Below are 56,128 nucleotides of genomic sequence, written 5' to 3'. Positions count from 1 at the left end.
CCACCTGACCCCATGCCGAACTCAGAAGTGAAACGCCGTAGCGCCGATGGTAGTGTGGGGTCTCCCCATGTGAGAGTAGGGAACTGCCAGGCATCAAATAAGTGAAAAGGCCATCCGAAAGGATGGCCTTTTTGCGTTTATACGTTGCACAAACTAATCCCCCAACGGCCTGCTTATACGGTAAACTACCTGCGTTTTTGCATCAGGATAGCGTCTATGAACCACTCCCTTAAGCCCTGGAATACCTTTGGCATTCAACGCAATGCTAAACAAATTGTTCGTGCCGATACTGCACAGCAACTGCTGGATGCATGGCAAAGCGCAACTGAAAATAACGAACCCGTACTGATTCTGGGCGAAGGAAGTAATGTCCTGTTTCTCGATGATTTTGCGGGAACGGTGATCGTTAACCGCATCATGGGAATTGATGTGGAAGAGCGTGCCGACAGCTGGCACCTGCACGTGGGGGCCGGAGAAAACTGGCATCATCTGGTGAAATTCACCCTCGAAAAAGGGATGCCGGGCCTGGAAAACCTTGCGCTTATTCCAGGCTGCGCCGGATCGTCACCAATTCAAAACATCGGTGCCTACGGCATCGAACTGAAACATGTCTGCGAATATGTCGACTGCATCGAACTGGCGACCGGAACGGCTAAACGTTTTACGGCGGAACAGTGCCAGTTTGGCTATCGTGACAGTATCTTCAAACATGAATATCAGGATCGCTACGTGATTGTCGCCGTGGGTCTGTGCCTGTCGAAGAACTGGCAGCCCGTGTTGACCTACGGGGATTTAACGCGTCTCGATCCGGCTACCGTAACCGCCCGCGACGTTTTTGATTCCGTTTGCCATATGCGGATGACCAAACTTCCCGATCCAAAAGTAAACGGAAACGCTGGAAGCTTCTTCAAAAACCCGGTTATCAGCAGCGAAAATGCAAAAATCTTTCTTGAAGGATGGCCAGCCGCGCCACATTACCCTCAGGCGGATGGCAGCGTCAAGCTTGCCGCGGGATGGCTTATCGATCAATGCCAGCTTAAAGGCACTTCAGTAGGCGGTGCTGCCGTTCACCAGCAGCAGGCTCTGGTGCTGATTAATCAACGCGATGCGACCAGCGATGATGTTGTACAGCTGGCTCATTATGTTCGTCAGCGTGTGGGCGAAAAATTTAACGTCTGGCTGGAGCCAGAAGTTCGCTTCATTGGCTGCACAGGTGAAGTTAATGCCGTGGAGGCTATCGCGTGAAGGACAATACCATTCCCTTAACCCTGATTGGTATCCTTGCTGACGGTGAGTTTCATTCTGGCGAGCAGCTGGGTGAACAGCTTGGTATGAGCCGTGCTGCTATCAATAAACATATCCATACGCTTCGCGACTGGGGTGTTGATGTGTTCACGGTTCCCGGAAAAGGCTACAGCCTGCCGGAGCCGATTCAATTGCTGAATGAAGAAACGATCCGCAGCCAGATCGGACACGGCAATGTTGCGGTGCTGCCGGTGATTGATTCGACGAACCAGTATCTTCTGGATCGTCTGCCTGAGCTGACATCCGGCGATGCCTGCGTTGCTGAATATCAACAGGCCGGTCGCGGCCGTCGCGGTCGCAAATGGTTTTCGCCATTTGGCGCTAACCTCTATTTGTCTATGTACTGGCGACTCGATCAGGGCCCGGCCGCTGCTATTGGCCTGAGTCTGGTCATCGGCATCGTCATGGCGGAAGTGCTGCACGATTTGGGGGCGGATAAAGTACGTGTTAAGTGGCCTAATGACCTCTACCTCAACGATCGTAAACTTGCCGGCATTCTGGTCGAACTGACGGGAAAAACGGGCGATGCGGCGCAAATCGTCATTGGCGCAGGCCTCAACATGGTGATGCGCAATGTACAAAATGATGTGGTGAATCAGGCCTGGACTAACCTCCAGGAGGCGGGGATCGTCATCGATCGTAACACCCTTGCCGTGCGTATGATTAAAGAGTTGCGCAGTTCACTCACGCTTTTTGAGCAGGAAGGGCTGGCACCGTTCCTGTCTCGTTGGGAAAAGCTGGATAACTTCATTAACCGCCCGGTGAAACTGCTGATTGGTGATAAAGAGATCTACGGGACTTCACGCGGTATTGACGCACAGGGCGCGCTGCTCCTGGAGCAGGATGGCGTGACTAAACCCTGGATGGGCGGTGAGATTTCACTGCGAAGTGCCGAATAACCGGATCGAGTTAATTATGCGAAAACCCGTGTGCGCAACGCTGGCCGTCATGATGAGTCTGCTGTTCTCGCCTCTCTCTCATGCGGATCGGGCCTGGGAGAGTTACAAGGCCCGCTTTTTCAAACCGGAAGGCCGCATTGTTGATACCGGTAATGGCGGCGTGTCGCATACGGAAGGTCAGGGTTTTGCCATGCTGATGGCGGTGGCCAACGACGATAAAGCCACGTTCGATAAGCTCTGGCAATGGACAGAAAGTCAGCTGAAGAACAAAGAAAATGGTCTGTTTTACTGGCGCTATAATCCCGCAGAGTCCAACCCGGTCGCCGACAAAAACAACGCTGCAGATGGCGACGTGCTGATTGCCTGGGCGTTGCTGAAAGCCGACGCCCGCTGGCATGACAAACGCTACAGCGCCGCATCGGATGCAATTACAAAAGCACTGATTGACCACAGCGTGATCCGCTATGCCGGTTACCGCGTGATGCTGCCCGGCGTCCAGGGGTTTAAGCTTGAGGGTGAAGTGGTCCTCAATCCTTCCTATTTCGTGTTTCCGGCCTGGCAGGCCTTCTCCAGACGCAGTCATTTGCCGGTCTGGCGCGATTTGATTAAGGACGGGAAACGCCTGCTGGGGAAAATGGGCTCGGGTAAAGCGAATCTGCCCACTGACTGGGTTTCACTGGCATCAGGTGGCAAGCTGGCTCCCGCAAAAGGCTGGCCACCGCGAATGAGCTATGACGCGATTCGTGTTCCGCTGTACGTTGCCTGGTCTGATAAGCAAAGCCCGCTGCTGACGCCGTGGAAGGCCTGGTTCGGACAGTTTCCCCGGGAACAAACGCCCGCCTGGGTTAACGTGACGACCAACGAATATGCGCCCTACATGATGGAAGGCGGCCTGCTGGCTGTACGTGATTTCACGATGGGGCAGTCTTCCGGTGAACCCGAAATCACCGCTAAAGACGACTACTATTCAGCAAGTCTGAAAATGCTGGTGTGGATCGCCCAGCAATAATGTCGACATTGCCCCTCTCCCCGATGGGAAGAGGGACGTCATACCGTGTTACTGCGGATACGGTACCCAATCCCCGCCGTTCAGGCGAACGTAAGGTTTGTTTTGATACTGAATGACGACCGCGTTAGCGTTCTCTGAGACTTCTGCCGTTTGCGGCAGTTTGCTGGTGAGCTGATCCCAGTTCACGCTATCTTCCACAAACAGCTTCCCGTCTACGGCGCGGGCAACCAGTTCTGAAATCGCCAGATAGCTGGTTGGCTGTGTAATCTCAATCGGTGCGCCCTGATGCGGTGCCTTCATCCCAAAGAATTTAATGCCTGCAGGCACGTTAGTGATGGACGGGCTTGGGATATCACGCAGACCCGACACCTGCATTCTGTCACCTTTCAGCGCACCACCGTGCTCAGGCACCACAACCACCATTACTTTACGGCCTGATTTTTCCAGCTCCGTGAAGAACGCGTCCAGCTCGTCAAAGAACTTCTGCGCACGCACTTTATAATCAGCCGTTTTGCTCACGCCTGGGAAATGGTTACCGTCGTGGAGCGGCAGGGTGTTAAAGAACGTCGCGCTGCGCGGATTACTGTCTTTTTCGATGGTCTGCAGCCAGCGCTGCAGGACGGCAGTATCGTCATAAACGGGCGAACCGTCGAAGCCCAGCAGAGAGACAGGAAGACCGGTTTGATCCATCAGCGGTGCCTGCATGCCGCCCTGTTCGCGCACCTCTTTCAGGAAGTTACCGAACTGGCCGTTATGCCCCAGCATCAGGTGCTGCGTAAAGCCCAGCTTTGCGAGGTTATCGAACAGATAACACTGGTTGCCGGCGGGTTGATACAGGTTTTTATGCGATGTCTGACCGCAGCTTGCACGCAGCAGGCGGATCGCCGCCGGGCCGCTGTACGAGGTGGCAGAGTTGAAATCTTTAAACTGAATATCGAAGTGTGACCACAGCGGATGAGACATCAAACCGGCGGCGTCCACGTCGGCCCAGGAGAGAGAGCAGATATTGATCACCAGCAGTTCAAACGGCTGAGCATCCGCCGGCAGCGCATCCGGGAATTTAGTCTGTCGCTTGTCTTCCGCGGTATAGAAACTGGAGAGCCAGGCGTTCAGGTTGGTTGAGGTCGGCGGTGCGGTCTGGGTTGGGATATCGCCCACTACAGGCGTATCGCCTGCCGTTGTGACGGTTGCCGCCGCGCTTCCCCCTGTAGTAGTCACCGTGGTGGTCGGTTGACCGGCAGGCCACAGCGAAAAGTTCGGCCCAGCCAGCGTCAGCACGTTAAGCCAGATCATAGTCGCGACGACAAACACCGTGACGCGGATCCACTGTGACAGGAACAGCCAGGCAACCAGCAGCACAAACACCGCGCCAATCATCTGCCAGTTAATAAAGCGCTCGGTCAGATCGAGGACATAGCTGGCGCTAAAGCCCGCCACCTGCGACCCCTGGCTCATAATGCTGTCCGGCCCCGGTAGCCAGGTATCATGCCAGAACAGCGCAAAGCCGACAGGTATAGCGACCCAGTGGCGCAAGCGATGTAGCCTGATATTCGGCAGCGGCATCAGCAGGAAGGCCATAAACACCAGGTTGAGAAGGGGATGGAAATTCAGATAGCCTGCCCACAGCAGGCCAAACTTCACCAGAAAGTAGAAGTTCCAGCCGGAAAGGCCGCGCCAGTATTGCCAGAGCGGCGAGGGTGACGAAGCGGTATAGGTAGAATTAGTCATGTTTTCGGTCTGCCTTGACGTGTGATGCCCGTGTCAGTGTTCCGGCTGGTTTTACATAGCGAGGTTTAATAAACAGCACTCTGGCCGTATCACGAATACGGCGTATGGAATGGCGCGCATAGTAGCCAAGCGGGAAAAAGATCAGCGCACAGAATATAACCAGTTGAATGATATCGCTGATGTTCATGATGATGCGTTCTCCGCGTTGTCTGTTAATAAGCGAAGGGGTTCCGGAACCCGACGCCAGACGTGTCCATCATGTCTGGCATTGAGGATCGGTTTGGCATCGCTCTTGATTGCGAGCGGTTTGGCCCATTGTTCAGGCTGGAGCGCACGCATCTGCACCAGCTCCGCGCTAATCGTATTATCTTCGAACCAAATCATACGGTTCGAGAAAATATCCCCTGTAGGCAGGGGGAAGATGTGGTTAAGCGCCGTATCGAGATCGTTTACCCGGCAGAAGGACAAAAACAGCACCAGGCGATTGTCGCCAATGGTCATGATGTCCCCTGTACGGTTCGGGCGACATAAGGTGAGAGCCTGTTCAACGCGAATACCCGGTACAGGACGCAGGGCAACCATAACCCCTTTTCCATCAGCAGGCAGAAGCGTGTTGTTCATCATGTTGCCCACGGCGTCGCAGAAGGTATCCCATTTTTGGTAACCACGCAGTTTCATCGGCTGCGTCATGGAGAGCAGCGTGGAAATATCTTCCGGTACGTGGCGGCTAAACTGCTGGCCCTGAACGCTTTCGATAAGCGTCAGGCAGCGTGACAACGGCGCATTCCATGGAATAACCATATTGGCGCCGCAGCCCAGAAGCAGGCGCTCATCGGTGGCGCGCAGGCTGGTATTATTTTCGCGCACGATGATTTTCAACGCACTTCCGCGCTGGCGGCGTAAGGTGTGGATTTGCCGTGCCAGCGTCTCAATCTGGTTATTCTGCATCAGCGAGAAAATAAGAGTTGCCGCCTGGGTTGTGCGGGCTTCATGGAAAAGGGCTTCGTTAGATTCAAACAGCGTCCAGTTTTCCGACAGGGCGGGTGCCCCCTCTAAAACCGCGATATGGCTCAGGATGCGTTTTTCATCACTGCGCGGCTGCACCACGGTTTCTTCCTGCTGCGCCAGGTGCCACACGCCCTCGATATGTTTCAGCGTAAGCTGTTGCCTGGCACTCACGCCTTTTTCATTACACCAGAAGGCAATATCGTAGAGATAGCTGCCTGCCTGGTCACGAACGCTTGCCAGACCGAACAGGGAGCGATATTCGCCCATTAAAAGTGAAAACAGCTTGTCATTATTACTGCCGGGATTGACTATCAATAGCGTGCAATTTTGAAATTTTGCCCATTTATTGATTTTTTCCAGCCACGGCAGCAGTTTTTCAGCGGGCATATTTTGCAGGACGTTATTTGCGCATTTCAGAATCACTAAATAGTGATCGGGATCAATAGAGCACTGAACGTCGCGGGACAAAAAGTATAGACTATCGGCTTCCGATGTCATGGAAAATAATCGCACCGTCTGGGGGCCGCGACCACTTTCGAGCGTAATAATTTTCTTCGGATCTTCGCCCATGCTAATGACGGCCACGCGGGAATCCTTATCCTGAGCAGCAATTGTCTGGTTTACCAGACTGATAGCATCTTCATTACGGTCCGTATTAATCCACCAGACTCCTCCGACTGGCATGTGGCTCAATTCGTCCCATAATGACTGGATGCCAATAGAAAATATGGAGTCCACGGTGTCCCTCTTTTCGTCTAATTTATCTGTATCTCAGTTTACTAGCGAAAGCATAGAAATAAACCTAACATTGAAATTAAAGAACATCAGATTTAGCATGTAAATGAAATTTGTCAGGGCAGGAGGCCCCGCAACTTCTTTAGCGTGCGATTTTCCTTAAAGGGATGGAAAAAGAATGGATAATAACGAACCTGGAACCCCAGTCGACTCGACTCTGGGTTACACATTCCAAAACGATTTTCTGGCGCTGACGCAGGCCTTTTCTTTACCTGAAATAGATTACACCGATATTTCCCAGCGGGAACAGTTGGCCGCGGCTATTAAACGCTGGCCGTTATTAGCTGAATTCGCCCATCAACAATAAGGGAGCCATTGATGGCCATACTCGGATTACAGGGTGTCCGTGGCGGTGTGGGTACCACATCAGTTACCGCGGCGCTGGCGTGGTCATTACAGCTTTTAGGTGAATCGGTGCTGGTTATTGACGCCTGCGCCGATAATTTGTTGCGTATGTCGTTTAACGTCGACTTTTCTCGTGAAGAGGGCTGGGCCCGGGCGCTGCTTGATGATAAAGACTGGCAGGATGCGGGGATGCGCTATACCTCCCAGCTCGATCTGCTGCCGTTTGGGCAACTGACCACCACGGAACGCGAGAATGAAGCCGCGTATCAGCGCCTGTTTTCGCAATTCACGCTGGCGCTGCAAACCCTGAAAGAAAAGGGACACTACAAGTGGATCCTGCTGGATCTTCCGCACGGCGCTGGCACGCTGACCCGACAGCTTATCGCCCAGTGCGATCATATACTTTCCATCGTCAACGTCGATGCGAACTGCCATATCCGCCTGCATCAGCAGGGGCTGCCTCAGAACGCTCACCTTCTGATTAACGATTTGCGCATTGGCAGCCAGATCCAGGACGATCTGTATCAGGTCTGGCTGCAAAGCCAGCGCCGTCTGCTTCCCATTGTCATCCATCGTGATGAGGGGATGGCGGAATGCCTTGCGTCTAAGCAACCGCTCGGCGAATACCGCAGCGATTCACTGGCGGCAGAAGAGATCCTGACGCTGGCTAACTGGTGTCTGCTGAACTTCGCCAACAGGGCGGAGCATGCAGGGAGTTCTGTATGAGTCGTCTCGCCAGCTGGTTACTCATCCCACCGGTCAGTTCGCGTTTGAGCGAACATTACCGGCATTTTCGCCGTTACGGTGCGTCGGCATTTAGCGCCGCGCTCGGCTGCTTCTGGATGATTCTGGCCTGGATGTTTATTCCACTCGAACACCCGCGCTGGCAGCGCATACGTGCCCGGCACGGTGAGCTATATCCGCACATTAATCCCAACCGGCCGCGTCCTTTGGATCCGGCGCGCTATCTCATTCAGGCCATCTGGCTGGTGGTCACGTCATCCCGCTCAGAGAAAATAACGCCGCACTGGCGCAGCTTCTCCCGCGTCCAGCAGTTACGTGAGCGCTACCACCAGTGGCTGGACAGACTGCCCAACAGCGTAAGTGATAAGACCAGCCATCTGGATAACCATAAAGAGCTCGGGCATCTTCATCCGGGCCTGCGGCGTTTTATCCTCGGCGTGATCGTCGTGTTCTCGCTTATTCTGGCGCTGGTCTGTATTACGCAGCCTTTCAACCCTCTGGCGCAGTTCACCTTCCTGATCCTGCTGTGGGGCGTGGCGCTGCTGGTCCGCCGTATTCCGGGCCGCTTCTCGGCGCTGATGCTGATTGTGTTGTCATTGACCGTCTCCTGTCGCTACATCTGGTGGCGTTATACCTCAACCCTGAACTGGGACGACCCGGTCAGCCTGGTATGCGGCCTGGTGCTGCTATTTGCCGAAACCTACGCCTGGATCGTGCTGGTGCTGGGCTATTTCCAGGTCATTTGGCCGCTCAACCGCCAGCCGGTTCCGCTGCCAAAAGACACCGCGCAGTGGCCGTCTGTTGATCTCTTTGTACCAACCTACAACGAAGATCTGAGCGTGGTGAAAAACACCATTTATGCCGCGCTGGGCATCGACTGGCCGAAAGACAAGCTCAAGGTCTGGATCCTGGATGACGGCAACCGTCCGGCGTTCCGCCAGTTCGCAGAGGAGGTTGGCGTCGAGTACATCGCCCGTCCGACTCACGAGCATGCGAAAGCCGGGAACATCAACAACGCGTTGAAGTATGCCACAGGAGAGTTTGTCTCGATCTTTGACTGTGACCACGTGCCGACGCGCTCGTTCCTGCAGATGACCATGGGCTGGTTCCTGAAGGAGAAAGAGCTGGCGATGATGCAGACGCCGCACCACTTCTTCTCGCCAGATCCGTTTGAACGTAACCTTGGCCGCTTCCGCAAAACCCCGAACGAAGGCACGCTGTTCTATGGCCTGGTGCAGGACGGGAACGACATGTGGGATGCCACCTTCTTCTGCGGTTCCTGTGCGGTTATCCGCCGTAAGCCGCTGGATGAAATTGGCGGTATCGCCGTCGAAACGGTCACTGAAGATGCGCACACCTCTCTGCGCCTGCACCGTCGTGGCTATACCTCGGCGTATATGCGTATTCCGCAGGCTGCCGGTCTGGCAACGGAGTCTCTGTCGGCGCACATTGGTCAGCGTATTCGCTGGGCGCGCGGCATGGTGCAGATTTTCCGTCTCGATAACCCACTGATTGGGAAAGGGCTCAAGCTGGCGCAACGTCTCTGCTACGTCAACGCCATGTTCCACTTCTTATCCGGTATCCCGCGGCTGATCTTCCTGACCGCGCCGCTGGCGTTCCTGCTCCTTCACGCTTATATCATCTACGCCCCGGCGCTGATGATTGCGCTGTTTGTTCTGCCGCACATGATCCACGCGAGCCTGACGAACTCGAAGATACAGGGTAAATACCGCCACTCCTTCTGGAGTGAAATCTACGAAACGGTGCTGGCCTGGTACATCGCGCCGCCGACGATGGTGGCGCTGATTAACCCGCACAAAGGGAAATTCAACGTCACCGCGAAGGGCGGCCTGGTGGAAGAAGAGTACGTCGACTGGGTGATCTCCCGGCCGTATATCTTCCTGGTGCTGCTGAATATCGTTGGCGTCATCGCCGGTATCTGGCGTTACTTCTACGGCCCCGAAAACGAAATCCTGACCGTCTTTGTGAGTATGGCCTGGGTCTTCTACAACCTGATTATCCTCGGCGGCGCGGTAGCGGTGTCGGTGGAGAGCAAACAGGTTCGTCGTGCGCATCGCGTTGAAATCTGCATGCCTGCGGCGATCGCCCGTGAAGATGGCCACCTCTTCTCCTGTACCGTGCACGACTTCTCTGACGGCGGTCTGGGGATCAAAATCAACGGCCAGGCGAAGGTGCTGGAAGGGCAGAAAGTTAACCTGCTGCTTAAGCGCGGCCAGCAGGAATATGTCTTCCCGACCCAGGTTGTTCGCGTGGCGGGCAATGAAGTCGGTTTGCAGCTGATGCCGTTGACCAAAAAGCAACATATCGATTTTGTGCAGTGTACGTTTGCCCGCGCGGACACGTGGGCTCTCTGGCAGGACAGCTTCCCGGAAGATAAACCTCTGGAAAGCCTGCTGGATATTCTGAAGCTGGGGTTCCGTGGCTATCGTCACCTTGCAGAATTCGCCCCGTCGTCGGTGAAATTAATTTTCCGGTCACTTACTTCGCTGGTTTCCTGGGTCGTGTCGTTCATTCCTCGTCGTCCTGAGCGGGATGAGGGGAAGCAGGCGGACCCGGTTATGGCTCAACAATGATGATAACGCGATGAAAACAAAACTTTCCTGGTTATGTGCAGTGGCAATGGGGATGAATGTCCTCCCCGCAACAATGGCTAACGCAGCTCCTGGTAACGCAGCGGCAACGCCTGCGCCAACGGTACCTGTCGTCGCGCAAGCAACCGATCCGGTTGTCACCGCGGCACCTGGTCAAACAGAAAATATCACGCCGAACCAGCCAACGGAGGGGAACACCCTGCCGGCAGACGGCCAGGTCATCGGGCAGGTGATGCCTGGCGTCCGGGGGGCGAATGCGCCCGTCGTTGCGGACAATGCGCCGTCGCGGGACGTGAAGCTGACCTTCGCGCAAATTGCACCGCCTCCGGGCAGTATGGTGCTGCGCGGCATCAACCCTAACGGCGGCATTGAGTTTGGCATGCGCAGCGATGAGGTCGTCTCTAATGCGGTGCTGAACCTTGAATACACGCCGTCGCCGTCCCTGCTGCCGACACAGTCTCAGCTGAAGGTTTACCTGAATGATGAGCTGATGGACGTACTGCCGGTCACCAAAGAGCAGCTGGGCAAGAAAACCCAGGCGCAGGTGCCGATTAACCCGCTGTTCATCACCGACTTTAACCGTATCCGTCTGGAATTTGTCGGTCACTACCGCGATGTCTGCGAAAACCCGGCCAGCAACACGCTGTGGATGGACATCGGGCGTAACTCCTCGCTGCAGATGACCTACCAGTCGCTGGCGCTGAAAAACGATCTCTCGGCATTCCCGGTTCCGTTCTTCGATCCGCGTGATAACCGTCCGCTCACGCTGCCGATGGTGTTTGCATCATCCCCGGACGTGACCGAGCAGCTGGCGGCCACCATTGTGGCGTCCTGGTTTGGTTCACGTGCTGGCTGGCGTGGACAGAGCTTCCCGGCGATGTATGACAAACTGCCGGACAGAAATGCCATTGTGTTTGCGACCAACGCGAAACGCCCGGCCTTCCTGCGCGATCATCCGGACGTCAAAGCGCCAACCGTTGAGATGATAAGCCACCCGGAAAACCCGTACGTGAAGCTGCTGGTGGTCTTTGGCCGCGACGATAAAGATCTGGTGCAGGCCGCAAAAGCCATTGCCCAGGGCAACGTCCTGTTCCGCGGCAACAGCGTGGTGGTGGATGAGGTGAAACCGCTGCTGGCGCGTAAACCTTATGATGCGCCAAACTGGGTGCGTACCGACCGTGCGGTGACATTTGGCGAGCTGAAAACCTATGAAGAACAGCTGCAGGCGACGGGGCTTGAGCCAGCGCCGATTAGCCTGTCACTGAATCTGCCGCCGGATCTGTATCTGCTGCGCACCAACGGCATTGATATCAATCTGAACTACCGCTATACCGCGCCAGCGACCAAAGACAGCTCGCGCATGGATATCAGCCTGAACAACCAGTTCCTGCAATCGTTCAGCCTGCAAAGCACGCAGGATACTAACCGCCTGATGCTTCGCCTGCCGGTGTTGCAGGGGCTGCTGGACGGTAAAACGGATGTCTCCATCCCGGCACTGAAGCTCGGCGCGATAAACCAGCTGCGCTTTGACTTCCAGTACATGAACCCGATGCCTGGCGGCTCGGCGGAAAACTGCATCACCTTCCAGCCTGTACAGAACCACGTTGTGATTGGCGATGAGTCGACCATCGACTTCTCGAAGTACTATCACTTCCTGGCGATGCCGGATCTGCGCGCCTTTGCTAACGCGGGCTTCCCGTTCAGCCGCATGGCCGATCTCTCTGAGTCCATCGTTGTGATGCCAAAAGCGCCAAGCGAAGGGCAGGTCACGACCCTGCTGGATACCATGGCGACCGTTGGGGGACAGACGGGATTACCGGCGATTAACGTCACGTTGACGGACGATGGCAGTCAGATCCAGAACAAAGACGCTGACATCATGGTGATCGGTACCATTCCGGATAAGCTGAAGGATGACAAACGCATCGATCTGCTGGTGAAAGCGGCCCAGTCCTGGGTTAACACGCCGCTGCGCCAGACCGAGTTCCCGAGCATTATGCCGGATGTGAACGACCGTCAGGCCAGCGCGCAGACGACCGTAACGTCTCAGGGGGCAATGGCCGCGGTGGTGGGCTTCCAGTCACCTTACAACGAACAGCGTAGCGTGGTGGCTCTCCTGGCGGATAGCCCGCGCGGGTATGAACTGCTCAATACGGCCATGAACGACAGCGGTAAACGTGCCGCGATGTTTGGTTCCGTTTCGGTGATCCGTGAGTCCGGCGTCAATAGCCTGCGCGTGGGCGACGTGTACTACGTGGGCCATCTGCCGTGGTTCGAACGCCTGTGGTATGCCCTGGCTAACCATCCGGTTCTGCTCGCCATCCTGGCGGCGGTCAGCGTGGTCTTGCTGGCATGGGTGCTGTGGCGTCTGCTGCGTATCATCAGCCGTCGTCGCCTGAACCCGGATGAGTAAGATGTGATGAAAGCCTTTCGCTGGTGTGCATTAGCAGCGTTGATGCTGGCGGCGCTTCCTCTTCGCGCCGCCTGTACCTGGCCTGCCTGGGAGCAGTTTAAAAAGGACTACATCAGTGAGGGCGGGCGTGTCGTTGATCCCAGCGACACGCGCAAAATTACGACCTCGGAAGGGCAAAGCTACGCCTTGTTCTTTGCCCTTGCGGCGAACGATCGCAGCGCGTTTGACCAGCTGCTGACCTGGACGCGCGATAATCTTGCCAGCGGCAATCTCAACGACAACCTGCCCGCCTGGCTATGGGGCCAGAAAGATAAAGAGACGTGGGCGGTGATTGATACCAACTCCGCCTCTGACGCCGATGTCTGGATCGCCTGGTCTCTGCTCGAAGCGGGCCGGTTGTGGAAACATCCGGACTATACCCGCACGGGTAAGGCGCTGCTGAAACGCATTGTCAGTGAGGAAGTGGTGAAAGTGCCGGGGCTCGGCGCAATGCTGCTTCCCGGTAAAGTCGGTTTTGCCGATGAAAACGTCTGGCGTTTTAACCCCAGCTATCTTCCTCCGCAGCTAGCGAGTTATTTCACGCGTTTTGGTACCCCGTGGACCCAGCTTCGTGAAACCAATCAGCGTCTGCTGCTGGAGAGCGCACCGAAAGGTTTTTCGCCGGACTGGGTTCAGTATCAGAAAAACAAAGGCTGGCGGTTACAGCAGGATAAATCGCTGGTGGGCGGCTACGACGCCATCCGCGTTTATCTCTGGGTGGGAATGATGAGTGATAAAGATCCTCAGAAAGCCCGGCTGCTGACGCGCTTCCAGCCGATGGCGGCAAAGACAATGAAACGGGGTGTGCCGCCGGAGAAAGTGGATGTGGCGACGGGTAAACGCACCGGGAATGGTCCGGTCGGGTTCTCTGCCGCCATGCTGCCGTTTTTACAACAACGTGATGCCCAGGCGGTTCAGCGCCAGCGCGTTGCGGACCATTTTCCCGATAATAATGCCTATTACAGCTACGTGCTGACTCTCTTTGGGCAAGGATGGGATCAGCATCGTTTTCGCTTCACCGCAAAAGGTGAATTAATACCGGATTGGGGCCAGGAATGCGCAAGTTCACAGTAAATCTACTCACTTTATCGCTTGGCCTGGCGCTTATGCCGTGGGCCCAGGCCGCCAACTCTCCGCAGCAGAAACAGCTGCTGGAACAGGTTCGGCTGGGCGAATCGACACAGCGTGAGGATTTGGTTCGTCAGTCGCTTTATCGTCTGGAGCTGATTGACCCGAACAATCCTGACGTCATTGCCGCACGCTTTCGCTACCTGCTGCGCCAGGGCGATAACGCCGGTGCGCAAAAAGAGCTGGATCGTCTGAAAGGGATCGCGCCGGGCTCAAGTGCGTACCAGTCATCACGTAACACCATGCTGCTTTCTACTCCGGATGGCCGCCAGCAGCTCCAGCAGGCGCGTTTGCTCGCCACCACGGGACACACGCAGGAGGCGATTGCAGCCTATGACAAGCTGTTTGACGGCAACCCGCCGGGCGGCGACGTGGCGACGGAATACTGGAACGTCGTGGCGAAAGACCCCGCTCGCCGGAATGCGGCCATTAACCAGCTCAAGAAAATCAATACCAGCAGCCCCGGAAATACGCAGCTGCAGGAAACGCTGTCCCAGCTTTTGTTCCAGAGCGGACGCCGTGACGAAGGCTTTGCGGTATTGCAGGAGATGGCTAAATCGACCAACGGGCGCAGCCAGGCGTCTGACATGTGGTATGACCAAATCAAAGGCCAGCCTGCCAGCAGCGCCAGCGTTAGCGCGCTGCAAAAATACCTGAGCGTATTCAGCGACGGGGATAGCGTCGCGGCGGCGCGTGCCCAGCTCGAAGAACAGCAAAAACAGCTCGCTGACCCGGCGTTCCGCGCGAAAGCGGAAGGGCTGGCGGCGGTGGATGCCGGGCAGGGAAGTAAGGCGGTGGCTGAGCTGCAAAAAGCCGTCAGCGCCAACCATGCCGACAGTGAAGCGGTGGGTGCCCTCGGCCAGGCTTATTCCCAGAAAGGCGACCGCGCTCGCGCGGTGGCGCAGTTTGAAAAGGCGATTGCCCTCGATCCCCAGAGCGATAACCGGGGTAAATGGGACAGTTTGCTCAAGGTTAACCGTTACTGGCTGCTGATCCAGCAGGGCGATGCGGCCCTGAAGGCGAATAACCCTGCGCAGGCGGAGCGTTACTATCAGCAGGCGCGCAGTATCGACAATACCGACAGTTATGCCGTGCTGGGGCTGGGCGATGCCGCCGCGGCGCGTAAAGATAACGACGCGGCGGAGCGTTACTATCGCCAGGCGCTGCGGATGGACAGCGGCAACAGCAATGCGGTCCGCGGCCTGGCCAATATTTATCGTGCGCAGTCGCCGGAGAAGGCTTCGCAGTTTATCCAGTCTCTCTCCGCCAGCCAGCGCCGGAGCATTGATGATATTGAACGCAGCCTGACCAACGAGCAGCTCTCCGCTCAGGCAGAACAGCTGGAAAATCAGGGGAAATACGCCCAGGCGGCAGAGATTCAGCGTCGTCGTCTGGCACTCTCTCCCGGCGACGTGTGGATAACCTATCGTCTCTCGCGCGATCTCTACAGCGCGGGTCAGCGCAGCCAGGCGGATACCCTGATGCGTCAGCTTGCCAGACAGAAACCGTCCGACCCGGATCAGGTGTACGCCAGCGGGCTCTATCTTTCCGGCAACGATCAGGACCGCGCCGCGCTGGCGCATCTGGACACGCTGCCGCGCAGCCAGTGGAACGGCAATATTCAGGAGCTTGCCGACCGCCTGCAAAGCAACCAGGTGCTGGAAACCGCCAACCGTCTGCGCGACAGCGGCAAAGAGCAGGAGGCGGAAAACCTTCTGCGTCAGCAGCCAACCTCCACCCGCATCGACCTGACGCTGGCTGACTGGGCGCAGCAGCGTGGCGATCTGGCGTCGGCGAAAACGACGTACAGCGCCGTTCTGCAGCGTGAACCGCAGAACGAAGACGCGATCCTCGGCCTGACCGAGATTTACAGCGCGCAGGGTGACAAAGATGCCGCGCGCGCAGAGCTGGCGAAATTGCCCGCCGCGCAAAACGGCCAGCCGCTGTCGCTCAACATGCAGCGCCGGATCGCGATGGCGCAGGCAGGCCTGGGCGATTCTGCCGCCGCAGAACAGACCTTCAACAAAATCATTCCGCAGGCTAAATCGCAGCCCGGCTCCATGGAAAACGCGCTGGTGTTACGTGATGCCGCGCGTTTCCAGGCGCAAAACGCTCAGCCTCAGCAGGCGCTGGAAACCTATAAAGACGCGATGGTGTCGACGGGCATCACCACGACGCGTCCGGCCGACAACGACAGTTTCACCCGCCTGACGCGTAACGATGAAAAGGACGACTGGCTGAAGCGCGGCGTGCGCAGTGATGCCGGTGACTTGTACCGTCAGCAGGATGTTAACGTCACGCTGCAGCACGACTACTGGGGTTCCAGCGGAACGGGCGGCTATTCCGACCTGAAAGCGCACACCACCATGCTGCAGGTGGATGCCCCGCTGTCTGACGGGCGCATGTTCTTCAGAAGCGATCTGGTCAACATGGACGCCGGTTCATTTGATAACAATAACGGGACCTACGATCCAAAATGGGGGACCTGCTACGAAACGCCGTGTAGCGGCAACACCCATCAGTCCGACAATGGCGCAAGCGTCGCCGTCGGCTGGCAGAATAAAACCTGGGCGATGGATATTGGCACTACGCCAATGGGCTTTGACGTCGTCGACGTGGTGGGCGGCATCAGCTACAGCAGCGATCTGGGCCCCATCGGCTATACCGTTAACGCCCATCGCCGCCCAATCTCCAGCTCCCTGCTGGCGTTCGCCGGGCAAAAAGATACTAACACCGGCACCACCTGGGGCGGCGTACGTGCCACCGGTGGCGGCGTAAGCATGAGCTATGACAAAGGGGAAGCGAACGGCGTCTGGTCAAGCCTGAACGCGGAAACGCTGACGGGTAAAAATGTGGAAGATAACTGGCGCGTCCGCTGGATGACGGGTTACTACTACAAGCTCATTAATAAAAACAACGAGCGCCTGACGGTCGGCGTCTCCAATATGCTCTGGCACTATGACAAAGACCTGAGCGGGTATACCCTGGGTCAGGGCGGCTACTACAGCCCGCAGGAGTATGTCTCTTTCGCGCTGCCGGTGACCTGGCGTAAACGCACGGAGAACTGGTCCTGGGAGCTGGGCGGCTCGGTGTCCTGGTCTCACTCTAAAACCAAAGACGAGCTGCGCTACCCGATCCAGAACCTGATCCCGACCGATGAGCCAGACCGCTATACCGACCGGGGCGCGATGGAAACCGGCAGCAGCTCCTCAGGCACGGGTTATACCGCGCGGGCCATTATCGAACGCCGCGTAACGTCCAACTGGTTTGTGGGCATGGGCGTGGATATTCAGGAAGCGAAAGACTATACCCCAAGCCATGCGCTGATCTATGTGCGTTACTCTGCTGCAGGCTGGCAGGGCGATATGGACTTACCGCCGCAGCCGCTTATCCCTTACGCGGACTGGTAATCGGATTTTCCTTAATCCATTTGTAAGTCTCTCTTAATAGCGCGGCAATCGGGTATACTCAGGCGCGCCAGGTTTACACCCTGGCGCGCCCTGCGCTTCGAGTTTTATGGAGAGTCATTTTGCGTGTCAGCCGTTCCTTAACAATCAAACAGATGGCGATGGTTTCTGCCGTCACCATGCTGTTTGTACTGCTCTTCTGCGTAATTTTGCTGTTTCATTCCGTACAGCAGAATCGCTATAACACGGCTTCGCAGTTAGAAAGTATCGCCCGCTCGGTGCGCGGCCCGCTCTCTGCCTCTATCCTGAAAGGGGATATTCCCGAAGCGGAAACCATTTTAAAACGCATTCAGCCTGCCGGCGTCGTGAGCCGCGCCGACGTCGTCTTGCCCAACCAGTTTCAGGCGCTGCGGATGAGCTTTATCCCGGAGCGTCCCGTCCCGATGATGGTGATGCGCCTGTTTGAACTGCCGGTGCAGATTTCGCTGCCCGTTTATTCGCTCGAACGCCCTGCCAATCCGCAGCCGCTGGCCTACCTGGTATTACAGGCGGATTCCTACCGCATGTATAAATTCGTCATGAGCTGGGTGGTTACGTTAGTGACCACTTGCTTACTTATGACGCTTATTCTTAGCGTGGCGCTCACCTGGTGCATTAACCGGCTGATTGTTCATCCGCTGCGCCGTATCGCCCGCGAGCTGAATACGCTTGCGCCGCAGGATCAGATGGGGCATCAGCTTGAGCTACCGCGTCTGCATCATGACGATGAGATAGGCATGCTGGTGCGCAGCTACAACCTCAACCAGCAGCGCATCCAGCGCCAGCAGGATGAGTTAAACAGCAGCGCCACGCGCTTCCCGGTGTCGGAGCTTCCTAATAAAGCCTTCCTGATGGCGATGCTGGAGCAGACCGTTGCCCGTCAGCAAACTACGGCGCTGATGGTTATCGCCTGTGAAACCCTGCAGGACACGGCTGGCGTGCTCAAGGAGAGCCAGCGCGAAATGCTGCTGCTGACTCTGGTCGAAAAAGTGAAGTCTGTCCTGGCACCGCGCATGGTGCTGACCCAGGTCAGCGGTTACGACCTGGTGGTGATTGCCAACGGCGTAAAAGAACCCTGGCATGCGATCACTTTAGGTCAGCAAGTACTCACTGTCATTAATGAGCGGTTGCCCATTCAGGGTATCCAGCTTCGTCCAAGCGCCAGTATCGGTATTGCGATGTACTATGGCGATTTAACGGCAGAGCAGCTTTATCATCGCGCTTTCTCGGCGGCGTTCACCGCCCGGCGCAAAGGCAAAAATCAGATCCAGTTCTTCGCGCCGGAAGAGATGGAAAAGGCGCAGCAGCGCCTGACGGAAGAGAGCGACATCCTGACCGCGCTGGATAACCGCCAGTTTGCCCTCTGGCTACAGCCGCAGGTGAATTTGCTGACGGGAGAAGTGAAAAGCGCCGAGGCACTGCTGCGCGTGCAGCAGCCGGATGGCTCATGGGAGCTGCCGGAAGGGCTGATTGAGCGCATTGAGTCCTGCGGCCTGATGGTTACCGTCGGCTACTGGGTGCTGGAAGAGTCCTGCCGTCAGCTTGCCGCCTGGCAGGAGCGCGGCGTGACGCTGCCGCTGTCGGTCAATTTGTCTGCCCTGCAGCTTATGCACCCGACCATGGTTTCAGAGATGCTGGAGCTGATCCATCGTTACCGAATCAAGCCTGATACGTTAACTCTTGAAGTGACGGAGAGCCGACGCATCGACGACCCTAATCAGGCGGTCGCGATCCTGAAACCGCTGCGTAATGCCGGCATTCGCATCGCGCTGGACGATTTTGGCATGGGGTACGCCGGGCTGCGTCAGCTTCAGCACATGAAAACCCTTCCGGTGGATGTGCTCAAAATTGATAAAGCGTTTGTCGACGGTCTGCCGGGCGACAGCAGCATGGTGCAGGCGATTATCCAGATGGCGCGCAGCCTCAATCTGCATCTTATTGCCGAGGGAATTGAAACCGAAGCGCAACGCGCCTGGCTGGCAGAGGCGGGCGTGGAGAGCGGACAAGGCTTCCTTTTTGCCCCTGCTGTTCCTTCGGATGTCTTTGAAGAACGATACCTTTCTGGTGCTGACAATAACGCAAAAGTGTAATTTTGTTGCTGGCTTGTGCGAGCCAGCTCAAAGTTCTTAACATTTGTGTTTCAAATTTGAACTGAGTTTATTTCTGTCCTGTTATGTGGGTGTTATTTTAAAGCCGCAGGTTAACCATAACCTTACAAAGCCTGTGGTTTTTCTTCCCAAGGACACCTTATGAAAACCTCACTCTTCAAAAGTCTTTATTTCCAGGTCCTGACAGCCATCGCCATCGGTATTCTGCTGGGTCACTATTACCCTGAGCTGGGCGCGCAAATGAAACCGCTTGGCGACGCGTTCGTTAAGCTCATTAAAATGGTCATCGCTCCGGTGATCTTCTGTACCGTCGTGACGGGCATCGCTGGCATGGAAAGCATGAAGGCGGTCGGTCGTACCGGTGCAGTGGCGCTTCTCTATTTTGAAGTGGTCAGTACCCTTGCGCTGATTATCGGTCTGATCATCGTCAACGTGGTGCAGCCGGGCGCGGGGATGAACGTAGACCCGTCAACGCTGGATGCCAAAGCGGTCGCGGTGTATGCCGAGCAGGCGAAGGATCAGGGCGTGGTGGCATTCCTGCTGGACGTAATCCCGGGCAGCGTCATTGGCGCGTTCGCCAGCGGAAACATCCTGCAGGTTCTGCTGTTCGCCGTGATGTTTGGCTTTGCCCTGCACCGTCTGGGCAGCAAAGGCCAGCTTATCTTTAATGTGATCGAAAGCTTCTCCCAGGTAATTTTCGGCATCATCAATATGATCATGCGCCTGGCGCCGATCGGTGCTTTCGGCGCGATGGCCTTTACCATCGGTAAGTATGGCGTCGGTACGCTGGTGCAGCTGGGTCAGCTGATTATCTGCTTCTATATCACCTGTATCCTTTTCGTGGTCGTGGTGCTGGGCTCCATCGCCCGCGCGACGGGTTTCAACATCTTCAAATTTATCCGTTACATCCGCGAAGAGCTGCTGATTGTTCTGGGGACCTCCTCTTCAGAATCGGCGCTGCCGCGTATGCTCGACAAGATGGAAAAGCTGGGGTGCCGTAAATCGGTGGTCGGGCTGGTGATCCCGACGGGCTACTCCTTCAACCTGGACGGTACCTCGATATACCTGACGATGGCGGCCGTGTTTATCGCTCAGGCGACCAACAGCCATATGGATATTTTCCATCAGATTACCCTGCTGGTGGTGCTCCTGCTCTCTTCTAAAGGCGCTGCAGGGGTGACGGGCAGCGGATTTATCGTGCTGGCTGCTACTATTTCCGCTGTGGGTCACCTGCCGGTGGCGGGTCTGGCGCTGATTCTGGGTATTGACCGCTTTATGTCTGAGGCGCGTGCGTTAACCAACCTGGTGGGTAACGGCGTGGCGACGGTAGTGGTGGCGAAATGGGTGAAAGAGCTGGATCACAAAAAACTCGACGATACTCTGAATAATCGTTCAACTGACAGCAAAAATCCTGGCTTAACCTCTTAATCTTGTCACAAATGCCCGTATTCCCTTGTCGGGATGCGGGCTCCTGCGCATAATAACTGTTCGTACCTGTCATAATTCGACAAGATTTTTTTTGGGTATATTTCACTTCTGACCGTGACGTTTTGCCGAACGCGCGGTCTAATCGACGTGTTTTCATCGTCATCTTTAAGAGTGAAGCGCGTCGCGAAACACTCTTTTTTAACCAGGAATGTTGATCAGGGGTTCACATGCAGGGCACAAAAATTCGACTCTTAACCGGCGGTTTGCTGATGATGGCAGCAGCCAGTTATGTGCAGGCAGATGCGCTCCAGCCAGACCCGGCCTGGCAACAAGGGACATTAGCGAACGGTTTTCAGTGGCAGGTTTTAGCCACTCCGCAACGTCCCAGTGACCGTGTAGAAATCCGTCTGTCCATTAATACCGGTTCCCTCGCGGAAAGCACTCAGCAAACCGGTTTTAGCCATTTTATTCCCCGGCTGGCGCTCACGCAGAGCGGCAGCCTGCAAGCGGTTCAGGTGCGTTCGCTTTGGCAGCAGGCCATCGATCCGAAACGCCCGCTCCCGCCGGCAGTGGTCTCGTATGACTACACCATGTTTAACCTGAGCCTGCCTAATAACCGTAACGATCTGCTTAAAGAAGCACTTACGTATCTCTCCGATGCCTCTGGCAATCTGGCGATTACGCCGGATACCGTCAACTATGCGTTGAGTAACAGCGACATGGTGGCGACCTGGCCTGGAGATACCAAAGAGGGCTGGTGGCGTTACCGCCTGAAAGGCTCAACGTTACTGGGACATGACCCGGCCGAACCGCTGAAACAGCCTGTCGATGCCGAACAGGTAAAATCGTTCTACCAGAAGTGGTACACCCCGGACGCCATGACGCTGATCGTGGTGGGTAACGTGGACAGCCGCGCGGTGGTGGAGCAGATCAACAAAGCATTTGGTGATTTGAAAGGCAAGCGTGAAACGCCAGCCCCTGTTCCGACGCTCTCTCCGCTGCGTGCAGAGCCTGTCAGCATTATGACGGACGCCGTGCGTCAGGATCGCCTCTCCGTCATGTGGGATAACGCCTGGCAGCCCATCCGCGAGTCTGCGGCGATGCTGCGCTACTGGCGTGCCGATCTGGCGCGTGAAGCGCTGTTCTGGCACGTTCAGCAGACGCTGAGCAAGAACAACGTGAAGAATATCGGTCTTGGCTTTGACTGCCGCGTGCTGTTCCAGCGTGCGCAGTGCGCCATCAACGTTGAGTCGCCGGGCGATAAGCTGAATGCCAATCTGGGCGTGGTCGCAAAAGAACTGGCAAAAGTGCGTAAAGAGGGGCTTTCCGAAGAGGAATTCAACGCTCTCTTGGCGCAGAAAAAACTTGAGCTGCAGAAGCTGTTTGCGACCTACGCTCGCGCCGATACCGACATTCTGATCAGCCAGCGTATTCGCTCTCTGCAGAACCAGGTGGTGGACATTGCGCCGGAACAGTACCAGAAACTGCGTCAGGACTTCCTGAACGGTCTGACCGTCGATATGCTCAATCAGGACCTCCGTCAGCAGCTGTCGCAGGAGATGGCGTTGATCCTCCTGCAGCCGAAGGGCGAGCCGGAATATGACATGAAGGAACTTCAGAAAACCTGGGATTCCATTATGGCTACCGCGCCGCAGCCAGCGCAGGCCGCCACGGCTGATGATTTACATCCGGACGCGACGGATATTCCGCAGGGGCAGTAATGCGTAGACATTCCCTCTCCCTGTGGGAGAGGGTTAGGGTGAGGGCATCAGCCCGCACCTGACTTAAACAGGCATCGCCTCGCGCGGAATAATCGCCCCGCGATACTGAATCACCGTGCTGGCCGTCAGGTGACCACGCTGTGCCGCCGCTTCCGGCGTTCCACCCGTCAGCCGTACTGCCAGATAGCCCGCGCTGAATGAATCTCCGGCCGCCGTGGTATCAATCACTTTCTCTTTGGCAAGCTTCACCGCCGGCACGTTAACCAGCGCTTCACCCGCCACTGCGACCAGGCACGAATCCGCCCCGCGCTTAATCACCACTTCGCTCACGCCTGCCGCCTGCGTGCGTGCAATCACCTCCTCTACCGGTTTCTCACCCCACAGGGCGTCTTCATCGTCGAGCGTGAGGAAGGCGATGTCGGTGCACTGCAGCATCTGCTGATAGACCTGCTGCGTCTCTTCGCGGCTGGCCCACAGGCGCGGGCGGTAGTTGTTATCGAAAATAACCTTGCCGCCGTTTGCCCGGCATTCGCGCAGCAGCGAGAGCAGCTTTTCACGGCTGGTAGGGCTCAGGATCGCCAGGCTAATGCCGCTCAGATAGAGGTAGTCAAAGGTCGCGAGCTCTTCGCAGATGGCCGCTGCCGCGTCGCTCTCCAGCCAGAATTTGGCCGCGGCTTCGTTACGCCAGTAATAAAACGTGCGTTCGCCGGTGCTGTCGGTTTCGATGTAATAAAGCCCCGGGAGGCGATTCTCCATACGCTGAATCAGCGACGTTTCAACATGTTCACTCTGCCAGGCCTCCAGCATTTGCTGGCTGAAGCTGTCCGTACCCAGGGCGGTAACATAGTTCACGGTGAGCGCCTCAGGCGCGACCTGACGGGCAATGTAAACCGAGGTGTTTAACGTATCGCCACCAAATCCGCGGCTGACTTCCGCGCCTTTTTGTGACAGCTCAATCATGCATTCGCCAATCACGGCAATTTTTTTGGACATAGTCGTGAACCTGAACAGAAGAATTATCAGCAGTGTGCGCTGAGTGAATTAACCGGTCAACTATATTAAAACAACGTTCCATTATTTTATTTGAGCCAGCGCGTGTTCCCGCGCATTTCTGTCATCTTAATTTCATTTTCCCGGTGAATTGAACATAAAGTTCTCAATTGTCGCGCCGATAATCCTGTGACGAGTCCAGAAAGGCTATCCCAACAACAGGACATCTGAAATGAAGTCAGAGCAGGTTATCCAGCGGCTGAGCACTACGCCTGAGGCAAGTATTGAGAACTTGCAGGAGCATCGCTACTGGCTGCAATGTGAGCGTGCGTACACCTATCAGCCGATCTACCGAACAGATGGTCGACTGATGGCAATTGAAATTTTGACCGTCGTTACGCATCCCTCAAACCCTACTCAGCGCATCGCGCCGGATCGCTATTTTGCCGAAGTTGCCGTTCGCCAGCGTCTGGACGTGCTGGAAGAGCAGCTTCGTATGCTGGCGACGAAGCAACCTTTTTTCGAACAGCACGATATCCTCGCCTCAGTAAACGTCGATGGTCCAACCCTGCTGGCGCTGCGTCAGAACGCAAAATTGCAGGAGCTGATCGCCACCCTGCCGTGGATGCGCTTTGAGCTGGTGGAGCATGTCCGCCTGCCGCAGGATTCCTCGTTTGCGTCTATATGCGAATACGGCCCGCTGTGGCTGGATGACTTTGGCACCGGCATGGCGAACTTCTCCGCCCTGAGTGAAGTGCGCTACGACTACATCAAAGTGGCCCGCGACCTGTTCATTATGCTGCGTCAAACCCCGGAAGGGCGGAATCTGTTTACGCTGTTATTACAGCTGATGAACCGCTATTGCCAGGGCGTGATTGTTGAAGGTGTGGAAACACTGGAAGAGTGGCGTGATGTGCAAAACTCCCCCGCAGCGGCGGCGCAAGGCTATTATCTCTCCCGCCCGGTACCCATGGATCGCCTCGATAGCGTTATAACGACCCTCTGATAAGCCCGCTTCCCTTTGTCTGGACTATAGTTTTACAGGACAGGTCATCAGGAAAGGGGATAAAAATGACGAGAACAACCAGGGTAATCTCCTGGACAGCAGGGATTTTCTTGTTGTTGATCGTGGTCGTCGCCATCATTATTGCGACGTTTGACTGGAACCGTCTCAAGCCGACCATCAACCAGAAAGTCTCAACCGAACTGAACCGCCCCTTCGCCATACGCGGTGATTTAGGGGTGGTGTGGGAGCGTCAGAAAGAGGAGCCCGGCTGGCGCAGCTGGATCCCCTGGCCACACGTCCATGCCGACGACATCATTCTCGGCAACCCGCCGGATATCCCGGACGTCACCATGATCCACCTGCCGCGCGTTGAAGCCACGCTGGCTCCGCTGGCGCTCCTCACCAAAACGGTCTATCTGCCGTGGATCAAACTTCAGCAGCCCGATGCGCGTCTGATCCGACTTTCAGAAAAAAACAATAACTGGACGTTTAACCTTGCCAGCGACAGCGAAAAAGATCCGAATGCCCAGCCTTCCTCCTGGTCATTCCGTCTCGACAATATTCTTTTCGATCGCGGACGGATCGCCATCGACGATAAGGTCAGCAAGGCGGATGTGGAGATCCTCGTCGATCCGCTGGGCAAACCGCTACCGTTTAGCGAGGTCACGGGCACGAAAGCAAAAGGCGACGCGGCAAGCGTGGGTGACTATGTCTTCGGCCTGACGGCAAAAGGACGCTACAACGATCGGCCTCTCAGCGGTAAAGGGAAAATTGGCGGCATGCTGGCGCTGCGGAGCGAAGGCACGCCGTTCCCGGTTCAGGCGGACTTCCGTTCCGGTAACACCCGCGTGGCGTTCGTTGGCACGGTCAACGATCCGATGAATATGGGCGGCGTCGACCTTCAGCTTAAATTTGCCGGCGATTCGCTGGGCGAGCTGTATGAACTGACCGGCGTGCTGCTGCCGGATACCCCGCCGTTCGAAACGGACGGGCATCTGGTTGCCAAAATCGACACCGAAAAATCGTCCGTTTTTGACTACCGGGATTTCAACGGCCGCATCGGCGACAGTGATATTCACGGCACGCTGACCTACACCACCGGAAAACCGCGCCCGAAACTGGAAGGGGATGTTGAGTCCCGTCAGCTGCGGCTGGCCGACCTGGGCCCGCTAATTGGCGTGGACTCGGGTAAAGGGACCAAGTCGAAAGAGGTCAAAAAGGATGTTCAGCCTGCCGGCAAAGTGCTGCCATACGATCGCTTCGAAACCGACAAATGGGACGTGATGGATGCGGATGTGCGCTTCAAAGGCGGAAAAATTGAACATGGCAGTACGCTGCCGATCAGCAATCTTTCGACCCATATCCTCCTCAAAAACGCCGATCTGCGCCTGCAGCCGCTGAAATTTGGCATGGCGGGCGGGACGATTTCCTCGAATATTCATCTGGAAGGTGATAAAAAGCCGATGCAGGGAAGAGCGGAGATCCAGGCGCGTCGATTGAAGCTGAAAGAGCTGATGCCGAACGTAGAACTGATGCAGAAAACCCTCGGTGAAATGAACGGTGATGCCGACATTCGCGGCGTGGGGAACTCGGTGGCGGCGCTGCTGGGCAGCGGCAATGGTAACCTGAAGCTGCTGATGAACGACGGGCTGGTGAGCCGAAACCTGATGGAGATCCTGGGGCTGAACGTCGGTAACTACGTCATCGGGCAAATCTTCGGTGATGACGAGGTGCGGGTAAACTGCGCGGCGGCCAATCTGGATCTGGCTAACGGCGTGGCGCGTCCGCAGATATTTGCCTTCGACACGGAAAACGCGGTGATTAACGTGACCGGGACCGCCAGCATGGCCTCGGAGCAGCTTGATCTGACGATTGACCCGGAAAGTAAGGGGATCCGCATCATCACCCTGCGCTCGCCGCTTTACGTGCGCGGAACCTTCAAAAACCCGCAGGCGGGCGTGAAGCCCGGACCGCTGATTGCGCGCGGTGCGGTGGCTGCGGCCCTGGCGACACTGGTTACCCCGGCCGCAGCGCTGCTGGCGTTGATTTCGCCGTCTGAGGGCGAAGCGAATCAGTGCCGGACTATTTTGTCGCAGATGAAGAAGTAGCTCCCTTTCTCCCTCTCCCTGTGGGAGAGGGCCGGGGTGAGGGCATCAGGCCGCAGTGAATTACAGAGCCTGGTGCTTAGTCTCGTGCGTCAGCAGCAGCGCAATCAGCGTCAGCGCCGCCATGGCCGCCAGATAGACCCCCACATAGAACAGACCATAGTTCGCCTGCAGCCAGGTGGCGATATACGGCGCAACGGACGCGCCCAGAATAGAGGCAACGTTGTAGGAGAACGACGCGCCGGTATAACGCACTTCCGTCGGGAACAGCTCAGGCAGCAGCGCGCCCATCGGGCCGAAGGTCAGCCCCATCAGGCTCAGACCAATCAGCAGATAGGCCATCACCAGCGCCGGACTACCTGAACCCAGCAGCGGCGGGAAGACGAACAGAGCAAACAGAACGATCAGCGTGGTGATCGTAATCATGCTTGCACGACGACCAAATTTATCCGCAAGCAGGCCCGCAATCGGTACCATCACGCCAAACCCGATCACCGCCATCATCAGCATCCACAGCACTTCGTTACGCGGCAGCCCCAGGCCAACCGGCGCGGCGGCGGTACTGAACGTCATGGAGTAGACGGTCATAATGTAGAACAGCGTATAGGTTGCCAGCATGATGAACGTGCCCAGTACGGTCACGCGGACGTGTTTGGTCAGCAGCGTACCCAGCGGCACTTTCACCTGCTTGTTCGCCGCGGCCACTTTCGCAAAAACAGGAGTCTCATGCAGCGAAACACGCACATACAGGCCAATCAGCACCAGCACGGCTGAGAAAATAAACGGGAGACGCCAGCCCCAGCTCATGAACTGTTCATCCGTCAGCAGCCACGAGAGCAGCAGGAACGTCCCGTTGGCAAAGAAGAAGCCAATCGGCGCGCCCAGCTGCGGGAATGAACCGTACAGCGCGCGCTTGCGCGCCGGGGCGTTCTCGGTGGCCAGCAGCGCCGCGCCGCCCCATTCACCGCCCAGCCCCAGACCCTGACCGAAACGCGCCAGCGCCAGCAGGACCGGCGCCAGAATGCCGATGGTTTCATAGGTCGGCAGCAGACCGATGGCTACGGTGGAGATGCCCATCGTCAGCAGCGAGGCCACCAGGGTGACTTTGCGGCCAATGCGATCGCCAAAGTGTCCAAACAGCGCAGAGCCAATCGGACGCGCAACAAACGCGATGGCAAAGGTCGCCAGAGACTGCAGCGTGGCCGCCGTCGGATCGCCCTGCGGGAAGAAAATATGCGGGAAGACGATGACCGCGGCGGTGGCATAAATATAAAAGTCGAAGAACTCAATGGCGGTGCCAATCAGCGAGGCGACGACAACTTTATTGCGCGAGTTTACCGGAACGTTTTCCGTTCCTGAGTCGAGTGTGGTGGCTGTTGCTTGCATAATATTTTCTTATTTTTGTCGAACGAAAGGCCATATTACGCACAGCAAAAGCGACATTTCAATCTGTAACAAAGTTGCGGGCTGGTGATAAAAGCAACAAAAAGCGGATAATTTTCAGGCCAGCGAAAACACGTCTATGAAATGCTTCACAGATTTTAAATATTAGCCAATTAAACTGGTTTTCGGTTAAATAAAAGTTACGGACTGGATTTATATGCTGAAATGATGAATCGGGCTGAAATTTCAGCCCGAGAGCGGGGCTAGCGGTGCGTTTTACCGGGCATTCGCGTGTCGCCTTTGTACTCGGCGGTGGCAATCCATGCCGCGCAGAACAGGGTCAGGCGCGCGAAAAAGTAGAAGAAGGCCATCAGTCCCAGCACCGAGCCAAACGCCGCGCCAGAAGGGGATTTCACCAGCGACGGCAGCGTGTAGGTCATCACGATTTTGATCACCTCAAAGCCGATCGCCGCAATCAACGTGCCGCGAATCAGCGCCTTCTTGCGCGGACGATGGCGGGGCAAGCGCCAGAAGATCCAGAAGAACAGCAGGTAGTTGGCAAAGATGGAAATGGCCAGCCCAATGCCGCGCCAGGCGGGCTTCAGCCATTCGATGTAATCAAGGTAGAGCGCGGAGATGATCATCTGCTGCGCCGAGCCCGCCACGGAGGTAATGGAAAGCGTCACGATCAGCGCGACGAGCAGGCCAATCAGCGAAACAAAATCGCGGAGATACTTCACCCAGATTTTCTCCTCGTCCTGCGGCTTACGCTCCCAGACGTCGCGCGACTGGGCGCGGATGGCCTCGCGCAGGTTGCCCATCCAGTTAACGCCGGAGTAAAGCGCAATCAGCAAACCGACGATACCCACGGTGGTACGCTGCTGAACGGCGGTATTGATGGTGCTCTTGAGGGTGCTGGCAAGGGTCGGGTCACTGACGTTATTCAGGATTTTATTGAATATATCCTGCAGCAGCGTCGGGTGCGACGCGAGCACAAAACCGGCTGCCGCAAACGACACCATCAGGATTGGGATCATCGACAGGAAGGAAAAATAGGTGATGGCGGCACCAAACTGGTTCCCCATGCGGTCATTAAACCGTTCTGTGGCGCGTATCAGGTGCGCAATCATGGGAAACTGCTGAATTCTCGCGGCGATGCCGGTGACGGTCCCCAGCGCTTTGCTGGCGGTGCCTGGCGTTTTGGCCTCTTCGGGCCCGGTTACCATCTTTTTGACGGGCTCATACTCTAAATGTTGGGTGGGTCGTTGCGGGTTGTTTTCCGGCGTCACGCGCATTTTCCTTTTCGTTGAGCTGGATGTGTTTTTGAATTATAGCTTGCGGCTAGTCCACGTAAGCTTTTGTGAGTTCGGTAAGCCACTCCATGAACAGATGGACCCGGCGGGAGAGGTTGCGGCGGTGAGGGTAAATCAGGGAGACGGGCATCGCTTCGGCCCGGTATTGCGGGAGGATCTCAATCAGTTTCTTCGCGCGCAGTAAATCGCGCACCCCAACCCGCGGAACCTGAATAATGCCCAGCCCGGCGAGACAGGCAGCCTGGTAAGTTTCCGTGCTGTTGACGGTTAACACCCCGCCTGTTTTTATCCACTGCGTCGCACTGCCGTTATAAAACTCAAAGCCCTGCGGGCGGGTTCCAAGCATCGCGGCGTAGTGGATCACGGCGTGCGAGCCTAAATCGTCCAGGGTTTCCGGATAGCCAAATCGCGCCAGATAGTCCGGGCTGGCGCAGTTAATCACCGACAGCTTGCCCAGCGGACGGGCAATCAGCCCTGAATCCTTCAAAGTGCCGACGCGCACCACGCAATCAAAACCTTCGCGGATCACATCCACCAGACGATCGCTGCTGCTGAGCTCGAGTTCAATGCCCGGATAGTGCTGCAGAAAAGCAGGCAGTTTGGGGATGACTAAATTTCGAGCAACGCCGACGGGCATATCCACGCGGAGCCGACCGCTGATGCTGGAGGGATCGTGCTGAAACATACCGTCGAGTTCATCAAGGTTTGCCAGCAGATCTTTCGCCCGTTCGTAATAGACCATGCCGTCCTGCGTCAGGCTGACGCGGCGCGTGGTGCGGTGCAATAGCTGGGTGCCAAGCCGGTTTTCCAGGGCCTGAATTTGCCGCGAGACGCTGCCTTTCGGCAGGGTTAATGTTTCGGCCGCGCGGGAAAAACTTTCCAGTTCCGCGACGCGGACGAACAGCTGCATTGCGTGAATTTTATCCATAGAGGAAGCTCATTGTTGTTTCTGGTGAAACAGTGAAGCGTTTTAACCCATCTTTATTGATTTTCTATCACCTAATAAGCTCTTTCTCAATCTCCTTAACAGCCAAAACGAGGTTTATGATGAGTGAACGTATCGCATTAGTGACGGGTGGTAGCCGTGGTCTGGGCAAAAACGCTGCGTTAAAGCTGGCGGCAGACGGCACGGGAATTGTCCTGACATACAACCGTAGCCAGCAGGAAGCGCTGGATGTTGTGCATGAAATTCAGCAAAAAGGCGTCAACGCAGCTGCATTACAGCTCAACGTCGGTGATATCACGAGTTTTGATCATTTTGCCCGACAGCTTCAGGAAACCCTTAAGACCGTCTGGCAGCGCGAAACCTTTGACTATTTATTGAACAATGCCGGAACGGGTTTATACGCGCCCTATGCCGACACGACGGAGGCTCAGTTTGATGAAGCGCTGAACATTCATTTCAAAGGACCTTTCTTCCTGACCCAGCGCCTGCTGCCGCTGCTTAACGACGGGGGGCGTATCCTCAACGTCTCCAGCGGGCTGGCCCGTTTTACCCAGCCGGGCTCAGGGACCTACGCGGCCATGAAGGGGGCGATGGAAGTGCTGACGCGTTATCAGGCGAAAGAGCTGGGCGCGCGCGGAATTTCCGTCAATATTATTGCGCCGGGCGCGATAGAAACTGACTTTGGCGGCGGACGCGTGCGCGACAACACGGAGCTGAATCAGCTTCTGGCCTCGCAGACGGCGCTGGGACGGGTGGGTTTGCCGGATGATATCGGCGATGCCATTGCGGCACTGCTCAGCGATAAGCTGGGCTGGATGAATGCGCAACGTATTGAAGTCTCTGGCGGTATGTTCCTGTGATGCACGAGCTTAAGGGGAAGGATCCTCTTAAGGAGACCCTTAATCACAATATTTCGCCAGAGAAAGACCCGGATGTTTTTTTATTAACGCAGCGGCCGCTGAGAATATTTTCAGCGAATGACGTTTGATATTCGTTTCCTCTAAATAGTGACATTAAAGAGGAAACGACGTCCGGGAAATATCTGCTAAAAAGCGGTTGGTCAGGAATTATTATTCAGGTATTCCTGCTGTAATAAACCAAATAGCCAGTCATTTTGCCAGCGCCCCGCAAGGTAATAGCTCTCGCGTAATTCACCTTCCAGACGAAAGCGGGCTTTTTCCAGCAGGCGTCTTGACGCGACATTTCCCGCGGTGACGGTGGCGGTGAGTCGCCGTATACCGCCCTGATGAAAAGCGTAATCGCAAAGCATTTTCAGGGATTCAAAGCCGTAACCTTTCCCCTGCGCCTCGGGCGCGAAAAGGAAGCCCACTTCTGCGCAGTCCTCCTCCCGCTGAATATACCCGGTAACGCCCAGCGGGGCCTGTGAGGCGGTGTCACGTACGACGAGACAAAGCCAGTGGGCGCTGCCCGGTGCCCATGGGGCCAGGCGCGAATCAAACGCCTCGCGGATCGCCGCGACGGGACGGTCTTCCGCCACAAAGCGCATCACGTCCGGGTGCTGCTGTAGCGCCAGAAAAAAGGGCCAGTCTTGTTCCTGAAGGGGCGAACAGGTCAGGCGAGAGGTAATTAAAACCGGCATTCAGATTCTCCTGAAACATTTTAAATCATTTTAGGGTTGTCACTTTATTTCAACAGAAAGTCAGGTATGGTTAACCGCGTATAAATAAAAAGAATAAAGGGCGTTTCGTGCCCATTCCGGATGTCTTCGTTGTCGCTTAAGGAAAACAATGACTCTCAGCACATCACATCATATTCGCGAACAGTTTGAACACTGTCTGGCGGTCATTCGCCATGCGTCGGTGGAAATTTTACTCCTTCTGAATGTACATGCTTCTGAGGGCAAAGATCCACGCTGGTTCCTGGAACAACTCGACAGCGCGCGATTAGCTCTGGGCGGCTGGGGAGCCGTTGCGAAAAAACTCAACCTGAATGATGCCGAGATGTCGGAATTTACGCTCCAGCTGCGCCTGCTGCAGCAGCGCGTTCCGCAGTATGAAAGCGGACAGGATGTGAGTGAAAACCAGCTTATTGCGGCGATGCGGTTTGTGACCGCTCTGGAACATCTTCGCCTGCAGCAGCCGCTGTTGACCTACAGCACTGACCTGGCACCGGGAAGCGAACTCCAGCAGCAGCAGGCGCACAAGCAGGTACGCGCGATTGAGCTGATGATTAAAGGGCTCATCCAGCAGGCCTGGCCCGATCAGGTGCGGCTGAACAACCATCTTAAGACCCTGTTTAACGCTGACCGCGTGCGGCGCTGGCTGAAGCTTGGCGAGATCAATGATGTCCTCAGCGGCATGATGTTCAGCGAACTGGCGCAGATGCTGGTGGATAAAAAAGAATTCAGCCGCTATTACGCTTCGCTGTTCAGCGACCCGTCCATGCTGACGCTGCTGGTTGAACCGCGCAAAACGCTGCAAACCTTCCTCGATGACATTCGGCAAATCCGCAACAGCATCACCGTTCAAAAAACGTTAAGCCCGGCGCAAATCCAGCTGCTGGATAACTACTATGCGCAGATCGCGCGGCCCGTTCAGCGCGCGTTTGAAGAGGGGAGAACGCGCGTCAATCCGGCCGGATTCATGGCGGTAGATGCCAGCGAATTGCATACCTTCTGGGAAAAGGCGCAGAAAATGGATCGGGTCACCGGTGGGGATCTGTTTGAAGTCCGTGACACCATTGAAAAGCCGACCCAGCGCGCGCCGCGTACCCCCGAACAACGCGAGCAGCTCATTTCCGGTGCGCTATGGGGGGCGGTTGGCGTCATGGTGATTGCTATCGTGGCGGGGGGCTTCTGGCTGGTGACCAGCAGCAAACCGCAGCCTGCAACCGCCAGCGCGGCTGAAGCGGCTTCTCCGCAGGAAATGCGCGAGACGCCTTCTTCGCGCGAAACGCTCACGCGCATGGGGGTCACCTGGGACGAGAATAATTTCCGCTCGGCCATTAACCGCAACGATACCCGCGTTACCCTGCTGTTTTTGCAGGGCGGCATGGACTGGAAGCTCTCCTGGACCGAAGAGGCGATGTCGGCAGGCTATGACGACGTGCTGGAGCTGATGTTACGCTACCGGCAGAACATGGTGGAAGAGAAGCCGTGCCGTCGCTTCATCAACACGCTCAGCCACGCCATGTCGAACGGCGAGTCTCTGACCTCGGTACGTAAAGAGTATCTCAAAGCTTTCTGCACCGTTCCTGCGGTGGTGAAACGCCAGCAGCACGATCTCGACATGGCCACACGCCGCGCGCAGTCGCAGCCGGATGCCACCACGAAAAAATGGCAGTCCATTCAGACTGCCATTTATGAGGTGATTCGCTGATCTCTTTTCCCTCTCCCTGTGGGAGAGGATCGGGGTGAGGGCACCAGACCGCACCCCGCTTAAGGCTCCCCATACAACCCAATCAGCCGCCGCACCACGCCGTTCGTCCAGCCGAAACCGTCCTGCAGCGGATACTCACCCCCGCCGCCTTCGCGCGGCGTACTGCTGGCGATGTGGTACTTCTCAATCAGCTTGTGATGCGTCTTATAAAAATGGTTCACCGTATGCAGCCAGCTCCAGGCGATCTCATCGCCCAGCGAGTCGTTGCCGTACTGCTTGAACCCCTGAATCGCCATCCACTGCAGCGGCGCCCAGCCGTTGGGTTTATCCCACTGCTCGCCGGTTTCGTACTCGGTGGCCAGAATTCCACCCGGGGTCAGCAGCCGCGATTTGACCGCATCAGACAAACGTTCTGCCTGCTCGTGCGTCGCCATTCCAACATACAGCGGCACAATGCTGGCGGCAGAAAACAGCGCCAGCTCTTCGCGTCGCCAGTCGTAATCGCGGTAGCAGCCGCTCTCCTCGTCCCACAGATAGCGGTTCACCGCCGCGCGGCGATCGTTGGCTTTCTGGCGGAACGCCTCTGCCGTCTCTTTATCTCCTTTCGACGCCGAGATGTTGGCAATAGCGCTTTCCAGTTTGAACAGGAAGGCGTTCAGATCGATGGGGATGAACTGCGTCGTGCGGATGCTGGCGAGCCGCGACGGATCGCGCAGCCAGCGGGACGAGTAATCCCAGCCGGACGCCGCACCCGCGCGCAGGTCGCGATACACCTCGTTTGGCGGACGGCCCGAGTGGCGCGCGGTTTCCACGTCCTCAATCCACGATTCGTCGCGCGGGGTATCGCGGTCATCCCAGTAGCGGTTGAGCAGTGAACCGTCCGGCATGCGCACGGCGCTGCGGTAGGCCTGGTTAAGCAGCAGCGACTCCGCGCCGTCCATCCAGAAGGCGTACTCCATTTTGAGGTGATCCAGATAGCGTTTCGCACCGCGCACGCCGTCCTCCTCGAACAGCTCCACCATCAGGGCAAAGACCGGCGGCTGCGAGCGGCTGAGATAATAGGTGCGGTTGCCGTTGGGGATATGCCCGTAGCGTTCAATCAGCCAGGCGAAGTTGTCCGCCATACATTTGAGCAGATCGTTACGGCCGCTCTCCGCCAGCCCCAGCATGGAGAAATAGGAATCCCAGTAGTAGGTCTCGCTGAATCGCCCGCCGGGGACGATATAGGCCTGCGGCAGGGCCAGCAGGGAAGACCAGGGAATATGATCCTGCGGCTCGCGCGTCAGCACCGGCCACAGGTTATCAATGTGCTCTTTCAGGGAGAGTCCCGGGTCGGAGACATATTCTGTGCCGTACGTTTCCGGCATCCAGAAGTGGTTCTCCACAAACTGGCGCAGGTCGAAATCCCGGTGGCGTCTGACCTTGCGGTAGCGGATCAGGATATCTAACGGATCCATCTTCGGCGCGCAGTCGGGGAAGGTTTTACTGTCCGCAAACAGCCGCGTCGACTGCACATGCTCGAACAGTTCAAGATAGCGGTCTGCGGGCGTCAACGCATCGGAGGCGGGTAGCCCCTCGATCATTTCGGGTTCCGGCTCCGCCTCAATCATTTCATCCAGTTTCAACTCGCAGGGATCGGTCTCGTAGCGCAGCTCTTCTGCAATCTCGAACTCGATGTTCTCGGTAGCCTGTAGTTTCTGGTTGAACATGGTGATAGGGACCTCCGGTTGTGTGTTCAAAAGACAGGTTTATCCGGGCGTCTTATAAGCGTAGACATTCGCTTCGGTAGATGGGGAGGGAAATGTGCGGTAGATCACTATTTTCGGAGCATTCGTTTTGCAACGATTTATGAATGTTAAAAAAAATGCCCCTCCGGAGAGGGGCATCAGGATTAACGCATAGTAACAAACTCTTCCGCGGCCGTCGGGTGGATGGCCACCGTGTTGTCGAAGTCTTTCTTGGTTGCGCCCATCTTCAGCGCCACGGCGAAGCCCTGCAGGATCTCGTCCATACCAAAACCGATGCCGTGGATACCGACAATCTTCTCTTCCGGACCGACGCAGACCAGCTTCATACGGCACGGCTGACGGTGAGAGGTGACGGCGGTGTACATCGCGGTAAACGCCGATTTATACACTTTCACCTGGTCGTCGCCGTACTGCTCGCGCGCCTGCGGCTCGGTTAAGCCGACGGTGCCGATTGGCGGGTGGCTGAAAACCACGGTCGGGATGTTGCTGTAGTCCAGATGCTCGTCCGGCTTGTTGTTGAACAGGCGCTCGGAGAGACGACGACCCGCCGCAACGGCGACCGGCGTCAGCTCAACCGCGCCGGTGTTGTCGCCGACCGCATAAATGCCCGGTACGCTGGTGTTCTGGAATTTATCGACGACGATATAGCCTTTTTCGTCGGTTTTTACGCCCGTCACGCCCAGGTTGAAGTTATCGTTCGCAGGTTCACGGCCAATCGCCCAGATCAGGCAATCGACGGTCTGGCTGCGGCCATCTTCCAGCTCAAGCGTCAGGCTGCCGTCCGCGTTTTTCACCACCGCTTTTGGCACGGCGTTGGTGTGCAGGGTCGGGCCTTCGGTGTTCATCACTTCAACCAGCGTATCGACAATCAGCGGGTCAAAGCTGCGCAGCGGCGCGTGTTTACGTACGAACAGGTGCGCTTCTGCGCCCAGGCCGTTAATCACGCCGGCCAGTTCCACCGCAATGTAACCCGCGCCAACAACGGCAACGCGTTTTGGCAGGGCAGGCAGTTCGAAGAAACCGTCGGAGTCGATGCCGTATTCCACGCCCGGGATGTTCGGGTGGCTCGGACGACCGCCGGTGGCGATCAGGATGTGATCGGCGGTGATCGTCTCGCCGTTCACTTCGATCGTTTTCGCGTCCACAAAGCGGGCGAAACCGTGGATAACGTCAACGTTATTTTTACCCAGCACGTTGTCGTACGAGGTGTGAATGCGGTCGATGTAGGCGGTACGGCTGGCGATCAGTTTTTCCCAGTCGAAGTGGTTGATGGTGGTGTCAAAGCCGTAGTCCGGGCCATACATATGGATAGCCTCACGGATCTGCGCCGCATGCCACATCACCTTCTTCGGTACACAACCCACGTTCACGCAGGTGCCGCCCAGCGCTTTGGCTTCAATCAGCGCGCACTTCTGGCCGTACATGGCCGCACGGTTGATGGAGGCGATGCCGCCGCTGCCGCCGCCGATGGCGATGTAGTCATAATGCTTAGTCATAGCTTTTGTCCTTAATCGTGAATTGCCGCGATTGTATACCTGAAATCAATAGTTTCCACCGATGGCTGCGATTACTCCGGCACGATCCAACTGACGGTGGCGTGGCCTGTACCCGCTGGCACCAGCGTTTTATGCAGCCACGGCAGCACGTTGTTCATCTGCGCTTCAAGCTTCCACGGCGGGTTGATCACAATCATGCCGGAGGCGGTCATGCCGCGCTGATCGCTGTCAGGGCGTACCGCCAGCTCGATCTGCAGGATCTTGCGGATGCCGGTCGCTTCCAGGTCTTTGATCATGCGTTTGATCTGCGCGCGCAGCACCACCGGGTACCACAGGGCATAGGTGCCGGTAGCAAAGCGTTTGTAGCCTTCGTGGATACCGGTCACCACCGCCTGATAGTCGGTTTTGATTTCGTACGGCGGGTCGATCAGCACCAGGCCGCGACGGGAAACCGGCGGCAGTTTGGCCTTCAGCTGCTGGTAACCGTCGGATTTTTCCACGCGGGCGCGGCTGTCTTTCTGAAATTCGGAACGCAGTAGCGGGTAGTCGCTCGGATGCAGTTCGGTCAGCTGGAGGCTGTCCTGCTCGCGCAGCAGCTGGCGCGCAATCAGCGGTGAGCCAGGGTAGTAGCGCAGCTGGCCGTTGCGGTTGAAGTGATTCACCACGCCGATGTACGGCTCCAGCTCGGCAGGCAGGTCGTCCTGCTGCCAGACGCGGGCAATCCCTTCCAGATATTCACCGGTACGCTCGGCATGCTCGCCGCTCAGCTGATAACGGCCCGCGCCCGCGTGGGTGTCCAGATAGAGAAACGGCTTCTCTTTCTCTTTGAGCGATTCGATGATCAGGCTCTGAACGGTGTGTTTAAGGACGTCGGCGTGGTTGCCTGCGTGGAAGCTGTGGCGATAACTGAGCATGGATGAATGTGTTCCAGGTAGTAAACGTAGGCCCGATTAGCGTAGCGCCATCGGGCAAAAATAGAGCGTATCGCCACAGTATACAGAAAAGTTTCCACTGCCGCGAAAGCGCAACGTCCGGCATTGAAATCCTCTACACTTAACCCCATTCTAGATCCCATATGCACAGCGCCGGATGCGCGCTTCATTCACCTATTTCAACAGGACAGCGTTTATGACCAATCCATTACTGACGCCTTTTTCGTTGCCGCCGTTTTCTAAAATCCTCCCTGAGCATGTGGTTCCAGCCGTTACGCAATCGCTGGACAACTGCCGCGCGGCGGTAGAAAGCGTGGTAGCGCAGGGCGCGCCGTACACCTGGGAAAATCTGTGTCAGCCGCTGGCCGAAGTGGACGACGTGCTGGGGCGTATCTTCTCCCCGGTGAGCCACCTGAACTCGGTAAAAAACAGCCCGGAACTGCGCGAAGCCTACGAACAGACCCTGCCGCTGCTCTCTGAGTACAGCACCTGGGTCGGCCAGCACGAAGGGCTGTACAAAGCCTACCGCGACCTGCGCGACGGCGACCACTATGCCGAACTGAGCACGGCGCAGAAAAAATCGGTCGATAACGCCCTGCGTGATTTTGAGCTGTCCGGGATTGGCCTGCCAAAAGAGAAGCAGACCCGCTACGGCGAAATCGCCGCGCGTCTGTCCGAGCTGGGCAACCAGTACAGCAACAACGTGCTCGACGCCACCATGGGCTGGACGAAGCTGATTACCGACGAAGCTATGCTTTCCGGTATGCCGGAAAGCGCGCTGGCGTCGGCAAAAGCCCAGGCCGAAGCGAAAGAGCAGGACGGTTTCCTGTTAACGCTGGATATCCCGAGCTATCTGCCGGTGATGACCTACTGCGACAACCAGGCCCTGCGCGAAGAGATGTACCGCGCCTACAGCACCCGCGCCTCCGATCAGGGGCCAAACGCCGGTAAGTGGGATAACAGCCCGGTCATGGCGGAAATCCTCGCCCTGCGCCACGAGCTGGCCCAGCTGCTGGGCTTCGAAAACTACGCCGATAAATCCCTCGCCACCAAAATGGCGGAGAACCCGCAGCAGGTGCTCGACTTCCTGACCGATCTGGCGAAACGCGCCCGTCCGCAGGGTGAAAAAGAGCTGGCCCAGCTGCGCGCCTTCGCGAAAGCCGAGTTCGGCGTGGACGAGCTGCAGCCGTGGGATATTGCGTACTACAGCGAAAAACAGAAGCAGCACCTCTACAGCATCAGCGACGAGCAGCTGCGCCCGTACTTCCCGGAAAACAAAGCCGTTAACGGCCTGTTCGAAGTGGTAAAACGCATCTACGGCATCACCGCCAAAGAGCGTACCGATATCGACGTCTGGCACCCGGACGTGCGTTTCTTCGAGCTGTATGACGAGAAAAATGAGCTGCGCGGCAGCTTCTACCTCGATCTCTACGCGCGTGAGAACAAGCGCGGCGGGGCGTGGATGGATGACTGCGTGGGCCAGATGCGTAAAGCCGACGGTTCTCTGCAGAAGCCGGTCGCCTACCTGACCTGTAACTTCAACCGTCCGGTAAGCGGCAAACCGGCGCTGTTCACCCACGACGAAGTGATTACCCTGTTCCACGAGTTTGGTCATGGTCTGCACCATATGCTGACCCGCATCGAAACCGCAGGCGTGGCCGGTATCAGCGGCGTGCCGTGGGATGCCGTCGAGCTGCCAAGCCAGTTTATGGAAAACTGGTGCTGGGAGCCGGACGCGCTGGCGTTTATCTCCGGTCACTACGAGACCGGCGAGCCGCTGCCGAAAGAGCTGCTGGACAAAATGCTGGCGGCGAAAAACTACCAGGCGGCGATGTTCATCCTGCGGCAGCTGGAGTTCGGCCTGTTCGATTTCCGCCTGCACGCCGAGTTTAGCCCGGAGCAGGGCGCGAAAATCCTTGAGACCCTGGCCGAGATTAAAAAGCAGGTTGCCGTTATTCCAGGGCCAACCTGGGGCCGCTTCCCGCACGCGTTCAGCCACATCTTTGCAGGCGGCTACGCGGCGGGCTACTACAGCTACCTGTGGGCCGACGTGCTGGCGGCAGATGCCTTCTCTCGCTTCGAAGAAGAGGGGATCTTCAACCGCGAAACCGGCCAGTCGTTCCTCGATAACATCCTGACCCGCGGCGGGTCTGAAGAGCCAATGGTGCTGTTCAAACGCTTCCGCGGACGCGAGCCGCAGCTGGATGCGATGCTTGAGCATTACGGGATCAAAGGCTGATTGTTACGTGAAGATCTGCTTAGTTGATGAAACAGGCGCCGGAGACGGCGCCTTATCTGTTCTGGCGGCCCGCTGGGGGCTGGAGCACGATGAAGAAAACCTGATGGCGCTGGTGATGACGCCGGAACATCTCGAATTACGCAAGCGCGACGAACCGAAGCTCGGCGGGATTTTCGTCGATTTTGTCGGCGGCGCGATGGCGCACCGGCGCAAGTTCGGCGGCGGTCGCGGCGAAGCGGTGGCCAAAGCGGTCGGCATCAAAGGGAGCTACCTCCCGGACGTGGTCGATGCCACGGCGGGGCTGGGGCGCGATGCGTTTGTGCTGGCGTCTGTCGGCTGTCGCGTGCGGATGCTGGAGCGTAATCCGGTGGTCGCTGCGCTGCTCGACGATGGGCTGGCGCGAGGCTACGCGGACCCGGAAATCGGCCCCTGGCTGCAGGATCGTTTGCAGCTGATCCACGCCTCCAGCCTGACGGCATTGACGGATATCACCCCGCGCCCGCAGGTGGTCTATCTCGACCCTATGTTCCCGCATAAGCAGAAAAGCGCGCTGGTGAAGAAAGAGATGCGGGTGTTTCAGTCGCTGGTGGGGCCGGATTTGGATGCCGATGGCCTGCTGGAGCCGGCTCGTCAGCTTGCCACGAAGCGGGTGGTGGTAAAGCGCCCGGACTATGCGCCGCCGCTGGCGAACGTTGCGACCGCTAACGCGGTGACCACCAAAGGGCACCGGTTTGATATTTATCCGGGTACGCCGGAATAAAAAAACCGGGTGGCGGCTTCGCCTTACCCGGCCTGCGTCCTCGATCTATTCCCTCTCCCTTGGGGAGAGGGTTAGGGTGAGGGGAATTTAACGCGCTTATTCGTCTTCTTCGTCACGCAGTGGAACAATCAGCATATCCACGTGAACAGTGTTAATCAGCTGGCGCGCTGAAGACATCAGCTTGCTCCAGAAGTCCTGATGGTGACCGCAAACCACCAGGTCCATATCGTATTTCTTGATCGCATCAACCAGCACCTGGCCCAGGTCGCCGCTGCCGCTAAGGGTTTCGGTAATTGGATAGCCCGCGTTGGTGGAGAGTTCGCTCAGGGCATGGTGAGTCTCTTCGGAAATGCGTTTTTGCATATCGCCAAGATTCACGTCGATCAGACCGGTGTAGAGGTCGGAGTAATTCACGTCAACGTGAATCAGCGAAACTTTCGCGTTGTAGGGACGTGCCATGGATACCGCTTTATCAACCAGCACTTTGCTCTCAGGGGAGAGGTCAACCGCGATGAGAATGTGTTTGTAAGCCATAGTGTTACTCCTTCCTTAAGTTATCGATGACTAAGTGAGAATGCCGTCGTCTGATACTTTCATTACGGCCCAGTTAAACATATTTTTCAAGCTTTGGTGTTGATAACGATTAACCTTGTGGCAAAAAAATTAACGGATCTCCTACACTATTAAATGAGCCGTTCGGATATTAAAACGCGAACCGGATCGACTTTTGGTCATTCTTTCACTGAACTGTCTGTCAGGGCATTGGGGTGCGGTAGCTCAGGAGCCTTGCTTCGTGGGCGGACGCCGGGGAGGATGTATGATTAGCACCGTCGCATTGTTTTGGGCGTTATGCGTGGTTTGCATAGTGAATATGGCGCGCTACTTCTCATCGTTACGTGCGCTGTTAGTGGTACTTCGTGGTTGCGATCCGTTGCTTTATCAGTATGTGGACGGTGGAGGGTTCTTCACCTCGCATGGACAGCCCAGCAAGCAGATGCGTCTGGTGGGATACATCTACTACCAGCGCTACCGCGATCATCACGATGAAGAGTTTATTCGTCGCTGCGAGCGCCTGCGTCGTCAGTTCATTTTGACCAGCGCCCTGTGCGGGCTGGTCGTGGTCAGTATGATTGCATTGATGATTTGGCACTGAGCATCACAGCAGGCGGGGAAAGCCCCGCCTACTTTCATCTGGCTCAGGGCTTAACTGAGAACCGGAGACTGGAGATATTGTTCTCAATCGAAATAACCTTTCCGCTATAGGCAATGTTCACTTCCCCGCTTGTATCAATACTGGCCGAGGTTATCGTGCCTGTACCTTCGATTACCGGATACTTCATAGCAAGCTGATGGATAATATCAGTGTCTTTCCCTGCAAGCGCCCCCGAGAGATAATAACGGTAGATTGGTGGTACGGTTGTGCCGCCCTGATTGTTCACGGTCATATAGAGCCAGACGCTATCGGATAATTTATAAGCGCGCTGTAGCTCATCGCTATTTCGCTGATTGGGCTGATGGTTTAACCAGAGAAATCCAATGACCAGAACCAGAAGTGAAGCGGTAACAAGGCGATGAATCCATTTAATAGCCGTTTTGAATGGCATAGTCTATTCCTTCTCTGATGTTGCGTTGGTCCGTTGGGTCGTCTCCGTAAGGCGGCTTTTCGTACCATTTTCCCCATTCCGGTTTTGAGGTACCTGCCCGGCCTTGAGCCCAGCCTGCGCCCATAAGAAGGATGTTTGCAGGGATACCTGCCGCAGTACCTGCGGCTCCGAAGTTGAAGTTACCAAATGCAGCAAAATAAGGGTCGAATTTTTTATAATCCCAGGGACTGCCATTTCGGACTTTTTGGTAGAACCAATAATACGTTGAGGGCGTGGCCATATTGCGTGACATTCCGTTAAGGCGTGCCTCACGCATATTGTTCGCTATAACGATTGAACCCGGTCCTGAGATAGGGACAGAAGCCATACATTCTCCTTTGTCTGGATTTATCTTCTGGCCGCCATGATAGTTTTTTCTGTGTTTTGAAATTGAGCAAAAAATGTTCATAAAATCCTCATGTTATCAAACACCTCATGGCAAATAGCAGCCATAAAAAAAGCGGGTCAGTTTCCTGACCCGCTTTTTTATCGCCTTCAACCGATTAAATCAGCTTCAGCGAAATCCAGTACAAACCGCCAGACAGCAGGATTGAGGCCGGAAGGGTGAACACCCAGGCCATCAGAATGTTGGTCACGGTTTTGCGCTGCAGACCGCCGCCGTCAACAATCATGGTACCTGCCACGGACGAGGAGAGTACGTGGGTGGTGGATACCGGCATACCGGTGTAGCTCGCCAGACCGATAGACACTGCCGCCGTCATCTGCGCGGACATACCCTGCGCATAGGTCATGCCTTTCTTACCGATCTTCTCTCCGATGGTGGTCGCCACACGACGCCAGCCAATCATCGTACCAATACCGAGTGCCAGCGCGACGGCCATGATGATCCAGATTGGCGCGTACTCAATGGTGTTGAGCATATCGCTTTTCAGTTTCTTCAGCAGACGTTTGTCGTCACCATTCACCTCTGGCAGCTTCGCGACTTTATCGGTCACGTCAGAGATGCAGAGCATGATACGACGCAGCTGACCACGCTGTTCAACGGCCAGTTTGTCGTAGCTTTCGATGTCGCCCAGCATGCCCTTGGCGCGTTCCAGCGCGTTAATCGCGTTAGCTGGATGGCAGTGGAATTCGCCAGGCGCGGTGGTTGCACCTGCTTCCGGAGAAGGGATCAACTGATCAACGCCGGTCGCTTTTTTCAGCAGGTCAGGATGCTGCTGGAAATAGGTTTCAACGTTGTTGACCGCATCGCGGGTACGTGTGATTTCGTAACCGGAGGCATTCATGTTCACCACGAAGCCTGCCGGTGCGACGCCGATCAGAACCAGCATCACCAGACCAATGCCTTTCTGCCCGTCGTTCGCGCCGTGTGAGAAGGCCACGCCGATAGCAGAAATGATCAGGGCAATACGCGTCCAGAACGGCGGCTTTTTCTTGCCGTCTTTCTTCTCACGCTCTGCTGGCGTCAGGTGGATACGCGCACGTTTTTTCGTGTTACTCCAGTAGCGACGCAGGATGAAAATCAATCCCCCCGCGACTACCAGACCCACGATAGGGGAGATGATCAGGGAGCCGAAAATGCCCAGTACTTTAGGCAGGTTCAGCGCATCAACAACTGATGTCCCGGTCATCAGGGCGTTGGTTAACCCGATGCCGATAATCGCGCCGATGAGCGTGTGAGAACTGGATGCAGGCAGGCCAAAATACCAGGTACCGAGGTTCCAGATAATTGCAGCAAGCAGCATTGAGAACACCATAGCGAGGCCATGGCCAGAACTAACGTTAAGCAGCAGATCCGTTGGCAGCATATGCACGATGGCATACGCAACGCTCAGCCCGCCCAGGAGAACACCAAAAAAGTTAAATACCGCCGCCATAACAACCGCAAGCTGCGATCGCATTGCGCGAGTGTAGATAACCGTCGCTACTGCGTTTGCAGTGTCGTGGAAGCCGTTGATCGCTTCGTAAAACAGTACAAAAACCAGAGCAAGCAATAATAAAAGCCCGGTATGTAAATCCAGGCCGGCAAACAAATGTAGCATAGGACGTTACGCCATTTTGAGGACATGAACGCGGCGCATTATCCAGGACAAATGCGCGGCGGGCAAAGTGAAATATAGACTTTTTTTGACATACCACCTGATTTGAGAAATGCCTCATAAAGGATATTCTTTAAATTTCAATGGAATGCCTTTGTAATATCTTTTTACGCTGGTGTGACCACAGAGGAAACTTTACAATCCACGGCAGTTAACAAAGAGGGTTTTGACGTGGAAAGGTTTGATGCCGTGGTAATTGGCGCCGGTGCGGCGGGTATGTTTTGTGCGGCAATGGCCGGACAGGCGGGTCGTCGCGTACTGCTGCTGGATAACGGTAAAAAGCCCGGCCGTAAGATCCTGATGTCCGGCGGCGGGCGCTGCAACTTTACTAATCTGTATGTTGAACCCGCGGCCTATTTGAGCCAAAACCGTCATTTTTGTAAATCTGCGCTGGCGCGCTACACCCAATGGGATTTTATCGACCTGGTGGGTAAGCACGGCATCGCGTGGCATGAGAAGACGCTGGGACAGCTGTTCTGCGACGACTCCGCGCAGCAGATTGTCGATATGCTGGTGGCCGAGTGCGAGAAGGGCGGCGTCGTCATGCGCCTGCGCACGGAAGTGCTGGAGGTCGCCCGCGACGACCAGGGCTATACGCTGCAGCTGAACGGTGAAACCGTCAGCGCAGACAGCCTGGTGATCGCCAGCGGCGGCCTGTCTATGCCGGGGCTGGGCGCCTCCCCGTTCGGCTATAAGATTGCCGAACAGTTTGGCCTGAAAGTCTTGCCTACGCGCGCCGGGCTGGTGCCGTTTACGCTGCATAAACCGCTTCTGGAACAGCTGCAGACGCTGTCCGGCGTGTCTGTTCCCTCGGTCATTACCGCCGAAGACGGCACGGTGTTCCGCGAAAATCTGCTCTTTACCCATCGCGGCCTCTCCGGCCCGGCGGTACTGCAAATCTCCAGCTACTGGCAGCCGGGTGAGTTCGTCACGGTTAACCTACTTCCGGAGTGCGATCTGGATGCTTTTCTTAACGAGCAGCGTACCGCGCACCCGAATCAAAGCCTGAAAAACACCCTGGCGATGCAGCTGCCAAAACGTCTGGTGGAATGTTTGCAGGCGCTGGGGCAGATCCCGGACGTGTCGCTCAAGCAGCTTAACAGCCGCGAGCAGGAGATACTGGTGGAAACTCTGACAAACTGGCGCGTGCAGCCAAACGGCACCGAAGGCTACCGTACGGCAGAGGTCACGCTGGGCGGGGTCGACACGAATGAGCTCTCTTCCCGCACCATGGAAGCGCGCAACGTGCCGGGGCTCTATTTTATTGGCGAAGTGATGGACGTGACCGGCTGGCTCGGCGGGTACAACTTCCAGTGGGCATGGGCAAGTGCCTGGGCGTGTGCTCAGGCGCTGGCAGAAGACAAGTGACATAAGCGCGCTGCCACTCGTCACGGTTGGCTTTATGGGCTGACGGTGGTTGCGTCCGTCACGGCCAGAATATTGCTCGCGGCCACGGTCCCCATCTTGATATATGACGCTGAGGTAACGCCGCCAATATGCGGTGAAATAACCACGTTTTCTACGGACTGCCAGAGGTGCGGCGCCGTCAGCGGCTCGTGGGGAAAGCTGTCCAGCGCCGCGCTGTGCAGCGTGCCATCCCTGAGCGCCGCCAGTAACGATTCACTGTGGATCAGTCCGCCGCGTGCCGTATTGACCAGAATAGCGTTCCGCTTGCAGTGTGCAAGCGTCTGGCTATTGATCATTCCCCGATTCTCATCGGTCAGCGGACAGTGCAAAGAGATAACATCGGAACGGGAAAGAAGTCCGTTCAGCGTTTCTGCGCGTTCGCACAGGGCAGGCATGGTCTTAGCATAGGGATCGTAAGCCAGCACCTTCATGCCGAAAGCGTGACCAATAGTCGCCACGCGCGAGCCGATAGCACCCAACCCAATTAGCCCTAACGTTAAGCCCTCCAGCTCAATGGATTTATGCGTCGCCTTATCCCAGTGCCCGTCTCGCAGCCGCTTGTCCAGAGGCACCACCGACTTTGCGCAGGCGAGGATCAGCGCCCAGGTATGTTCAGCCACTGCCGCCGCGTTTGCGCCAGGCGCAGAGCGGACGGCGATGTTGCGCTCGGCCGCTGCCGTCTGGTCTATCACATCGATCCCGCTTCCGTGCTTGGAAATAACCTGCAGAGCCGGGGCGGCATCCATAACTTTCGCGGTGATCCTGCCGTAACGTACCAGGATTGCCACAGGATTGTGTCGTTCACACAGCGCGATCAGGTCATCTTCTGTGGGCTGGCGGCCCGCAAACACTACCTCAAAGCCCTGCAACATCACCATGGCCTGCTCCGCCAGGTCGCTACCGGTAACCAGTACTACGTCTTTGCCCCCCATCACAGCGTCTCCCCGTCAGCTAACATTCCTGCTTTACGAAGCGCGTCATCAAGCCAGTGTGGACGTAAATCGCCTTCACGGATGGCGGCAAGGCGCCGGGTCTCCATCTCCAGCTTTTCTTTTGCCAGAGCGATAACCTCCTGAACCTCATCTCGCGGGATAACGACCACGCCGTCGATATCCGCGACAACCAGATCCCCGGCCTGAACCGTCGCCCCGGCGACTGAAATGGGATGATTAACCCGGCCAGAGATTAACTTTGTCGGGCCGCAGGGGTTCAGACCGGCAGAAAAGACGGGGTAGTGACCTTTGCTCAGGGTGTCGGCGTCACGTACAGCGCCATCAATAATAATGCCCGCAATGCCGCTCGCCTGAGCCTGAGTGGCCATGATTTCCCCAAGCAGCGCGCAGCTCAGGTCGCCTTTGCCATCGACGACCAGGACATCACCGGGCTGCGCCACCGCCATCGCGGCATGAATCGCCAGATTATCACCCGGACGGACTTCCACGGTGACGGCCGGACCCGCAACGGACATATGTGGGGCCAGCGGTTTGATGCGGCCATGAAACGTACCGCGGCGACCGGCCACGTCGGCCAGAATAGCTGCCTGATACTCGGCAGCCCGACGAACGTCCTCGGCAGAAACGCGCTCGAAATGGCGATTAATCGGTTTTTTTTCAGTAACGGACATAAATGCCTCCATATTGTTTTACTTAGTACAATACAGGTGTACAGAACAAAACAACTATAGCGGTGTTGCTTTCCTTTTAGCCAGACCCGAGGTGGCGTTTGTGATGTAAACACGAAGTGACTCACAAAATTTGAGGTACACTCACTGCCGGGCTAACAAGGAGATAATGATGGGGAATGAAGGCGTTGTAGCGGTTGAAAAAGCGCTGGCTTTACTGGATTGCTTCCGTCCTGGAGATGAGAGCCTGACGCTGACCGCGCTGGCACAGCTGTCGGGTTATCACAAAACCACGGTTTACCGCTTGATGAATTCTCTTGAACGGATGAATTACGTCGTCAGGCATGAGGACGGCAATTATGCGCTGGGCCCACGTCTGCTTTACCTCGGCAAGCTGTATGAACAATCTTTTCACCTTTCCCGGGTGGTTCAGCCAGAGCTTCAGGCCTTATCCCTGGCGTCTCAGGAGAGTGCCAGCTGGTATGTGCTGGAGGGAGGGCAGCGGCTTTGCCTGTTTCGCGCTGAAGCGTCGCATGGCCTGCGACACAGCAATCTTCCCGGCAGCCAGTTCCCGCTCGATAATTCGGCCATCAGTAAGGTATTGCGTCATTGGGGGCTCAATGAAAGCCTGCCGGAGGAAGACGCTGAACTCCCTTTCTATACGTCAGGCGCACGCGATCCCCATACCGCTGCGTTTGCGATGCCTGTCTTCGGCGTTCACGACAAGCTGGTTGCGGCGTTAGCCCTGACCGGTCCCATCTCGCGGTTGACGGAAGATCGTCGTGAGAAGGAAATAGGGCAGTTGATGAAGGCGGCTGCAAGCCGTCTTTCGCAGAAAATGGGCGCCAGTAAGCCCTTCTGTCAGCAGTTCTTTGGTGAAACGAGCGACGCGGCGGAAGAAAATCTTTAAACGCAGAAGCGGGACAAATGTCCCGCTTCTGTCATCGTTAATGCGTGACTTGTTTTTCGTGTAGCTGAGCGCGGCGGGCCTGCCGCCCCATAATGAGCACCGCGATACCCCCGGCCACGCACAGCGCGGCCAGCGGAAGCATAGCCAGCGTGTAGCTGCCCGTCCGCTCATTGATAATGCCGTACGCGTTTACCATCACCGCCCCGCCTATCAGGTTTGCGATGGCGCCAATCGCGGCCAGTCCCGCCGCCGCTGAGGTACTGCTCATCCAACCGGATGCCAGCGCCCAGAAAGGCCCTTTCATTGAATAAGCGCCTATCAGCATAATGCTGAGGATAACGATCGTGGCAGACAGCGAGACGCTCACAAAGGCGGCGAACACACCGGCGGCAATCATGAACAGCGTGAGTGCGGTATGCCAGCGGCGTTCGTTGGTACGATCGGAATTCCGTCCCCATACAATCATGAGAACAGATGCCAGACCGTAAGGAATAGCGTTAAGCAGACCTGTCTCAAGGTTATCGAGATGGAAGGATTTCAGCAGTTGAGGAGACCAGACGCTGATCGTGGTGCCCGCGGAAGATGCGCCCGCGTAAATCAGCGCCATCAGCCAGATTTGGCGATGCTTCAGCAGCTGCCACGTCGTCTGGTGCCCGATACTCTTTTGCTGATTGCGCTCGGTTTCCAGCGTGGTTTCCAGCCACTGTTTCTGTTCGCTGCTGAGCCAGCTCGCCTGATGAGGGCGATCCCGGAGAATAAACCAGGCTGCAATACCCAGCAGCACCGCCGGCAAGCCTTCAATAATGAACAGCAGATGCCAGCCGCGAAGACCCAGCCAGCCATCCAGTGACAGTATCAATCCGGAAAGCGGGGAGCCGATGAAGTTAGCGAGCGGGATGGCGACCATAAATGACGCAATAATGCGTGCGCGGTAGCGGGACGGGATCCACCAGGTCAGATACAGCACGACGCCCGGGAAGAAGCCCGCCTCTGCAGCACCGAGAAGAAAACGGACGATATAGAGCGACGTGGTGTTCTGCACCAGGGACATACACATGGAAACGATGCCCCAGCTGATCATAATGCGCGGGATCCACAGTCGGGCGCCGACTTTCTGCATTGCCAGGTTACTGGGTACTTCAAACAAAAAATAGGCCACGAAGTAAAGGCTGCTGGCGAAGCCAAACGCCGCTTTGCTGAGGCCAAGGTCCTCATTCATCTGCAGCGAAGCCATGCCGATATTCCCGCGATCGATAATGGAGACTAGGTAACTGACAATCAGAAACGGGAGAATACGCCAGATCACCTTCCGCATCGTCTCTCTTTCTATGTCCTCGGTGGCGGTAGCGCCGTTACGTAAATGTTCTGTCATTGTGTCCTCGCAGGGTTTGTTCTTTGTTTTATTAGGTACAACTAAGTTTTATTAAACAAAACCACTATAGCGACGGCGCGTTATTTTTATCCAGTTAATGGAAGGTTTAAATGATGTAAATAAGAGGTGACTCACAGATAGTGCGCTTCAGATATATCGTTCACAGCAGCCGAACCAGCCGCAAAGAGAGTACGCTGCAAGGGAGATAATCACGCAACGCAATTATTGCACCAACTTTTCCTCGCCATTCAACTAAGCTTCGACCGGGTGCCCCGCCGCATTAGCGGGGCCATATTTCTTTTGGTCGAGCACGCATCATGCAGCTACTCAGTATTATTATTTTGCTTACCCTAACCGTGGTGATCCATTCGCTGTGGATGTTTGGCGTTTTAAAATTCATCAAATTAGAAGTCGATTCGGCGGTACGCATTGTTTTACGCAATGTCGGTATCGTGATCTCCATGATCTTCGCCCACCTCCTTGAGGCCGGACTGTTTGCTGCGTTTTATTTTGTCATCGACGCGTTTAATGACTGGAACACCAGCTTCTATTTTTCACTGGTCAGCTACGCCACCGTGGGATACGGCGACGTCACGTTACCCCAACACTGGCGGCTTATCGGCGGGGTGGAAGGACTGGTGGGCGCGTTGATGGTGGGCTGGTCTGTGGCCGTTCTGGTGGCGGTGCTGCAGCGCTTACGCGGAATGAGCGCCTAAACGGCAGATGCGCGATCCCCGTCTGGTAAGGTAAAGTACCCCCTCCTTGCGCGGCCAGAAGGCCGCGAATTTGAGGGTGAAGAGGCTGATTAACGGCCCGCCCTTTTCTGTTCCTGGTTTACGCCAGTTTGCATGGTGTTGTGTTTTGTCTGCCAAAAGGGTTTTGTATGTCTGCTGCTCATCTCGGTTTCCCGACGGAAACCGTTGTTGTCTTTGTGGTGATGGCCGTTGGGGCGATGTTTATCGACCTCTTTATGCACCGTCACGATAAACCCGTCTCGCTGAAAAGCGCGGCGATGTGGTCCATTTTCTGGGTCATGATGGCGATGGCCTTCGCCGGATTCCTGTATGTTCACCACGGCGCCGAGATGGCGAGCCTGTTCCTCACCGGCTATGCGCTGGAAGAGGTGCTCTCCGTCGATAACCTGTTCGTGATGATGGCGATCTTCGCCTGGTTCGGCGTGCCGGATAAGTACCGTCACCGCGTGCTCTACTGGGGCGTGCTGGGGGCGATTGTCTTCCGCGGCATCTTTGTGGCTATCGGCACCAGCCTGTTAAGCCTGGGGCCGTACGTTGAGGTAATTTTCGCGCTGGTCGTCGGCTGGACGGCGGTGATGATGCTCAGGCGCAATGAAGAGAGCGACGAAGTGGAGGATTACTCGGGTCATCTCGCCTATCGTCTGGTGAAGCGCTTCTATCCGGTCTGGCCAAAAATTAGCAGCAATGCCTTTATTCTGACGCAGAAAGAGGTGGATGCGGAGCTTGAAAAGCCGGAAAACCAGGACGTGATGGTCGGACGCGTGAAGAAGGCGAAGCGCTATGCGACGCCGCTATTACTTTGCGTGGCCGTCGTCGAGCTCTCTGATGTCATGTTCGCGTTTGACTCCGTGCCGGCCATTATTGCCGTGAGCCGCGAGCCGCTGATTATCTACAGCGCCATGATGTTCGCCATTCTCGGCCTGCGTACGCTTTACTTCGTGCTGGAAGCGCTGAAGCAGTATCTGGTGCACCTCGAGAAAGCCGTGGTGCTGCTACTGTTCTTCGTGGCGTTCAAGCTGGGGTTAAATGCCACCGACCACTTCTGGCATCACGGTTACAGCATTGGCGCCACGGCCAGTCTGTTTGTGGTACTAGGCGTGCTGGCGCTGGGGATTATTGCAAGCGTGATGTTCCCGGGAAAACGTGAGGCCTGATGTACCGCCTTTCTCCCTCTCCCTGTGGGAGAGGGCAGGGGTGAAGGCACCGGACCGCACCTAACCCTTAATCGGTGAATTCCGGCGCTTGCGCGGGTGGTGGAAGTGCCGCCAGTGCGGATCCTGCGCCGCCGCCAGCAGTTCGTGGTCGCCGCGAGTGTCTCCCCAGGCGCGCAGGTGATAGGCGTTAAGATCGCCATACACTTTCTCCAGCCTTGCCACCTTCTGGGCGCAGCGGCAGTTATTGCCCGTGATGCGCCCCGTCAGCTTGCCGTCTTTCACTTCCAGCTGCGTGCCAATCAGCTTAATGCCGAGCTTATCAGCCCACGGCTGGAGCACCAGCGCCGGGGACGCGGAACAGATGGTCACTTCCGCACCGGAATTCACCTCAGCCGCCACCGCCAGAACCCCTTCGGGGCGCATCAGTTTGTTCCAGTATTTTTCGCAAAAGGCTTCCGCCTGCTGGCGCAGCCAGTGTTCATCCACGCCCGTCAGGAAGGTTTTAATCAGCACTTCCTTCAGCTCATCGCGCGTCAGCTTGCGACGCACGCAGTGCAGCGTAGGCAGCGCCATGCGCACCAGTCGGCCCGCGAAGTAACGTTTGCCGAAGGCAAAACGCAGGAAAGGAATAAAGCTGTCGTGGTGCGTTAATGTCCCGTCAAAGTCAAAGACAGAGAGCACGCTGGATTTAGCCACCGTCTCGTCGGCAATCATATTGGTCATAAATACGTCTTAGCTGAAATACACATTCTGCGGATCAGTTTACCTGCTTTAGCTGGACAGTCCTTATATCACCACTCTTTTTTTCTCGATCTTGCGATCTCAAAGTGAGTCCATTTTTGGCCTCGATAACAATTGGTGAAAAAACGAGCTGTCTATATTATCGCCACATCGCAAGATATTTAGGGGAACCATTGGCCCCCACAGGTAAGGAAAAACTCACTCACTACTTCTTTTTTGATATGACTCTTAGATCGCTTATTTCAATCCTCACGTTAAGTTTTGCTTCGTTTTCTGCGTTCAGCTTTCAACTTCCAGCGTCGATGTTATCGATGAACAGTGAACTGGCAGCATCACCGGCGAAATCTGCGCTGGTGCATCAGGAAACAGGCCCGCTGCGCTCGCGTATTCTCGATCAATACCAGAAGTGGAAAGGCACCCAGTACCGGTGGGGCGGAACCACGCATCGCGGGGTAGATTGCTCCGCGCTCATGCAGCACCTGTTCACCGACGCGGCACATCTTAATTTGCCGCGCACGACGAGTGAACAGATCCATCGCGGCGTGCAGGTGGCGCAATATCGCCTGAAAGCCGGCGATCTGGTCTTCTTCCAGACGGGCCCGAACCGCAAGCACGTTGGCGTTTATATTGGCGAAAACCAGTTTATTCATGCCTCAACCAGTCAGGGCGTAACGGTTTCAACCCTGACGGATGATTACTGGCAGGCACACTACATTACCGCCCGTCGCATCGCAGGCAGTGCGGCCTGACAGAGCGTCAGATGATGTCATCCACGACGCCACCGTCGACGCGCAGCGCCGCGCCCGAGGTGGCGGAGGCCTGGGTCGAACAGACATAAATCACCATATTGGCCACCTCTTCAACCGTGGCCGCGCGCTGGATAACCGAGCTGGGGCGGTTGGTCATCACAAACTCTTTCGCCAGCTGCTCCAGCGATTTGCCGGTTTTTTCGATTTCATCTTTCATCATCTCTGCGAAACCGTCAGACATTGTCGGGCCCGGCAGGACGCTGTTGACCGTCACGCCGCTCCCCGCCACGAACTTCGCCAGCCCGCGCGCCAGCGAGAGCTGCGCCGTTTTGGTCACGCCGTAGTGGATCATATCCGCCGGAATATTGCAGGCCGACTCGGAGGAGATAAACACCACGCGTCCCCAGCCTTTTTGCACCATGCCCGGCAGCAGGGCGCGGGACAGACGCACGCCGGACATCACGTTGGTCTGCCAGTAACGCTCCCAGGTCTCATCGTCGGTGGCATAGAAATCCTGCGGACCGTAAATCCCGGCGTTGTTGACCAGAATATCGACGTTATTCGCCACCTTCAGAAGCGACTCGACCCCTTCCGCCGTGCTGAGATCGGCAATCGCGGCGCGCACCTGCACGCCCGGCACCACCTGCTGGAGCTTCTGAATGCCTTTATTCACCGATTCCGTGCTGCGGCCATTGACGATCACTTCCGCACCGCTTTCTGCCAGACCTCTGGCAATGGCGAACCCGATCCCGCCGGTTGAGGCGGTCACCAGCGCCACTTTCCCCGCAAAGTCGATTTTCATCATCTGCTCCTTATCGTTTTAACGTTCGGACCTTAAAGCGTAGCAGGTGAGGATGACGGCTCCTGGCTAAAAAGGCGCAATAGCGTCTCAACCTGTTCATCAAGCGGGGCGAGGGAACGCTTAACAATCAGGTGTAGCGGCGTTGCCCTGCGCGCGCCGTGGCTCAGCGGCAGGCGTTTTAGTACGCCCTGATCCAGCTGGGTCTGGATGCGTTCCTCCGGCAGCCAGCCGTAGCCGACCTGAGAGACGACGGCCTCTATGGCGGCATCGATGGTGGAGAAGGTCCACGACTCGCCGGCAGCACGCGCGGCGGGCTGGCTGTCCGCAATCTGGATGAGCGGCCACGGGCGCAGCATCTCATCATTGAGCGGCGCGTCGAGGTGAAACAGGGGATGCCGGGAATGGGCCACGGCAACAAAGTCGATATTCATCAGCCATTCGCCGAGCCCGGTAATGTCCTGGCGGCGGGTTAAGACCATCACATCGGCTTCGTCGTTAATGGCGTCGGCGCGGGTATTTTCCAGCACCTCGGTCAGACGTACCTGAGTCTGCGGATACTGCTGCTGGAACTGACGAAGAATAGCGAACAGGCGGCGGCGCGGGAAAATGGAGTCCACCACCAGATCCAACCGCGTGCGCATCCCGTTGCGAAGAGTCGCTGCGCGCGTCTCAACATACGAAAACGCTTTCAGCAGCGGTTTAACCTGGTTGAGAAGAAGCTCTCCGGCCGGGGTTAACACCGCCCGTCGCCCCTCCGGGACCAGCAGCGCCACGCCGAGTCGCTCCTGCAGCAGCGACAGGTTATAGCTCACCGAGGACTGGCTGCGGTGCGTTTCTTCCGCCGCTCTGGCAAAGCTGCCCGCCTCAACTACCTTTTCCAGTAAAGACCATTGTTCAAGCGTCGTCTTATGCATGATTTATCTAAAATTTGGATGGATTTGATTAAAACATAGCGTTATTTATTCATTTTTTGAAGGGGTACAATCTTCTCATCAAAACAAAGGAGACATTTTATGAACACCTTCGACAAACACGACTTGAGCGGCTTTGTTGGTAAACATCTTGTATATACCTACGATAACGGCTGGAACTACGAGATTTACGTAAAAAATGAGACCACGCTTGATTACCGTATTCACAGCGGTCTGGTAGCCAACCGCTGGGTGAAAGATCAGCAGGCTTACATCGTGCGGGTAGGGGAGAGCATCTATAAAATTTCCTGGACCGAGCCAACCGGCACCGACGTCAGCCTGATTGTGAACCTGGGCGACAAGCTGTTCCACGGCACCATTTTCTTCCCGCGCTGGGTCATGAACAACCCGGAAAAAACCGTCTGCTTCCAGAACGATCATATTCCGCTGATGAACAGCTATCGCGATGCGGGCCCGGCGTATCCAACCGAAGTGATTGATGAATTTGCCACAATCACCTTTGTACGCGACTGCGGTGCAAATAATGAAAGCGTTATTGCCTGCGCAGCCAGTGAATTACCGAAAAACTTTCCAGATAACCTGTAATAAGCGCGACAATTAACTAAAAAGAAAAGTTCCCGGCTATTTCATATTATTATGAAATAGCCGGGATTTTTTTGTTTGTTGAGGATTGGTTTAAAACAATTCATTTCAGAATGTTGCGGAAGATCACATTAAAAATAATTAAACGTAATTTAACTTGTTGTTTTTCAAGAGGCTGCTAGTTGTTTTATAACGTTGCATACCTTGTCTTAATTTTTCCCTAAGGAAAGAGAGCTACTTTGATATAAGTTTATGGTTCGTTGAAATAAACGGGCTGGCATTTGGTTAATATCAAAAACATGCCATTTTTATTGCAAGGAAATTAATAATGAGTGATTTTCTGCCTTTTTCGCGGCCGTCGATGGGCGCTGAGGAAATTGCGGCGCTTCAGGACGTTTTGATGTCGGGCTGGATCA

At 56.2% G+C, this 56,128-nt stretch carries 47 protein-coding genes and 1 rRNA gene (1 of these 48 cut by a window edge); 27 read left to right on the top strand and 21 right to left on the bottom strand.

Translation table 11 applies throughout. The annotated features are described in order from the left end of the window. The 4 genes from rrf to SPG90_RS19525 form a co-directional block, all read left to right on the top strand. Positions 1-92 (top strand): 5S ribosomal RNA (gene rrf / locus SPG90_RS19540); the annotation flags it as partial. Positions 93-216: 124 nt separating this feature from the next. After that, the gene (murB, locus tag SPG90_RS19535) at positions 217-1,245 is read left to right on the top strand and encodes a UDP-N-acetylmuramate dehydrogenase (RefSeq protein ID WP_126304159.1); all 1,029 of its coding nucleotides are present in this window, start codon (positions 217-219) and stop codon (positions 1,243-1,245) included. Beyond that, the gene (gene birA, locus SPG90_RS19530; protein WP_023309597.1) at positions 1,242-2,204 is read left to right on the top strand and encodes a bifunctional biotin--[acetyl-CoA-carboxylase] ligase/biotin operon repressor BirA; all 963 of its coding nucleotides are present in this window, start codon (positions 1,242-1,244) and stop codon (positions 2,202-2,204) included. Before murB ends, birA begins: the two co-directional genes overlap by 4 nt. A gap of 16 nt (positions 2,205-2,220) precedes the next feature. Beyond that, positions 2,221-3,213: a glycosyl hydrolase family 8 gene (locus SPG90_RS19525; protein ID WP_126304161.1), complete on the top strand. Its 993-nt coding sequence runs from the start codon at positions 2,221-2,223 to the stop codon at positions 3,211-3,213. A 48-nt stretch (positions 3,214-3,261) separates the two neighbouring features. On the opposite strand, the gene bcsG is transcribed toward SPG90_RS19525, so the two are convergent. Genes bcsG through bcsE form a run of 3 tightly spaced genes read right to left on the bottom strand, consistent with a single transcriptional unit; the run spans position 3,262 to position 6,687 of the window. Then, positions 3,262-4,941, bottom strand: a complete 1,680-nt coding sequence (bcsG, locus tag SPG90_RS19520) for a cellulose biosynthesis protein BcsG (RefSeq protein WP_126304163.1) — start codon at positions 4,939-4,941, stop codon at positions 3,262-3,264. Next, positions 4,934-5,131 (bottom strand): cellulose biosynthesis protein BcsF, encoded by a 198-nt coding sequence (gene bcsF / locus SPG90_RS19515; RefSeq protein ID WP_024908822.1) that lies wholly within the window; start codon positions 5,129-5,131, stop codon positions 4,934-4,936. Before bcsF ends, bcsG begins: the two co-directional genes overlap by 8 nt. Next, positions 5,125-6,687 (bottom strand): cellulose biosynthesis c-di-GMP-binding protein BcsE, encoded by a 1,563-nt coding sequence (gene bcsE / locus SPG90_RS19510; protein WP_047743400.1) that lies wholly within the window; start codon positions 6,685-6,687, stop codon positions 5,125-5,127. Before bcsE ends, bcsF begins: the two co-directional genes overlap by 7 nt. 175 nt (positions 6,688-6,862) lie before the next feature. On the opposite strand from bcsE, the gene bcsR reads away from it, so the two are divergent. The 9 genes from bcsR to SPG90_RS19465 all read left to right on the top strand — a co-directional run bounded on the left by bcsR (position 6,863) and on the right by SPG90_RS19465 (position 22,728). Beyond that, the gene (gene bcsR / locus SPG90_RS19505) at positions 6,863-7,051 is read left to right on the top strand and encodes a cellulose biosynthesis protein BcsR (RefSeq protein WP_008503237.1); all 189 of its coding nucleotides are present in this window, start codon (positions 6,863-6,865) and stop codon (positions 7,049-7,051) included. An 11-nt stretch (positions 7,052-7,062) separates the two neighbouring features. Then, positions 7,063-7,815 carry a cellulose biosynthesis protein BcsQ gene (gene bcsQ / locus SPG90_RS19500; RefSeq protein ID WP_023333774.1) on the top strand — a complete coding sequence of 251 codons (753 nt, stop codon included), beginning with the start codon at positions 7,063-7,065 and terminating at the stop codon, positions 7,813-7,815. Then, positions 7,812-10,427: a UDP-forming cellulose synthase catalytic subunit gene (bcsA, locus tag SPG90_RS19495; protein ID WP_322408281.1), complete on the top strand. Its 2,616-nt coding sequence runs from the start codon at positions 7,812-7,814 to the stop codon at positions 10,425-10,427. The genes bcsQ and bcsA overlap by 4 nt, the downstream gene beginning before the upstream one ends. Positions 10,428-10,437: 10 nt before the next feature. Next, entirely contained in the window at positions 10,438-12,858 is a 2,421-nt protein-coding gene (gene bcsB, locus SPG90_RS19490) for a cellulose biosynthesis cyclic di-GMP-binding regulatory protein BcsB (protein WP_163354567.1), read from the top strand. A 6-nt stretch (positions 12,859-12,864) separates the two neighbouring features. Then, a complete protein-coding gene (bcsZ, locus tag SPG90_RS19485; RefSeq protein ID WP_126304246.1) occupies positions 12,865-13,971 on the top strand; it encodes a cellulose synthase complex periplasmic endoglucanase BcsZ in 1,107 nt (368 codons plus the stop codon). Beyond that, positions 13,953-17,435, top strand: coding sequence for a cellulose synthase complex outer membrane protein BcsC (bcsC, locus tag SPG90_RS19480; RefSeq protein ID WP_322408280.1), 3,483 nt, complete (start codon positions 13,953-13,955; stop codon positions 17,433-17,435). Before bcsZ ends, bcsC begins: the two co-directional genes overlap by 19 nt. A gap of 119 nt (positions 17,436-17,554) precedes the next feature. Continuing rightward, positions 17,555-19,561, top strand: a complete 2,007-nt coding sequence (hmsP, locus tag SPG90_RS19475) for a biofilm formation regulator HmsP (RefSeq protein WP_047743411.1) — start codon at positions 17,555-17,557, stop codon at positions 19,559-19,561. A gap of 159 nt (positions 19,562-19,720) precedes the next feature. Beyond that, positions 19,721-21,007, top strand: coding sequence for a dicarboxylate/amino acid:cation symporter (locus SPG90_RS19470; protein WP_023309587.1), 1,287 nt, complete (start codon positions 19,721-19,723; stop codon positions 21,005-21,007). Positions 21,008-21,234: 227 nt separating this feature from the next. Further along, positions 21,235-22,728, top strand: a complete 1,494-nt coding sequence (locus SPG90_RS19465) for a pitrilysin family protein (RefSeq protein ID WP_322408279.1) — start codon at positions 21,235-21,237, stop codon at positions 22,726-22,728. Positions 22,729-22,791: 63 nt separating this feature from the next. On the opposite strand, the gene SPG90_RS19460 is transcribed toward SPG90_RS19465, so the two are convergent. Continuing rightward, positions 22,792-23,721: a sugar kinase gene (locus SPG90_RS19460; RefSeq protein ID WP_126304171.1), complete on the bottom strand. Its 930-nt coding sequence runs from the start codon at positions 23,719-23,721 to the stop codon at positions 22,792-22,794. A 229-nt stretch (positions 23,722-23,950) separates the two neighbouring features. Here SPG90_RS19460 and pdeH point away from each other — a divergent pair, with 229 nt between their 5' ends. Both pdeH and SPG90_RS19450 read left to right on the top strand, forming a co-directional pair. Then, positions 23,951-24,724, top strand: a complete 774-nt coding sequence (gene pdeH, locus SPG90_RS19455) for a cyclic-guanylate-specific phosphodiesterase (protein WP_023309584.1) — start codon at positions 23,951-23,953, stop codon at positions 24,722-24,724. Between the two features lie 65 nt (positions 24,725-24,789). Then, positions 24,790-26,832, top strand: a complete 2,043-nt coding sequence (locus tag SPG90_RS19450) for an AsmA family protein (protein WP_126304173.1) — start codon at positions 24,790-24,792, stop codon at positions 26,830-26,832. Between the two features lie 60 nt (positions 26,833-26,892). Here SPG90_RS19450 and SPG90_RS19445 read toward each other — a convergent pair whose 3' ends face one another. From SPG90_RS19445 to SPG90_RS19435, 3 genes are all read right to left on the bottom strand, one after another. Further along, positions 26,893-28,215 (bottom strand): MFS transporter, encoded by a 1,323-nt coding sequence (locus SPG90_RS19445; protein ID WP_047173982.1) that lies wholly within the window; start codon positions 28,213-28,215, stop codon positions 26,893-26,895. 260 nt (positions 28,216-28,475) lie between these two features. Next, the gene (yhjD, locus tag SPG90_RS19440; protein ID WP_126304175.1) at positions 28,476-29,501 is read right to left on the bottom strand and encodes an inner membrane protein YhjD; all 1,026 of its coding nucleotides are present in this window, start codon (positions 29,499-29,501) and stop codon (positions 28,476-28,478) included. 52 nt (positions 29,502-29,553) lie between these two features. Next, positions 29,554-30,453 carry a LysR family transcriptional regulator gene (locus tag SPG90_RS19435; protein ID WP_023309580.1) on the bottom strand — a complete coding sequence of 300 codons (900 nt, stop codon included), beginning with the start codon at positions 30,451-30,453 and terminating at the stop codon, positions 29,554-29,556. Positions 30,454-30,572: 119 nt separating this feature from the next. Between SPG90_RS19435 and SPG90_RS19430 the strand changes: the two genes are divergently transcribed. After that, entirely contained in the window at positions 30,573-31,331 is a 759-nt protein-coding gene (locus SPG90_RS19430) for an SDR family NAD(P)-dependent oxidoreductase (RefSeq protein WP_047173981.1), read from the top strand. Between the two features lie 200 nt (positions 31,332-31,531). On the opposite strand, the gene SPG90_RS19425 is transcribed toward SPG90_RS19430, so the two are convergent. Continuing rightward, complete coding sequence (locus tag SPG90_RS19425; protein WP_045404750.1) at positions 31,532-32,071, bottom strand: GNAT family N-acetyltransferase; 540 nt, start codon at positions 32,069-32,071, stop codon at positions 31,532-31,534. A gap of 148 nt (positions 32,072-32,219) precedes the next feature. Here SPG90_RS19425 and SPG90_RS19420 point away from each other — a divergent pair, with 148 nt between their 5' ends. Next, a complete protein-coding gene (locus SPG90_RS19420; RefSeq protein ID WP_248194480.1) occupies positions 32,220-33,809 on the top strand; it encodes an STY4199 family HEPN domain-containing protein in 1,590 nt (529 codons plus the stop codon). Positions 33,810-33,868: 59 nt separating this feature from the next. Here SPG90_RS19420 and SPG90_RS19415 read toward each other — a convergent pair whose 3' ends face one another. The 3 genes from SPG90_RS19415 to SPG90_RS19405 form a co-directional block, all read right to left on the bottom strand. Next, the gene (locus SPG90_RS19415) at positions 33,869-35,518 is read right to left on the bottom strand and encodes an alpha,alpha-trehalase (protein WP_045355923.1); all 1,650 of its coding nucleotides are present in this window, start codon (positions 35,516-35,518) and stop codon (positions 33,869-33,871) included. A gap of 182 nt (positions 35,519-35,700) precedes the next feature. After that, entirely contained in the window at positions 35,701-37,053 is a 1,353-nt protein-coding gene (gene gorA, locus SPG90_RS19410) for a glutathione-disulfide reductase (RefSeq protein WP_045355924.1), read from the bottom strand. Positions 37,054-37,124: 71 nt separating this feature from the next. Then, positions 37,125-37,967, bottom strand: a complete 843-nt coding sequence (locus tag SPG90_RS19405; RefSeq protein WP_045355925.1) for a 23S rRNA (adenine(2030)-N(6))-methyltransferase RlmJ — start codon at positions 37,965-37,967, stop codon at positions 37,125-37,127. A gap of 214 nt (positions 37,968-38,181) precedes the next feature. Between SPG90_RS19405 and prlC the strand changes: the two genes are divergently transcribed. Both prlC and rsmJ read left to right on the top strand, forming a co-directional pair. Further along, positions 38,182-40,224, top strand: a complete 2,043-nt coding sequence (prlC, locus tag SPG90_RS19400) for an oligopeptidase A (RefSeq protein ID WP_322408278.1) — start codon at positions 38,182-38,184, stop codon at positions 40,222-40,224. Positions 40,225-40,231: 7 nt separating this feature from the next. Beyond that, a complete protein-coding gene (gene rsmJ / locus SPG90_RS19395) occupies positions 40,232-40,984 on the top strand; it encodes a 16S rRNA (guanine(1516)-N(2))-methyltransferase RsmJ (protein ID WP_047173979.1) in 753 nt (250 codons plus the stop codon). Between the two features lie 96 nt (positions 40,985-41,080). Here the strand turns inward: rsmJ and uspA are convergent, their stop codons facing one another. Further along, entirely contained in the window at positions 41,081-41,518 is a 438-nt protein-coding gene (uspA, locus tag SPG90_RS19390) for a universal stress protein UspA (RefSeq protein WP_003861223.1), read from the bottom strand. A gap of 283 nt (positions 41,519-41,801) precedes the next feature. Between uspA and uspB the strand changes: the two genes are divergently transcribed. Continuing rightward, positions 41,802-42,137: a universal stress protein UspB gene (gene uspB / locus SPG90_RS19385; protein WP_003861224.1), complete on the top strand. Its 336-nt coding sequence runs from the start codon at positions 41,802-41,804 to the stop codon at positions 42,135-42,137. Between the two features lie 43 nt (positions 42,138-42,180). Here the strand turns inward: uspB and SPG90_RS19380 are convergent, their stop codons facing one another. The 3 genes from SPG90_RS19380 to pitA all read right to left on the bottom strand — a co-directional run bounded on the left by SPG90_RS19380 (position 42,181) and on the right by pitA (position 44,630). Continuing rightward, positions 42,181-42,588, bottom strand: coding sequence for a hypothetical protein (locus SPG90_RS19380; RefSeq protein WP_045404741.1), 408 nt, complete (start codon positions 42,586-42,588; stop codon positions 42,181-42,183). Then, positions 42,566-43,036, bottom strand: coding sequence for a polymorphic toxin type 44 domain-containing protein (locus SPG90_RS19375; protein WP_248212724.1), 471 nt, complete (start codon positions 43,034-43,036; stop codon positions 42,566-42,568). Before SPG90_RS19375 ends, SPG90_RS19380 begins: the two co-directional genes overlap by 23 nt. Before the next feature lie 94 nt (positions 43,037-43,130). Beyond that, entirely contained in the window at positions 43,131-44,630 is a 1,500-nt protein-coding gene (pitA, locus tag SPG90_RS19370; protein ID WP_023309552.1) for an inorganic phosphate transporter PitA, read from the bottom strand. A gap of 228 nt (positions 44,631-44,858) precedes the next feature. Between pitA and SPG90_RS19365 the strand changes: the two genes are divergently transcribed. Continuing rightward, positions 44,859-46,055 carry an NAD(P)/FAD-dependent oxidoreductase gene (locus SPG90_RS19365; protein ID WP_126304184.1) on the top strand — a complete coding sequence of 399 codons (1,197 nt, stop codon included), beginning with the start codon at positions 44,859-44,861 and terminating at the stop codon, positions 46,053-46,055. 32 nt (positions 46,056-46,087) lie between these two features. Here SPG90_RS19365 and SPG90_RS19360 read toward each other — a convergent pair whose 3' ends face one another. After that, positions 46,088-47,026, bottom strand: a complete 939-nt coding sequence (locus tag SPG90_RS19360) for an NAD(P)-dependent oxidoreductase (RefSeq protein WP_126304248.1) — start codon at positions 47,024-47,026, stop codon at positions 46,088-46,090. Then, positions 47,026-47,718: an RraA family protein gene (locus SPG90_RS19355; RefSeq protein ID WP_126304186.1), complete on the bottom strand. Its 693-nt coding sequence runs from the start codon at positions 47,716-47,718 to the stop codon at positions 47,026-47,028. Before SPG90_RS19355 ends, SPG90_RS19360 begins: the two co-directional genes overlap by 1 nt. Positions 47,719-47,887: 169 nt before the next feature. Here SPG90_RS19355 and SPG90_RS19350 point away from each other — a divergent pair, with 169 nt between their 5' ends. Further along, positions 47,888-48,625 carry an IclR family transcriptional regulator gene (locus SPG90_RS19350; RefSeq protein WP_023309548.1) on the top strand — a complete coding sequence of 246 codons (738 nt, stop codon included), beginning with the start codon at positions 47,888-47,890 and terminating at the stop codon, positions 48,623-48,625. 37 nt (positions 48,626-48,662) lie between these two features. On the opposite strand, the gene SPG90_RS19345 is transcribed toward SPG90_RS19350, so the two are convergent. After that, positions 48,663-49,997 carry an MFS transporter gene (locus SPG90_RS19345; RefSeq protein ID WP_045355930.1) on the bottom strand — a complete coding sequence of 445 codons (1,335 nt, stop codon included), beginning with the start codon at positions 49,995-49,997 and terminating at the stop codon, positions 48,663-48,665. A gap of 317 nt (positions 49,998-50,314) precedes the next feature. Here SPG90_RS19345 and SPG90_RS19340 point away from each other — a divergent pair, with 317 nt between their 5' ends. Further along, a complete protein-coding gene (locus SPG90_RS19340) occupies positions 50,315-50,713 on the top strand; it encodes a potassium channel family protein (protein WP_023309546.1) in 399 nt (132 codons plus the stop codon). 167 nt (positions 50,714-50,880) lie between these two features. Then, on the top strand, positions 50,881-51,906 hold the full coding sequence (locus SPG90_RS19335; protein ID WP_024908851.1) for a TerC/Alx family metal homeostasis membrane protein: 1,026 nt from the start codon (positions 50,881-50,883) through the stop codon (positions 51,904-51,906). Positions 51,907-51,966: 60 nt separating this feature from the next. Here SPG90_RS19335 and SPG90_RS19330 read toward each other — a convergent pair whose 3' ends face one another. Then, a complete protein-coding gene (locus SPG90_RS19330; protein ID WP_014885577.1) occupies positions 51,967-52,629 on the bottom strand; it encodes an HAD family hydrolase in 663 nt (220 codons plus the stop codon). 239 nt (positions 52,630-52,868) lie between these two features. On the opposite strand from SPG90_RS19330, the gene SPG90_RS19325 reads away from it, so the two are divergent. Further along, positions 52,869-53,396: an NlpC/P60 family protein gene (locus SPG90_RS19325; RefSeq protein WP_045403295.1), complete on the top strand. Its 528-nt coding sequence runs from the start codon at positions 52,869-52,871 to the stop codon at positions 53,394-53,396. 7 nt (positions 53,397-53,403) lie between these two features. On the opposite strand, the gene SPG90_RS19320 is transcribed toward SPG90_RS19325, so the two are convergent. Beyond that, the gene (locus SPG90_RS19320) at positions 53,404-54,198 is read right to left on the bottom strand and encodes an SDR family NAD(P)-dependent oxidoreductase (protein ID WP_126304250.1); all 795 of its coding nucleotides are present in this window, start codon (positions 54,196-54,198) and stop codon (positions 53,404-53,406) included. A gap of 32 nt (positions 54,199-54,230) precedes the next feature. Beyond that, positions 54,231-55,112 carry a LysR family transcriptional regulator gene (locus SPG90_RS19315; RefSeq protein WP_023309542.1) on the bottom strand — a complete coding sequence of 294 codons (882 nt, stop codon included), beginning with the start codon at positions 55,110-55,112 and terminating at the stop codon, positions 54,231-54,233. Positions 55,113-55,211: 99 nt separating this feature from the next. Here SPG90_RS19315 and SPG90_RS19310 point away from each other — a divergent pair, with 99 nt between their 5' ends. Both SPG90_RS19310 and arnB read left to right on the top strand, forming a co-directional pair. Next, positions 55,212-55,715, top strand: coding sequence for a phenolic acid decarboxylase (locus SPG90_RS19310; protein ID WP_008503103.1), 504 nt, complete (start codon positions 55,212-55,214; stop codon positions 55,713-55,715). Between the two features lie 325 nt (positions 55,716-56,040). Then, positions 56,041-56,128: the start of a UDP-4-amino-4-deoxy-L-arabinose aminotransferase gene (gene arnB, locus SPG90_RS19305; protein ID WP_047173972.1), read on the top strand. Its footprint extends 1,052 nt past the window's final position; only the first 88 of its 1,140 coding nucleotides appear in the window; the start codon lies at positions 56,041-56,043; its stop codon lies beyond the right edge, outside the window.

The organism is Enterobacter sp. D2, assembly GCF_034427575.1.
Classification (GTDB): domain Bacteria; phylum Pseudomonadota; class Gammaproteobacteria; order Enterobacterales; family Enterobacteriaceae; genus Enterobacter; species Enterobacter cloacae_M.
Note: the sequence above shows the minus strand (reverse complement) of the source record. Positions and strands in the feature narration are given on the sequence as shown.

Excerpts from the sequence above, each read along its gene's own strand:
- murB (WP_126304159.1), top strand. The coding sequence starts at position 217 with ATGAACCACTCCCTTAAGCCCTGGAATACCTTTGGCATTCAACGCAAT.
- SPG90_RS19525 (WP_126304161.1), top strand. The coding sequence starts at position 2,221 with ATGCGAAAACCCGTGTGCGCAACGCTGGCCGTCATGATGAGTCTGCTG.
- bcsG (WP_126304163.1), bottom strand. The coding sequence starts at position 4,941 with ATGACTAATTCTACCTATACCGCTTCGTCACCCTCGCCGCTCTGGCAA.
- bcsR (WP_008503237.1), top strand. The coding sequence starts at position 6,863 with ATGGATAATAACGAACCTGGAACCCCAGTCGACTCGACTCTGGGTTAC.
- bcsQ (WP_023333774.1), top strand. The coding sequence starts at position 7,063 with ATGGCCATACTCGGATTACAGGGTGTCCGTGGCGGTGTGGGTACCACA.
- bcsA (WP_322408281.1), top strand. The coding sequence starts at position 7,812 with ATGAGTCGTCTCGCCAGCTGGTTACTCATCCCACCGGTCAGTTCGCGT.
- bcsB (WP_163354567.1), top strand. The coding sequence starts at position 10,438 with ATGAAAACAAAACTTTCCTGGTTATGTGCAGTGGCAATGGGGATGAAT.
- bcsZ (WP_126304246.1), top strand. The coding sequence starts at position 12,865 with ATGAAAGCCTTTCGCTGGTGTGCATTAGCAGCGTTGATGCTGGCGGCG.
- bcsC (WP_322408280.1), top strand. The coding sequence starts at position 13,953 with ATGCGCAAGTTCACAGTAAATCTACTCACTTTATCGCTTGGCCTGGCG.
- SPG90_RS19470 (WP_023309587.1), top strand. The coding sequence starts at position 19,721 with ATGAAAACCTCACTCTTCAAAAGTCTTTATTTCCAGGTCCTGACAGCC.
- SPG90_RS19465 (WP_322408279.1), top strand. The coding sequence starts at position 21,235 with ATGCAGGGCACAAAAATTCGACTCTTAACCGGCGGTTTGCTGATGATG.
- SPG90_RS19460 (WP_126304171.1), bottom strand. The coding sequence starts at position 23,721 with ATGTCCAAAAAAATTGCCGTGATTGGCGAATGCATGATTGAGCTGTCA.
- pdeH (WP_023309584.1), top strand. The coding sequence starts at position 23,951 with ATGAAGTCAGAGCAGGTTATCCAGCGGCTGAGCACTACGCCTGAGGCA.
- SPG90_RS19450 (WP_126304173.1), top strand. The coding sequence starts at position 24,790 with ATGACGAGAACAACCAGGGTAATCTCCTGGACAGCAGGGATTTTCTTG.
- SPG90_RS19445 (WP_047173982.1), bottom strand. The coding sequence starts at position 28,215 with ATGCAAGCAACAGCCACCACACTCGACTCAGGAACGGAAAACGTTCCG.
- SPG90_RS19435 (WP_023309580.1), bottom strand. The coding sequence starts at position 30,453 with ATGGATAAAATTCACGCAATGCAGCTGTTCGTCCGCGTCGCGGAACTG.
- SPG90_RS19430 (WP_047173981.1), top strand. The coding sequence starts at position 30,573 with ATGAGTGAACGTATCGCATTAGTGACGGGTGGTAGCCGTGGTCTGGGC.
- SPG90_RS19425 (WP_045404750.1), bottom strand. The coding sequence starts at position 32,071 with ATGCCGGTTTTAATTACCTCTCGCCTGACCTGTTCGCCCCTTCAGGAA.
- SPG90_RS19420 (WP_248194480.1), top strand. The coding sequence starts at position 32,220 with ATGACTCTCAGCACATCACATCATATTCGCGAACAGTTTGAACACTGT.
- SPG90_RS19415 (WP_045355923.1), bottom strand. The coding sequence starts at position 35,518 with ATGTTCAACCAGAAACTACAGGCTACCGAGAACATCGAGTTCGAGATT.
- gorA (WP_045355924.1), bottom strand. The coding sequence starts at position 37,053 with ATGACTAAGCATTATGACTACATCGCCATCGGCGGCGGCAGCGGCGGC.
- SPG90_RS19405 (WP_045355925.1), bottom strand. The coding sequence starts at position 37,967 with ATGCTCAGTTATCGCCACAGCTTCCACGCAGGCAACCACGCCGACGTC.
- prlC (WP_322408278.1), top strand. The coding sequence starts at position 38,182 with ATGACCAATCCATTACTGACGCCTTTTTCGTTGCCGCCGTTTTCTAAA.
- uspA (WP_003861223.1), bottom strand. The coding sequence starts at position 41,518 with ATGGCTTACAAACACATTCTCATCGCGGTTGACCTCTCCCCTGAGAGC.
- uspB (WP_003861224.1), top strand. The coding sequence starts at position 41,802 with ATGATTAGCACCGTCGCATTGTTTTGGGCGTTATGCGTGGTTTGCATA.
- SPG90_RS19380 (WP_045404741.1), bottom strand. The coding sequence starts at position 42,588 with ATGCCATTCAAAACGGCTATTAAATGGATTCATCGCCTTGTTACCGCT.
- SPG90_RS19375 (WP_248212724.1), bottom strand. The coding sequence starts at position 43,036 with ATGAACATTTTTTGCTCAATTTCAAAACACAGAAAAAACTATCATGGC.
- pitA (WP_023309552.1), bottom strand. The coding sequence starts at position 44,630 with ATGCTACATTTGTTTGCCGGCCTGGATTTACATACCGGGCTTTTATTA.
- SPG90_RS19360 (WP_126304248.1), bottom strand. The coding sequence starts at position 47,026 with ATGGGGGGCAAAGACGTAGTACTGGTTACCGGTAGCGACCTGGCGGAG.
- SPG90_RS19355 (WP_126304186.1), bottom strand. The coding sequence starts at position 47,718 with ATGTCCGTTACTGAAAAAAAACCGATTAATCGCCATTTCGAGCGCGTT.
- SPG90_RS19350 (WP_023309548.1), top strand. The coding sequence starts at position 47,888 with ATGGGGAATGAAGGCGTTGTAGCGGTTGAAAAAGCGCTGGCTTTACTG.
- SPG90_RS19345 (WP_045355930.1), bottom strand. The coding sequence starts at position 49,997 with ATGACAGAACATTTACGTAACGGCGCTACCGCCACCGAGGACATAGAA.
- SPG90_RS19340 (WP_023309546.1), top strand. The coding sequence starts at position 50,315 with ATGCAGCTACTCAGTATTATTATTTTGCTTACCCTAACCGTGGTGATC.
- SPG90_RS19335 (WP_024908851.1), top strand. The coding sequence starts at position 50,881 with ATGTCTGCTGCTCATCTCGGTTTCCCGACGGAAACCGTTGTTGTCTTT.
- SPG90_RS19330 (WP_014885577.1), bottom strand. The coding sequence starts at position 52,629 with ATGACCAATATGATTGCCGACGAGACGGTGGCTAAATCCAGCGTGCTC.
- SPG90_RS19325 (WP_045403295.1), top strand. The coding sequence starts at position 52,869 with ATGACTCTTAGATCGCTTATTTCAATCCTCACGTTAAGTTTTGCTTCG.
- SPG90_RS19320 (WP_126304250.1), bottom strand. The coding sequence starts at position 54,198 with ATGAAAATCGACTTTGCGGGGAAAGTGGCGCTGGTGACCGCCTCAACC.
- SPG90_RS19315 (WP_023309542.1), bottom strand. The coding sequence starts at position 55,112 with ATGCATAAGACGACGCTTGAACAATGGTCTTTACTGGAAAAGGTAGTT.
- SPG90_RS19310 (WP_008503103.1), top strand. The coding sequence starts at position 55,212 with ATGAACACCTTCGACAAACACGACTTGAGCGGCTTTGTTGGTAAACAT.